This is a genomic window from Acinetobacter sp. TYF_19 (assembly GCF_043105125.1).
GTDB classification, from domain to species: domain Bacteria; phylum Pseudomonadota; class Gammaproteobacteria; order Pseudomonadales; family Moraxellaceae; genus Acinetobacter; species Acinetobacter johnsonii.
The window spans coordinates 57672-115342 of the sequence record NZ_JBICLH010000087.1; the positions used below are offsets into that span (position 1 = coordinate 57672).

A 57671-nucleotide genomic window follows, 5' to 3' on the forward strand; every position below is an offset into this window, starting at 1 on the left:
GGCCGTGTTACCGATGCTTATACCAATATTCAAACAGTGAAGCTTTTTGCCCATGCAGGACGAGAAAGCTTATATGCCAAATCCTCGATGCAAGAGTTCATGGTCACCGTTTATAAACAAATGCGTTTAGGTGCTAAGTATGAAATCAGCATCCTGTTTTTAAATATAGTGCTGTACGCGGGCGTATTGGGCACTGCAGTTTGGTTATGGATGAATGGGCGAGTTGAACTCGGTGTTATTGCTGCTGCAACGGCTATGATTTTAAAACTGAGCAGTATTGCTGAATTTATCATGTGGCAAACCTCAGCACTTTTTGAAAGTGTCGGCACCATTCAAGACGGCATGAAAACCCTCGGTCGTTCGATCACGATTCAAGACAAACCTGATGCCAAAGACCTTGAAGTTAAACAAGGTATGATCGAATTTAAAGACATCACTTTTGCGTATAACAGTAAAAATGTCATCGACAATTTAAACCTACGCATCCGAGCTGGTGAAAAAATTGGGATCGTGGGTCGCTCTGGTGCGGGGAAATCGACACTGATTCAACTATTGCTGCATTTTTATCAATTGAAACAGGGTGAAATTTTAATTGATGGACAGAATATTGAAGATGTCACCCAAGACAGTTTACGTCGTAATATTGCCTTAGTGACTCAAGACACCTCCCTGCTCCACCGTAGTGTCGCAGAAAATATTAAATATGGCCGTCCCAATGCCAGTGATGAAGAAATGTATGCTGCTGTACGTAAAGCCAAAGGCGAAGAGTTTATTCCTCAGCTGACTGACTTACGTGGTAAATCAGGTTATGAAGCCTATGTTGGTGAGCGTGGAGTGAAACTTTCAGGTGGCCAACGCCAGCGTATCGCCATTGCTCGTGTGTTCTTGAAAGATGCACCAATCTTAATTTTAGATGAAGCCACCAGTGCCCTAGACTCAGAAGTTGAAGCTGCAATTCAATCTAGCCTTGATGAGTTAATGCAAGATAAAACGGTGATTGCGATTGCTCACCGTCTTTCAACCATTGCTCAAATGGATCGTTTGATCGTGCTTGATGAAGGTCGTATTGCAGAACAAGGGACACATCAAGAGCTGATTCAAAAAAATGGTATCTATGCGCACCTTTGGCAGCGTCAAACAGGTGGATTTTTAACGGAACAACATCCAATTAAAAAGAAAGAAGCCTAATTTTACTTTCCGTCCTCAGCACGCTTAGATCATTATCATCAATGATTTTAGCGTGCTGATTTTGAAAAGATTTTACTTAACTTTTAGCATCATTTGCTGAGCCTTTATTTTTATCGAGAGTGTTATATTTTTGCTCAGAAATTTATGATATTTATAATATCGTTCCACTAAATAAGAAATGAAAAGGATACTGAATTGATATAGGCTTGGAGCATATTGTCCAACAATATGCTCCATGAATTTGAAATATTCATGCCAATATAACTTCAGTCAGAAAAGAAAGAAAAATGCAATGGATCGCGCATGAAAACAGTTTCACTTCGCCAAGATCAAGGAATTCCTGGTGTTTATGGCTTATTGTTGTTAGATGTTGTGTCTCGTTGGGGCTATAACGCAGAGACCCTATTTTCCCCTTTTCAACTCACGAGCGAACAACTCGCTGAGCCTGACTTTCGTATACCTGTTCATACTGCCAATGAACTTGTGAAGTTGGCCAGCCGTCTCACTGGTGAGCCCACGCTTGGCTACCATCTAGGCACGCAAATGCGTATTTCAATTCATGGCTTCATTGGCTATGCCATTATGACAACTCATGATATTGGCGAAGCCTTGGTACTTGCTAACCGCTTTATTCAGCTGCGCATGCCTTTTTTGCAGCTTTTCTTTTCCACCTTTGGCGAAAAAGCGACTTTACAATTACGCTGTGATGTCGATATAGAACCGTTGCGTACCGATATTGCGATCAGTATTATTTTTGGCATTGTTTCTATGAGTAAGGCGCTCACTGGCATTGAAAATCTGGCTGGGGAAATTGATTTCGATTTTCCAGAACCCGAAGGCTTTGATCGCTATCGTGCAAAGCTACCTAACCATAGTGTTCGCTTTGATCAACCACATTTACTTTTGAGTTTTGATAAGCACTATCTCGGCTTTAAAATGGTCAATGCTGACCCACTTGCAAGCCAAATAGCCATTAATCAATGTGAAGCTGAGCTCTCAGCAATGGGCGAACGCCGAAGATTATCGATGCGTGTACGTGACATTTTGACGCGCTCAGAACAACACTATTTAAGCATCGAGCATGTGGCTGACCTCTTACACATGTCTGATCGAACACTGAAGCGCCAATTGGCTGCTGAAAGCACGTCTTTTTCAACCATTGTGGATGAAGTGCGTTACCGTCATGCCACGTCACTTTTGTCACGTACAGACTATAGCTTAGAGCAAATCGCGGATGAACTGGGATATAGTGATGTGGCAAATTTCAGCCGAGCCTTTAAGCGTTGGAGTGGACGCAGCCCGAGTAATTGGCGTAAAGATCCGTATTTATAGATCTTTTGTTTTGATAAAAAAGCATGTATAAATCATGCGAAAAATGATTTTTGTATTTTAAGGAGTTATTCATGAATCATCCTTCAGAATTGAAGTATGCAAGTACACATGAATGGGTGCGTATTGAAGGTGATCTTGTTGTAACTGGTATTTCAGACCATGCACAGGATGCTTTAGGCGATTTAGTCTATGTTGAAACACCAGAAGTTGGTCAACAAATCACTGCTGGCGAACAAGCGGGTGTGGTTGAATCTGTAAAAACAGCTTCTGATATTCATGCACCGGTTTCTGGCACCGTGGTAGAAATCAATGCCAATCTGGAAGATGATCCTGACTTCGTCAATGATGACCCCTATGGCAAAGGTTGGATTTATAAAATCAAACCAGACAATATCGCAGATGTAGAACAACTCCTTTCAAGCACAGCCTATGAAGCGGGTCTATAAGCCTAGTATTCATATTTACGGCTCAAAAAATCAGTCTGCGGACTGATTTTTTTACAACTATCGTCTTATTTTGATAAATTCACTCGATATTTATATATTCATCTCGATTAAATACCTGTATTTATCACTATAATTATACTTTTCACGTGCATTATCCTATAATTTGTTTGTTCTAATTTCACAGCCGTGACCTAGCTTCTGCATAAAATAATAACAACAGTTTACGTCCTGTAGCCTCATCTTCGAGCCAAGGGCTCTGCATGTCTGCTCTCAATACATCATCACTATGGAATAAGTCTTTTATTCTGTGCTTAGCGAACAATCTGTTTTTGTTCATCTTTTACTTTGCACAGACCTCAATCCTTCCAATCTATATTTTGAATGATTTGAGTGGAAGCCTTGCTCAAGCAGGCTTAGCCATGACTTTGTTCATGGCATCGTCTATCGCAGTTCGCCCTTTTAGCGGACTCATTATTGAAAAATTTGGCAGTAAGAAAACGCTTTTTATCGCGGAAGCCCTATTTTGTTTGTTTTCCTTGGCTTATTTGTTTGCTGATAATTTACACCTGTTGTTACTGATTCGTTTTCTACATGGCATTTGGTTCAGCATCGTCACCACAGTTGCCGTACCTATCGTCAATGAGTTTATTCCAGAAAAACGTAAAGGCGAAGGCATGGGCTATTTTGTCATGTCCATTAATCTCGGGATTGTACTTGGGCCATTCCTCGGTTTAACCCTGATCCAGTCCGTATCCTATCCAATGGTCGCAGGAATTTTAGCGTTTAGTGTCTGTCTCGGTTTCTTGTTTTGCTTCTTTATCCCAATTCAGCAGACCACTCAAAAATTGACACCTGCCGTGAAGTGCAAGCTCAGTATCCATGACTTTGTTGAAACTAATGCCTTGAATATTTCAATTATGGGCATGATCGTTTCTTTTTCCTATGCCAGTATCATGTCGTTCATTTCAACTTATGCAGAGTCTAAACATCTGCTGAACTATGCAAGCCTGTTTTTTATCGTCTTTGCAATTTCTATGATGAGTCTACGCCCGATTACAGGAAAAATTTATGACCATCACGGAGCGAGCTATGTGATTTACCCAGCGATTATATTATTTAGCTTGGGGCTTGTGATTCTCAGTCAGATTCAATCTCTGACGGGTTTATTGGTTGCGGCAGTATGCGTTGGCATGGGCTTTGGTTCTGCACAGCCTTGTCTACAAACTTTAGCTATTCAAGGTACGGAAAAGCATCGGATTGGCCATGCGACCTCTACATTCTTTACCATGTATGACTTAGGCATTGCATTTGGCTCTGTATTGTTGGGCATACTCATTTCTAAGCAAGGTTATAGCTTTACCTATTTATTCTGTGCTCTGACAACTATTTTAAGTTTAACTTTCTATGCCTTTATTACGAATAGAAAGAAAACCGCTTAAAACATCAATCCGTATGCCCATAGTAATGAACATACGGACTCAAAAATTAAGCGTCGTCTTTCTCTTCTTCAGCTTCTTTGGCCTTTTCGGCAACCGCTTGATCAAAAGACAAAGCACTACTTGAGTTTAACTGTGGATTAGCACGACTACTCTTTAATTTAATCTGTAGACGTAATTCATTGACCGAGTCTGCATTTCGCAGCGCTTCTTCATAAGCAATTGCACCTTGATTGTATAAATCAAATAAAGCTTGGTCGAAGGTCTGCATACCGAGCTCTCGTGATTTTGACATCACTTCTTTGAGTTCATGGAAATTCCCTTTAAGGATCAAGTCTGACATCAACGGTGTATTGAGCATGATTTCTACTGCTGCTCGGCGACCACGCCCATCTTCAGTTCGCACCAAACGCTGTGAAATAATCGCCTTCATATTGGAAGATAAGTCCATCAAAAGTTGATTACGACGTTCGTCTGGGAAAAAGTTAATAATACGATCTAAAGCTTGATTTGCATTATTGGCGTGCAATGTCCCCAGACATAAGTGGCCTGTTTCCGCAAAAGCTATGGCATGTTCCATCGTCTCCGTGTCACGAATCTCACCAATTAAAATGACATCGGGCGCTTGGCGCAGAGTATTTTTCAAAGCATTGTGCCAAGAATGACAGTCCACACCCACTTCCCGATGAGTAATCATCGATTTCTTATGCTTGTGTACATACTCCACAGGGTCTTCAACTGTAATAATGTGCCCTGCCGAGTTTTCATTTCGATGATCAATCATGGCTGCCAAAGACGTCGATTTACCCGACCCTGTACCACCGACAACGAGGACCAAACCACGTTTTTCCATAATTACGTCTTTTAAAGACGTTGGAAGTTGTAACTTAGTGAAGTTAGGAATTTCCGCAGTAATCGTACGAATCACCATACCTACATGCAGTTGCTGCTGAAAAACATTGACGCGAAAACGTGAAACATTGGGAACGCTAATTGCAAAATTACACTCCAGCTCAGTTTCGAACTCCAATCGTTGCTTTTCGTTCATTAAACTATAAGCAAAGAGTTTGGTCTGATCAGATGGTAAGTTTTGTTGACCCAGTGGCTTCATGAGGCCCTGATGCTTAATACTTGGCGGAAAGTCTGCAGATATAAATAAGTCTGAACCACCATACTCAACCACTTTGCTGAGCATGTGAAACATCATTCGACGGGCTTCTTCTAAAAGTTCTGCAGAATACATAGTGTTCTCTAAAAATTAGTGCAAATAGCTGACTTTAAAAAGCATTTCTTTTCTTCAAAATACAATTTTTTATCATGTTCTTTCAGGCTTCTGATTTTGCATAAGTTTATGCTCTAGCTCAACCTAATTTATCGTTTGATAAATAACTTTTAGCTTATTTTTCAATTTATTATCTTCATTTATTGAACTACATCACAAAAAAAGACCTTTCATTGAAAGGTCTTTTTGGTTGCGTTGATTAAGCACTACGTTGAACAGCGTGGCTGCGTAATGTGTCGGCAACCTCTAAGAGTACTTGCTCAGTTTTTTCCCAGCCTAAACAGCCATCGGTAACAGACTGACCATAGACCATGTCATCTGAAATTTTCTGATTACCATCAACCAAGTGACTTTCAAGCATGACACCACACACATTGCTTTGCATACGTTCTGCAACAATGCTACGCAATACATTAGGTTGATTGAGTGGATTTTTACTACTGTTACCATGACTACAGTCAATCACCAAAGCAGGTAATTCACCTTTGACTTTATCTTGCATATGACGAATATCGGCTAAAGCATAGTTAGGCCCCGAGTTTGCACCACGTAAAATCAAGTGTGGCTTCGGATTTCCTTGGGACTGAAGCATACATGCCATGCCTTGCTGCCCAATTCCCATGAACTGGTGAGGGTTTGATGCAGACTGAATCGCATCCAGTGCAATTTGAATTGAACCATCTGTGCCATTTTTGAAACCAATGCTGAACGGCATATGACTCGAAATTTCACGGTGAATCTGCGACTCGCTAGTACGCGCACCAATGGCTCCCCACGCCAACAAATCATCGAAATAAGCAGTCGCCATCGGGCTTAAAATTTCTGTAGCAATCGGTAGACCCATTTCAATAATCGCTAAATACAATGCTCGAGACTGCTCTAGTCCCAACTGCATATTGGAAGATCCATCGAGCAGAGGATCGTATAAAAAACCTTTCCAACCCACTGTTGTCCGTGGTTTTTCAATATAAGCACGTATTACGAAGAAAATCTGATCTGAAACTTTGGTTTGTAATTGTTTTAACTTTTCAGCGTATTCTAAAACCGCAATAGGGTCATGAATGGAACATGGGCCAGTAATGACCATTAAACGATGGTCTTTGCCATCTAATATATTTTGAATGGTTTGACGCTGTTCAGCAATTTGTAGTTTTAATGGCGTAGAAAGTGGCAACTGCGCTTTGAGTTGCTGCGGCAAACTTAAAAGTGTTTCTTGAACTGTCGTTTGTGTACTTTGTAGTGCAGTATTTAGAGCATTCATTGGTTTGTATCCTTTGGACTGTGGTCTTCAGTCCGATCTTTTATTTGAGCGTTATGGGTCTAATGGATTGCTGGGCTAAAGTCATAAATTGACTAAAGTAAAACCAATAAAAGTTGCTAAAGTATGAATAGTTAGTTGTTTTCATGAAGTACTCCAAAATTTATTAAAACAGCAGATATAAAAAAACCTGACCAGGGTTGCCGATCAGGTATTAACTAGGTGGGCAACCTTTTGATGCCCAAACGCATTCAGGCAATTATCTAAATTGCCAAAAGTAATAATTTGCGTTAGAGATTATAGGTTGCTTTAACATTTTTATATCTTCAAAAATATGTTATCTGAAATTTAAAATACGCTGATTTTTTTGCTTTTACAAGGCTTTGTTGCACAAAGATTTCATAACTATATGATTTTAAAAGTTTTGATTATTTTTTGATCCAAAATTAAATTTATTTAAATCAGATGCTTACATATTTATGCAACAAAGCCCTTTTACAACACTTTTTTATGCAAAAATTCAGTTCTATCCCGTTTAAGCCACTGCCTTCGCCTTTAACTCAATGGCCTAATCATGTTTGAGTTCATGAGAACAATCGCTATATAAAGCCATGCCTAGTGTAGTTTCAGCAACTGCATTTCTGCCTGCTGAGCACAAACAGGTGGACTAAATAAATAGCCTTGCCCAATATGGCACCCCATATCTCTTAAAAGCTGCAATTGCGTTTCAGTTTCAATCCCTTCAGCAACGATATCCATTGATAAAATCGGGCCAAGTTTGGCTAACCCTTCGACAATGGCATAAATTGATTTATCATCACTTAAACGTTGCACAAAAGAGCAGTCAACTTTAATAATATCAACAGGATAGTCACGTAAATGAGTAAGAGAAGAATGCCCTGTACCAAAATCATCCAGTGCTATTCGCACACCATTTGCTTTGAGTTTTTTTAAAGCACGAACCACATATTCATAGCCGCGTTCAGCCAAATGATATTCAGTAACCTCAATTTCAACAAATTTTGAGGGTATGCGGTAGGATTTGAGACGTTTTAAAAAGATCTCCGCAAAATTATCACGCATAAACTCAACAGGTGCTGCATTAATTGAAATGGGTACAATGTGTAAGCCTTTTGCCCACCATTCAGTAATCTGCTTGAAAACCTGATGCTGCATAATCTCACCAATACGGCTGGATAACTCATAATCATTAAAAGCTGCTGCGATTCGTGCAGGGCTTTGAATGTTATTTTGATCATCACGCCAGCGTAATAGCGCTTCATAACCAATAATTCGTTCTGAATCTAAACAGACTTTCGGTTGAAAGAAAGCCTCGATGGCAACATTACGAATAATTTGATGCGCACAATTAAGTTGTTCAGATTGCTCCCGTACCGCATTAAACATATCCTGATCAAACATGCGCATACCACCGCGGCCTTGTGCTTTAACATCATTGAGTGCTGTGTCAGCACACTTGAGTAACTCACTGAGGTCATTGGCATCATCTGGATAGAGGCCACATCCAATGCTCATACCACCATTGATGTAGTTACCCGAAAACGTAATGGGGATCTCGAGATGTTGCAAAATCTGCTGGGCAATTTGATTGAGCTCACCTATATCCTGCACATGTGGAATAATCACACCAAACTCATCCCCACCAAGACGTGCCAAGAAAGCACGTCCTTCTAAAATTTGTTTTAAGCGTTTCGATAAAATTCTTAAAAGGTGGTCACCCGCTGCATAGCCCAGTGTGTCATTGATGGTTTTAAAGTGATCTAAATCCATCAGCATGACGGCTAACTTTTGTTTTTTATCACGTGCGCTGTTATACAGTTTTCTGATTTTTTCTTTAAACGCACGCCGGTTATTTAAACCGGTTAATTCATCACGTTCGCTGCCTTGTTTTAATTTTTGTTCAGTCAAATATTGCAGCGTGATATCACGTGAAACACATAAAATACTCTGGGTTTTTCCGTCAACATCAAGTACAGGTGTCAGAACATTATCCCAATAATAAACTTTACCGTCCGATAAACTCATGCCGTTAAAACGGGAAATTTGGCCTTGGCCTGCATCATGCAATGCTTTTTTGGCTTTTTTACGCACCGCTGGAGGCAAAAGTTCGACCCAAGACATACCAAAGTCCTTAACATCTGCACTTCCCAATAACATGACACATGCCGACTTATTCATATGTGTGACCGTGCCATCTGGCTCAACCGCAATAATGCAGTCTACGCTGGCATTTAACATATCCGAATGCGCACGTAACAGCGCCAAAGACTCGATATAAATTTTCATGCCCTGATGAATATCAGTGCAACTCAGCTGAAATCCAGCCGTAGAGCGATCCATTTCACCTTGGACTAAGAACCAATGATACTGGTCCTGATGATTACGAATACGGCAGGTTTTTTCAAATGTGAGCTCGGCAATTATCGGTTGATGCAAAAATTCATCTAATGCTGGTACATCTTCTGGATGAATATATTCGACCAAATTGAAGCTATCTGCAGATAAATCCATTCCTCCTACATACTGACGTAAGGGTAAATTTATATATTTGCAGACGTCATTATGAATCCAAAAAAGCTGAGGAATAATATCAATCAGATGGTGGTCTTTTTTTGAAGTAGAACTCTTTCCTGCCTGTTGATTATAAGCAATCTTTTTAGATTTATTCTTAGGCTGTGAATGGGTTCGAGACATAATAATTATCTGCAACTTAAACTTGCTGGTTTAGTCCATAACCAGACATATTGTTTAAAAAAGAAATCAAGCAAAGTCATGAAAAACAATGAAAAAAAATGAAAAACAAAAAAGTAAATATAAGTATAATGACGCTGCGTGATTACCATCACAATATGCATCATATACAACTTATATAAGCGTATACCAATGAAAAATTGCAACTATTACACAAATTAGACAAATAACTGAGAGCCGTTTTCAATAGCAAATGAGTATTCATTTGAGCGACATAGCAAAGCTAAACAACTTTCACTGAAAAACCAATATTAACAATAATTTATTTTAAGTAAATACCGACTATTCACATAATGATTAAATTTAATCCGACTTACACAAAGACATCATATAGAGGGGTTTTACGCCCTACTTTTGTGCAAAAAAAAAAGCAGAAACCTAATGGGTCAATATTATCCAATAAAGTTTCTGCTCTGGTACATACTTGTGAGCTATGATTTAAAGATTCTTTTTTTCAATAAACTCAGATTGTGTTTCAGAAAAGACTGTGTAGGGTCACTTTTTTCATAACATTCATTTGGCAGCGAGTATTTAGCCAATTTCACCCAAACAGATGAAAACTGTTTGATAAAACTCGCTTCATTGTAATGAATTCCATACTCTGCACACAATGCTTTAATTTTGGGCGCGACTTGTGCGTAGCGATTGGCTGGCATGTCTGGGAAAAGATGATGTTCGATTTGATGACTCAAGTTCCCGCTTAAAATATGTAAGCCCTGTGTCCCACTAAAATTACTTGAGCCTCTAATTTGGCGCAGATACCACTCGGCCCGTTTTTCATTGTCGATATTGTCCATTTCAAAGTTTTCAGCGTCTTCGGTAAAGTGACCATTAAAAATCACCGCGGATGCCCATAAACTACGAATAACATTGGCTACCGTATTTCCTGCAAAAACTGGCAGTGCATTTGGCCCAGCAATGATTGGGAAAAAGACATAGTCCTTAATCACTTGGCGTTTCATTTTCTGCCTAAAATCATATGACTCTGCCCAAACTTCGCGCCAAGTTTTTGTTTTATAGGCGACCACATCCTCTATATGCAGATTTTGTATACCAACATACCACTCAAAAAACACCATCAATTGTGCAGCTAAAGGTAGATTCAACAAAAAGCGAGGTTCCCAGACCTGTGCATTGCTCACACGGACTAAGCCATAGCCGACATCATGATCCATACCAACAATATTGGTGTAGGTATGGTGGATATAATTATGCGTATGTTTCCAGTCGGGGCCTGTGGCCATAGTATCCCAGTCATAATTTATCCCGTTGAGACTCGGGTCATTTAACCAATCAAACTGACCATGCATAACATTATGCCCAAGCTCCATATTTTCTACGATTTTAGATATCCCCAATAAACCAGTGCCCAAAAGCCATACTGGAGGCAGCCATCCTGCAAACATAAGCATCGCTCGTGCGCTTATTTCGCTATAGCGCACAAAATTTCGAATTTTGTAAATATATTGAGCATCTTTTTCATTGAGACTTTCCATCACTTCACGACGGATTGCTTCAACTTTCGTACCAAACTCTTCGACTTGTGCAGGACTTAAATATTTGGATTTACTGCTTTCACTAAAATAAATGGGAAGATTCATATCTATACCTTCTTAAAGGTTGATCACAACAGGACTAACCGCCTGTGAAATGCATAACTTAATTTGTGTGTTATTGTTTTGATAAAGCTCGCCTGTGAGCAGATTCCGCACCACGCCCTGAACTTTTGTACATGAACAAGTATTACAAATGCCCATACGACAGCCATGTGCGGGACGTAAACCCGCTTGTTCTGCACTGTCTAATAAATTGCTTTGGGCTTGAAACTGTTGCTGCGAACGTTGAAACGTGATCATTTGAGCACTCTGGGTATGATCGACAACAATTTGAAAGTATTCGGTATGCAGATGCTCAACTAAGCCTAAAGCCTGATAAATTTCTGTCAGGCTTTGCATCATATTGGCAGCACCGCAAGCATAACATTCACGTTGTTCAAAACCTTCAACCTTTTGGCTAAGCAAGTCTTGGCTCAGATGTTGTTTATGGGTCAATGTATTGAAATGGTGATATTTAAACTGCGGATAATGTTCGACCAGACTTTGCAGTTCTGCGTGAAAGGCATCATCCCGCGTAAAGTAAATTAAATCGATATTGGAAACTATTTGTGGTTGTTTTAATGCAGCATTAATCAATGCGTAAATTGCAGTAATACCACTCCCCGAAGCAATCATCAGTGCAGAGTGAGGCTGAGTTTTTAAAACAAATTCGCCCTGCGTTTGGGAAATTTCAACTACACTTTTTACAGGCTGTTGAGTGAGCGCATTTGAGACTCTGCCCTGTTGTTTGACAGCAATCATAAGATTACCATCTTCTAATATCTCGACAATTGAATAGCTGCGTTGCCAACGTACACCACCAATGAGCACCGTCACTAAAATGCTTTGCCCAGCTTGATAGTCAGTTGCTTTAAAATGATGATTTGGCTGTAACTGCATGTACACGAAGTCATCTGATACATGATGTTTTGCAACAATCCGCGCTTTGGCTTTTTTCCATGCCCATAGCGGATTTACTTTTTCAGCCAGAAAATCGATGAAATCTTCACGTACCCATTCAGGACGGTATTCAACATGCTTTCCCATGGTCACCCTCTGCTTCAGTTTATTTTTATACAAGTGTGCATTATTGAGCCATCAAGATAAGATGAGAACCTATTTTCGACTATGTCATAAAAGGACAAAATCTAACGAATTGACATTTTTTATCATTTTTGTCTAACAACATGAACAATTCTGCCAATTCGCTTTTCTTCAAGCCAAAAACAAAAAACCAAGCCGAAGCTTGGTTTTTTTAAACATATTACAGAAAATTAGTCTTCAAAATGAATCACAGTACGGATTGATTTTCCATCATGCATTAAGTCAAAGGCTTCATTGATTTTGTCGAGACCCATCGTATGCGTAACAAATGGAGCTAAACGAATGTCACCAGTCATTGCTTCTTCAACCATACCTGGCAGTTGTGAACGACCTTTTACACCGCCAAAAGCTGTCCCTTTCCAGGTACGGCCAGTGACCAGTTGGAATGGACGTGTTGAAATCTCTTGGCCTGCACCCGCCACGCCAATAATTACCGACTGACCCCAACCACGGTGTGCACATTCAAGTGCTGAGCGCATGACATTGGTGTTACCAATACATTCAAATGAGTAATCAACCCCCCAACCCGTCATTTCAACAATGACTTCTTGTACAGGACGGTCATGATCTTTTGGGTTTACAAAATCAGTTGCTCCGAATTCTGCTGCTAATTTATATTTGTCAGGGTTCGTATCAACCGCAATAATACGGCTGGCTTTGGCTTTTTTTGCACCTTGTACAACAGCTAGACCAATACCACCTAAACCAAAGACTGCAACAGTATCACCCTCTTGTACTTTAGCTGTATTTTTGACTGCACCTAAACCAGTGGTCACGCCGCAACCCAATAGACAGACGTGTTCAGGGTTAGCCTCTGGATTGATTTTAGCCAAAGACACTTCTGCGACAACGGTATATTCAGAAAAGGTTGAACAGCCCATGTAGTGATAAATCGGTTGCCCATTATAAGAAAAACGCGTTGTACCATCTGGCATCAGACCTTTGCCCTGCGTCGCACGGACTGCAACACATAGATTAGTCTTGCCTGACTGACAGAATAAACACTCGCCACACTCGGCCGTATACAGTGGAATAACATGATCACCCGGCTGGACGCTGGTTACACCTTCACCGACTTGAACTACGATACCCGCACCTTCATGGCCTAAAACTGCTGGAAAAACACCTTCAGGATCATCACCAGATAAAGTAAATGCGTCGGTATGACATACACCTGTATGGGTAATCTTGACTAAAACTTCACCTTTTTGCGGTGGAGCAACATCAATTTCTACAATTTCTAGAGCTTGTCCAGGTCCAAAGGCAACAGCTGCACGTGATTTCATTTTCGCTATCCTTAACAGGTCTTTAACAGATGCGCTACAGCAACCGCTTTTTATTCTCTGTTTCAACCTATAACATGTGAAATGTATAACGTATAAAAATTAGGTCTTTAAAATAAATATGCCGATACGAACTCATTGTCGACCGCTGATTTTGTTGAGCACCGTTTTAACATTGGCGGGATGTCAACTCGCCCCCAATCAAGCTAAGCCTTCAGACCCTGTAGAGATATATGCACAGCATTGGCTTAATGGTCAAGATGCGTCTGTACAGCAAAAACAGGGACTTACGGCCTATTTAGCTCTAGACGAAGCATTTATGAGTATTGCCTCACGCTTACATTTGATACGAGAGGCGAAGCACAGTCTAGATGTCCAATACTATATTTGGGGAGATGACTTTATAGGCCATATGATGTTGCATGAACTGTTAAATGCTGCAGATCGTGGTGTGAAAGTACGCTTATTGATTGATGACCAAAATGGCACTGCACTTGATGAAACTCTCAAAAAACTGAGTGCTCACCCCAATTTTGAAATCAAATTATTCAATCCTTACAAATACCGTCATTTACGTGTGATTGATTATGCTTTTCGCTTCAATCACATTAACCATCGTATGCATAACAAACTGATCATTGCTGATGGTGCAATTGCGGTAACTGGTGGTCGTAATATCAGCAGTGAATACTTTGATGCCAGTGAAAAATTCCAATTTATCGATTTGGACATTTTGTTTTATGGGCAAGCTGTAGAACATGCCAATAGCGTATTTCTAAATTTCTGGAATGATGATCTCAGTTATACAATTCCCCAATTAGTGGGTCGTGGAACAAAAGAAGAACTGGATCAATTAAAACAGCACTATGAAGCGGATGCCTTAGATAAAAATGTGATTGAACAGAAAATTGATTTGGCTCGTATACAAGTCGATTCAGAGCTAACCAAACATCCTGTTAACTGGGCAAAAGCTCATTTTATTGCCGATTCTCCCAATAAAATTCGTGGTGAAGCAAAACCTGATGAAATCATTGTCAAACAAATGTTCGATTTGATGGGCAAGCCTGAAAAGCACATGGAATTGGTCTCCGCATATTTTGTTCCAACCACAGCAGGTGCCGACTATCTCTCCAATTTGGCAAAAAATGGAACTCGAGTTCGGATCTTAACCAATTCGTTATTGGCTAATGATGTTGCCATTGTGCATGCATTTTATAAAAAATATCGCCGTGGCTTGCTCAAAAATGGCGTCAAATTATATGAATTTAAACCCTATATCGAACGAGAAAAATACACATGGTATGAAGTGGCAACTGGTCATGTGATTCCAGCTAAAGGTCGAAGTTCCTCACGGCTCCATGCCAAATTTTTTGATATAGATGGAAAAGTCTTTGTCGGTTCGTTTAACTTTGACCCGCGCTCAGCCCATTTAAATACAGAAGTAGGCTTAGTGGTAGAGTCAGATCAATTGCAAAATGCAATCTCACACAAGTTAGATGAATTTCTCCCGCATATTGCATATGAGTTAAAGCTCAACTCTCAAGGCGATATCATTTGGCTTGAACATCAAAAAGATGGAAGTGTCATTGAACATCAAAAAGAACCCGAAACTACAAAATTTCAGCGTTTCATGATGAAAGCTGTATCATACCTGCCCATTGAATGGATGATGTAATTACATATGAATGACATCATACATATTCTCTAACGTACGATAGCTTTCTGTTTAGGCTGAGTGTTTTGTTTTTAGGCTCAGCTTAAAAATACTTTATCTATTGCTATTTTAATAAACAACTTTGAATATAAGACTCGAACAGAATAATTGGCTCTGATACCTAAATTCATTCAAGAGCTTGAAAGGTTTTACTCAGTACACACTTTGATTTAACATGCAGCCCTTCTTTTTTATCTCCCCTTTACAAAGTTTAGTAATGCAATTTTTTGATTTAAGTCGTCAGTTTAATCTCAGTAATATTTTAACCCCCTACAAAACGCTAGAAGAGCTTGCTCGACAAGAATGGTTTCTAAGTAAAGTGCGTGTTGAGCATGACTGCTTGAGTGACAATGACATGGTTGAAGGACAAGTTGTTTTAAAATCCAATCAAAATATCCAAATTGAACTGGAGTGGCTAATCCAAGATACAGGCCATGAACTTTTGGTTCAGTTTAAAGGGATCGAAACAGCTGCAAGCGAAGAGACTTTTGTTTTGGTGAAAGGTGCTCAATTGATCGATGAATCGCAACAGCCACTTTCGGCAGGTGCACTCAGCCTATGGATTGATGGAACATTATTTCCTATGCTGCCACAACTACGCAAACAGATTAAAGCGCGGCTTAATCTCTGGGACTATGTTGAGTACGAAGACTAAAGCAGACCAACTATCTACGAATGGCTGGAACATTCAGTCATGTGGATAATCCAAATAGTTACCTAAAGTAAGCCTATTTCAGAAAATAAGTTGTAATAAGCCTCGGCTTTTTTCTCTAAAGCCAAAGGATAGGCACGAGAAGAAGATGGCATCCGATAAAGCCTCAGATCTCGCCCAGCAAAATGTGTCTCGGACTTCATGCCAATTTGTGGTTTTAACGTACCTGTAGGCATAGACAGCATGAGCGTATCAGTGGCTTTATCGCCAGTGGTCATCACACTATGACATTCGGGCATTTGTTCAAGTAAATGGTGTATATTGGTTGGGGTAACAATATGCAAAAACTTATCTGAAGCATTGCCTTTTTGGCGAATCACTTCATAGGCCGTATCAAAAATCGCAATGCCCCGTTCATTTAAAAATGTACGGATCTGTTGTTCTTTAAAAGTCTTCTGCTCGATATTGAGAAAATAGTTTTTATCTTGGAAAAAACACAAGCCAAATATTTTCCACATATCATTTTGAAAATTTGGATAGTAAAAGTCCATTTTCCAGCGGGTCTTGGGCGGCGGAAAGCTGCCCAGCATCAATAATTTGGCATTAGCTGGGAGGAACGGTTTAAGTGGATGTTTTTCAATTTTAACTGAATGTGTCATAAGCTATAAAAAATTTGTCTTTATTGAATTTTAAAAAGATTGGCGTATTTTTTCAGCCACTTGTTTACCCCAATACTGATAAATTTCTTTGCTGGGGTGGAAACCATCTTTGGCCATAGCTAAGTTTAAAGCCAAAAAATGCTTTAAATCGTACTCAATCCAGTCCATCTGATTTTGCTGCGCGACAAATTGGCCTAATTCTAAGTTCATTGCTTTGGCATATTGACCGAACAACCATGCAAGTGGGTTTGGAAGTGCAGGAAACTGATCCATCGGAGGTACACCAGATGCAATCGTTAATTGTGGACTAAACTTATGTTTGAGTATGTGATAAAGCTGTTTCTGTTTTGCGATCCAAGCCTGCGGTGAAGTGAATTTTGTAATGTCATTTACGCCCACAGAAGTAATGATGACATCAAAATGCTGTGTCTCAAGCGTTTGGATGGACTGAATGACCTGATCTGTGGTGAATCCCGTCGTTGCATGTAAATAAAATTGAATACTAAACTCAGATGACAGTTCTTTTAAAATTGAACCCAATAATGCATCATCTTGAATATTTACACCAACACCAGCCGCCGCTGAATCCCCCAAAATGAGCAAGGAAAGCGACTTACCCACGCCTTTTTGTCCAATGCGCTCTCCTTCGGGTTCAGCCAATCTTGGTGTATTTTTTTTGACGGCATAACCTTGAAATAGAATGACTGGAATCAAAGCCAGCGTATAAATTTTTAATCGCATATTCAGTGACTGGGTCTAAGCTAGCTAAGAGATGAAAATAGTATACGTTGAATTGAATTAATACACAGACTTAAATATTCTTCAGAAATATTGCTTTAAAGTTAATGATAAAAATACATATAATCATAAAGTTACAAGAATTAATGTTGTTCTAGCCATTTTAAGTCTTTATCTTCGGCTATTTTTCTAAGTGACAAATATAATCTACGACTTCACTTGCCATCATACTGAATCGACTGTTGGCAGGAACATCAAAACTTTCACCTGCATGATATAGCCTCATTTCAGTCTGTAGCCCAATTTTAACTTGGCATTGACCTGAAACAATTTCAATATGCTCTGCGACATGCGTTTCAAACGTCAGTGGTTGATCTGTAGGCAAAATAACCCCAAGGGTCTTTTGTGAACCATCTTCACATTGAATAACATGGCTAATTGAGCGCCCACCAAAATGAACATTGGGCTTTTTTCTGACTGAAACAAAGTCGAATTGTGTGGACATCTTGATCACCTTTTTCTTCAATGCTACCTCGATTTTATGACCAACTCATGAATGCACTCAAATGATCATCTGGAAATAGCAACATATGTTAAGAAGGCACTCGCATAATTAAAAATAAAAAGGCTGATTTACAGCCTTTTTATTTCAATCATTAACCCAGTTTATTGACCAATTTCAGCGGTAAAATTTTCATCGCTAAACCCAGTGGTAACCACGGCCATTTTGGAACATAGGCTTTTACAGGGGCTTTTTCAATTTCTGCTGCCAACAGTCGTGAACCTGTTTTTTCATCCACTTCAAAAGGTAGTGGTTTTGCACCCTCATTGATTTCTGTACGAATATAGCCAGGGAAAATAGTCGTGACTTTGATTGGGGTATTGAGCAGTTCTGCACGAATACCTTCAGCCAAATGTGCAACACCGGCTTTACTTGCACCGTACGCGGTCAAATGTTTCGGCATACCGCGGACTGCACTCATAGACGAGATAACAACCAAATGCCCTGCATTTTGCTCACGGAAAATTTCGACTGCGGCTTCACACTGCGCTAGAGCTGAAATAAAGTTGGTTTCAACCGTGGCTTTATTAATCGCAAAACTGCCTTTGCCAATTCGACGCCCATCTCCAATTCCAGCATTCACAATCACACGGTCTAAATGACCAAATTCTTGTTTAAATGCACGAAAAACTTCAAACACTTGATCGTAATTGGTCACATCTAAAACTTTAGGGATGACTTTTATCCCGTACTTGCTTTCAAGTTCCTGCTTTAAACTTTCAAGGCGATCTAAGCGTCTTGCACAAATTGCCAAGTTATAGCCTTTTTGTGCAAATTCGCGCGCCATACCTGCACCAATGCCAGAACTTGCCCCTGTAATTAAAATTGTTTTAGCCATGTCTTAATCCTGTCCTTAGATCCATGTCAGTAAGTTTGAGTTTTCGGCTTTAATAAAATGATGTTCATTGAGACTTAAAAGCTGAGGTTCATTCCCCACCAGTCGCAATGTGGTCATGCTGCTGTTGGCAATAGCCCAATTAAGCGCAAAGGTTTTATTTGGACTTAAACCCAACAGCTTACCTGCAACCACTGAAATTACACCGCCTGAAGTAAACACCACAGCATAGCGCGGTTTGCTTTGAGCCAGTTCATTACACAAATCTTGTAAAGCGACTTCAATTCGACTTTTAAACTCAGGCCATGATTCATCGTACTCATGGTGATAGTCGCCACCTGTCCATCGTTCAATTGCCCCTTCAAATATCTTGGCCAAATAAGCACGTGGGTTCGACTCTTTTGCCACATCGGCTTTTAGTAAATGTGACTCATTAAAACGCGGTTCGTAATGAGCAAAGACTTGCTGATGATTGAACTCATTCCATGCAGAATTTGTTAAGACATCTACTTCAGGAAAGCATTCAGCCAAAGAAATACATGCCGTTTGCTGATGTCGCTGCATGGAGCCTGACACCACTACAGGCGCTTCTTTTAAGATCTGATCAAAATATTGACCCAAAATTTTGGCTTGGAGTTCACCATTGGGAGAAAGTTGATCATAACTTTCTGCACCAAAAGATGCTTGCCCGTGGCGAATGAAATAAATAGTGGTCATTTGCCTAATATTTCCTTCATTTTAACAATGTACTTTTGAGCGACTTCATTGGCTTCAATTTTCTGTAAACCAATCAATTTAAGTGCGCGAATATGGAGAGCATGAATTAAAATCCAAAAATCTTTGAAAGCTGGGTTATTGGTCTGCTTATGGTGATAGCGATAATAAATTTGTTGGGCAATTACGGCTAAACGGAAAATGCCAAAGACTTCATAAGAGGTCCAATTCTCGACGTCTAAACCCGTTTTTTCTAAATAATAATCGACCACTTCTTTACGTGTGAACATGCCTTTAAGATTTGTCGGTTGACGACGTGTCGCTTTAAAGAGTGCACTATCCGACTCTTCAACCCAATATGCCAAGGCCGAACCTAAGTCCATGAGTGGGTCACCGAGTGTTGCCATTTCCCAGTCTAAAACGCCAATAATTTGTGTAGGATGATTCGGATCTAAAATGACATTATCAAAACGCCAATCATTATGAATTACACAGGTTTTTGAGTCTGCCGGAATATTATCTTTCAGCCACTTTCGCACATATTTGAATGAAGGGACGTTAATGGTTTTGGCTTTTTCAAAACGAGCGTCCCAACCTTCCACTTGACGACGACAGTAACCCTCACCTTTACCAAGGTTCTCAAGTTCTGTGCCTTGGTATGGCACTTGATGAAGTTCGATCAGTTTATCAATCACATTAATACACAACTCACGAACTTGGGCTTCTTTAAAATCTAGCTCTCTCGGTAAATTGGCACGTGGAATAATGCCTTCTACACGTTTCATCACGTAGAAATCACAGCCAAGAACAGATTCGTCCTGACACAATGCAACCATTTCGGGAAGCACAGGATAAAAAGGGATTAAATTCTTTTGCACATGATATTCACGTGCCATGTCATGTGCAGATTTAGCTTTTGTACCTTTGGGTGGGCGGCGTAGAATTAGATCGACATTGTCGTATTTCAATCTATACGTCCAGTTAGATGCACCGCCTGAGTATTGCGTAACTTCAACCTGCCCTTCTAGATCGACACCTTGTGCTTTGAGCCAGTTTTCTACGGCTACAGCATCCAGTTCTTCACCCGCCCGAACTGTTCCACCTACATCAATCGCTGACATTCTTTTTTTCCCAAACTATCAATCTTTTCTTTATAACTTAGAAGATCATCTATTCTTATTTCAACACGATAAATTAAAGAGATGATCTTCTCCTCTATTATTTTTTACGACGTGTACTATAGCCGCGTTTTGCCAGTTCTAATTTTGCAATCATACCTTTATGCACTTCATCTGGCCCATCAGCCAATCGCAGTGAACGTGCTTGAGCGAAGAAACCTGTCAAAGGTGTATCACGCGACACACCTGCTCCGCCGTGAATTTGAATCGCCATATCGACCACTTTTTCAAGCACACTTGGCGCAACGACTTTAATGGCAGAGATTTCGGTTAACGCTGCCATATTCCCTAAAGTATCCATTTTATACGCAGCATACAAGGTTAATAAACGTGCTTGATCAATTGCAACACGTGCATCAGCCACGCGCTCTAAGTTTCCACCTAATTTTAAAATTTCTTTGCCGAATGCAGTACGACTCATACCACGATCGATCATCAACTCTAAAGATTTTTCCGCAGCACCAATACAGCGCATACAGTGATGAATACGACCCGGACCTAAACGACCTTGGGCAATTTCAAAACCTTGACCTGCACCACCAATAAAGTTGGAAACAGGAACACGAACATTACTAAAACTAATTTCGCCGTGACCATGGGGTGCATCATAGTCACCAAAGACTGGTAACATTCGTTCTATTTTGACTCCAGCCGTTTCAACAGGCACTAAAACCATCGAGTGTTGATGGTGGCGATCTTTGGTTTCATCTGGTGTATGTGCCATAAAAATAATTATTTTAGCATTGGGGTCACCTAAGCCTGAAGACCACCATTTACGGCCATTTAACACAATTTCATCGCCTTCGATCACGGCTGTTGCTTGCATATTGGTCGCATCGGATGAGGCAACAGCTGGTTCTGTCATGCAGAAAACAGAGCGAATTTTTCCATCTAAAAGCTGCGTAAGCCACTCTTGCTTTTGAGCTTCAGAACCATAACGCCACAATACTTCCATGTTGCCACTGTCTGGTGCATTACAGTTAAATACGGTCGGCGCAAGAAGACTCCGACCTGTAAGTTCTGCAATATGAGCGTACTCTTGAACCGATAGACCTTGACCCAATTCAGGACATGGCAAAAACATATTCCATAAGCCCGCAGCTTTTGCTTTGGCTTTGAGCGTTTCAAGTTGTGCAGGCCACTGCCATTTGGTCCAGTCGCCACCTTGGTTCAGTTCATGTACCTCATGCCAAAAGTCAGTTTCGATCGGCTCAATTTCGTTTTGAATAAATTGTTTGGTACGTTCTACATAATCTTGAGCACGTGCTGAAAGTTCAAACATGGCTGCTTCCTTCAATTTATTTTGATATTTTCGCTTTACATCAACATAACCTGAAAACTAATATGAACAAAATGATTTTATTTTATAGATCAGCATGAACAGTATTCATAGTAAGTCACCCATTGATATGGGGCTTTTTCATCGCATCGATATCAATTTATACCCGCTTTTTATTGCGATTTATGAGCAAAAAAGTATTTCTAAAGCAGCTCAAATCTTGTCGATTACGCAGTCTGCTGCCAGTCATGCCTTGCAGCGTCTACGTAGCCATTTAAAGGATGATTTATTTGTGCGCTCAGGCAGCCAAATGCTTCCAACACCTTTTGCAGAACAAAATTACCTGATTATTAAAAATGCTTTAATTGCGATTCAAAGTATTTCCATGCAGCAGCAAAGCTTCGACCCGAATATGGTTCAAAGTCTAAAAATTGCGATTCATGATGAAATCGAGCCGATTGTTTTCCCAAAGTTAGTCGCTCACTTTCAGAAACTTGGACTAAGTATTCAGTTCATGAGTAGTAAGCTGGACCGTAAAACAGTAGATGCCGATTTAGTTTCTCAACAAATTGATTTTGTGATTGATTTGGAACAAAATTTTGGCGATAAAATTCAATTTGAGAGCCTAGTCAAGGACCAGTTTGTGGCTTGTACTCAGCTCCAGCAAATCAATGCTGAATTGTATTTGGCTGCACCACATATTGGTGTATCTTCGCGGCGTACTGGTGTTTTGGTTGAAGATGTTCATTTAAATCGTAAGCAACTGTCTAGGCAGGTTTTTTTGCGTTGTCAGCACTATTCCACTGCACTACAAATTTTAGAGCAATATCCCAATGCAATTTTAACGATTCCTCAAAATATTTTGAGCCATTTGAATGTTTCCCCTCTACTCAATATTTTTGATGTTCCTGTAAAACTGCCGCAAATGAATATTGGAATTTTTTGGCATAAAAATTTAATGGAGAATAAAAGAAACCATTTTTTAAGGAACGAAATTTATAAAATTTTCGCTTAGGCTATTTTATATAATTTAAAAAAAATCGAAGTTCTAACTTAGTTTCCTGTATTGACTGTCATTTGGAACCTCTAAACAACCAACGCACCAGTCTTACAAATTACTCCTTGTTTTTCTAATTCTGTATCTTTGTTATTTGCACCATAACCATTTGTAGGGCACTCAATATGAAAGTAAACAATAAGCATCTCATCTTAAGATGCTTAAAATATGGAGTAAATATTAATTTCTTAATAGCACTTATAAGGAGTTAAAACTTAGCGACGGTACCAAGAATTTATTCTTTTTACAGGCTTTGTTGCACAAAGATTTCATAACTATATGATTTTAAAAGTTTTGATTATTTTTTGATCCAAAATTAAATTTATTTAAATCAGATGCTTACATATTTATGCAACAAAGCCTCGATGAACTGATTTGACATATTATAAAATCCTTACGGTTATACTGTGAATGATGACCCAATGTATCAAGCAATATTAATTCCAACATTTGACCAAATAATAAAATTTATTGCTTTAGATGCAGTTTAAATACTTTCTTGTGCTCGCAAATACATAGTTTTGCTATCGATATAAAAAATCCTCCATTTGGAGGATTTTTGAATGACTTAAAATTTGGCTTCTAAGACTTGAGTGGAAATTTTATTTTTCCATAAGTCACGAAGAACGGGTAAATAGAACTTTTCACCCAGTTCAACCAATTCTGCATCGATCAATGCATGAATCTCATGCATAAATAAATAATCGAGTTCAACTGTTTTCAACTGTTTCTGTGCTTTTGCAAAGTCTTTGCGCTTTTGTTGTGCACGTTTCACTAGAGCATCGGCAAAATCTTTATCTTTAAACTGTTTGATCGCGTTTAAACGTAGCTCAATCACGCCCCAACCACTCAACAACAGTTTGAAAAGTTCAAAGTCAGTCGTGGTTGATTCCCATGTCATTTCTTCAAGATTTTCATTTTCAGGTAGAATAGGAAGTAATAACTCCATAACACTTGGGAAAATCTTTTTGAAATTTAAAACAAATTTAACAGGATGTTCACCCGGATAATCGTTAAATTGCACGTTTTTCTGAACATCTGTCAAATAAATATCAAGCATGGTAACTCATCAGCAGTTTATCTTTAGTCGACCATTGTACCGACTTCACCCAAAGATAAAAACCGCTGATGTTCATTTGCTCTTTAGTTGAGCATCTGGACCAAGGGCTATTTTACATTTGGGGAAATCATTTGCTGTGGACGTACCACTTCATCAAACTGCTCAGCCGTAACTAAGTTCAACTCCACAGCCACTTGTTTTAGGGTTTTGCCTTCTTTATACGCTGTTTTGGCAACTTTCGCTGCATTTTCATAGCCAATCACTGGGTTTAAAGCCGTAACTAACATTAATGAGTCATGTAAGAAGTGGTCAATTTTTTCACGGTTTGGTTCAATACCCACTGCACAGTGATCATTAAAACTATTACATGCGTCACCCAAAAGCTGAATCGACTGCAACAAATTAAACGCAATCACTGGCATGAATACATTCAGTTCAAAGTTACCCGATGCACCCGCAACATTAATCGTGGTGTCATTGCCTAAGACTTGCGCCACCACCATGGTCATCGCTTCACTTTGAGTCGGATTCACTTTCCCCGGCATAATACTTGAGCCTGGTTCATTTTCAGGAATACGTAACTCGCCAAAACCACAACGTGGACCACTTGCCAACCAGCGAATGTCATTGGCAATTTTGTTCAAGCTTACCGCAAGCGTTTTTAATGCACCTGAGGCAAACACTGCTGCATCACGCCCAGCCAATGCTTCAAATTTATTTGGTGCAGTCACAAAAGGTAGCCCTGTCAACTGTGCCAGTTGCTCTGCTGATTTTTCTGCATAATCAGGATGAGCATTCAATCCTGTACCTACAGCCGTTCCACCTAAAGGCAGCTCATACAAGCCTAAAAGTACTTGTTGTAAACGCTTTAAGCCGTGATCGAGCTGAGAAACATAACCGCTAAATTCTTGGCCTAAGGTTAAGGGTGTCGCATCTTGTAAATGAGTTCGACCAATCTTAACGATGTCTGAAAATGCTTGAGACTTTGCAGCTAAAGTATCTCGAAGCTGTGTCACCGCAGGAATCAGTAATTCATTGATCTGGATACTTGCTGCAACATGAATCGCCGTTGGGAACGAGTCATTGGTCGACTGAGCACGATTTACATGATCATTCGGGTGTACAGGTTTTTGTGCGCCTAAAGGATTGCCGAGTTTCTGATTGGCGATATTGGCAATCACTTCATTACAGTTCATGTTGCTTTGTGTGCCTGAACCAGTTTGCCATACCACCAAAGGAAACTGACTATCCCACTGCCCTGCAATCACTTCATCCGCAGCACCCACGATGTATTGCGCCAATTCTTGTGGAATTTGGTTGAGCTCAGCATTGGTTAATGCTGCTGCTTTTTTCACTAAGCCCATGGCACGAATCATTGGACGTGGTAGACGTTCACTGCCAATTTTAAAGTTTTGCAAACTACGCTGAGTTTGAGCACCCCAAAGTGCTTCACTCGGTACTTCAACTTCGCCCATCGTGTCATGTTCAATACGTGTTTGCATTTAAACCTCTTCCTTTTTAACTGAATTGCAAAATGATTATTTTGCGCTTGTTTTCCTTATTTTAATGATTAAGCAAAAATATGTAAATGATAATTGTTATCAGTAAATTAATTAACGGCCATCTAAATTTTGTTGGTAGAAACGCCATCCATCTTCAAGGGTCTGTTCTAAACTGCGCTTCGCTTCCCAGTGTAAAATGTTTTTCGCTTTACTACACTCGGCTGCGACCTGATCTAATTCCACGATGTGCGAATCCTTCACATCGACTGTAGCAATATCACTTTGCGTCACGCTTTCAACTTTTTCAATCAACTGCTGTATCGACACACTTTGACCTGCAATATTAAAGGCTTCACAAGCAAACTGTTGGGTGCTTAACCATTGTAACGAAGCTGCAATCGCATCACAGGCATCGAGGATATGTAAAAAACTACGCTCTACGGTATGATCTGTGGTTTGTGCACTTTTTCTGAGCTCAATGTGATCACGCTGTTTTGCAGCGACTTGCATCAACAGTGGAATAATATTTTTCGGTAAAGGCGGGAACAGTTCTCCGAGCATCGCATTTTCAAATGCGCCTGCGACATTGCCCATTCTTAAAATTGCAATTTTCCATTCATTATCCGTTTTTGCTGTATCTCGAATAATTTCTTCGACCATTTGCTGCGACTTGATATACGGGTTTGGATAGCCGAAATTCAGCTCCAAATCTTCTTTTAAATGTAGGCTGGATTCACCATAGACTGCAAGACTGGAAAGATGAACCAAAGTGCGTACACCTGTGCGCTGCATGGCACGCAGTAAACTCATGATACAACTGACATTATCATTATAGTATTCCAAAGGCTTGAGTACAGATTCTTCAAGCGATTTAAAACTTGCTGCATGGACCACTGCATCGATGGAATACTGCTCAAAAACTTTGTTTAAAGCAGGCGTATTTCGTATATCAATTTTGACAAAAGGCACGTACATGCCACTAATAAATTCTAATCGTTCAAGAGTTTGCAAGTTCGCATTGGATAAATTGTCTACAATAATGACCTCTTGCCCATGCGCCATAAAGCTCAAAGCAATATGAGAGCCTATAAAGCCTAAACCACCAGTCACTAAAATCATTGTATACTACCTTTTTATTATGAAGTCCGAATGTACCAAGCAAGGTTTGGACATTCCTCTAGTGAAGTTTGATGAGTACTTTATTACTAATTACCTCCGCACCGAGTTCAATTCATGCATGGCATGCTTTAGGTTTAGCACAAGCATTGCAAGCGAAAAATGAACCCTTTCGAGTGTTTTTCTACCAAGATGCTGTTCAAGTTGCCAATGCCCTGCAATGGGTACCTGACGACCAACGGAATCTATGTTCTGAGTGGCAAAAACTCGCCATTCGCCTACCCGTTTGTGTAAGTGCAGCTTTGGCCCGAGGAATTACCGATGCCGAAAATGCACAGCGTCATCAGTTAGCACAGCATAATCTTGCTACAGGTTTTGACTTGGTAGGCCTAGGGGAACTAGCCGATGCCGTTCAGTCTGCAGAGCGCTTAATTCAATTCTAAGTGCTAAGTTTTCAAGAATTTGTTGCTTTTAAAAGGTATATTGTGTGAAATCTGTACTGGTTATTTTAACCCAAGCCAATTTGAACTCTTTGCAGGTGCATGAAAGCCTCTCTGCAACCATGGTTCTTGCGACTTTTGGCTGTGAAGTCAAAGTCTTATTACAAGATGCTGCACTCAGCTTATTAAACAATGCTCAGTCATTTGAACCTTTAAAACATGCTTTTAAACTGGCTTCAAATATGGTTGATAGCTTTGAGTTTTATGACTTAAGCCCAATTTGGATTGAAACCAAGAATCAAGCTTCTGCTTTTGTTCAACAAACCGAGCAAGAAATAGAATGTGTTGAACTCAATGCCAATTTAATACAGCAGTTTGACCATGTATTGTATTGGTAAGGAAACAATTATGAGCAAAACACTTTATCTGGTGCAGTCTCCATTTTCTGCGACAGAGCTAGCGCTGAGTAAATTACAAAACCTCTATCAATCAGGGGATGATGTGGTTTTAATGGGTGATGCAACCCTGTATATACAGCATACTTTTATTCAGCAGCTAGCTTGTGTATTTGTGCTTGAACAGGATGCTGAAAATATTGCTGCTATCCATTCGAGTAACCTAGAAACCATCAGCTATGCTAGGTTTGCTGAGCTATGCTTAAACCATAGTCGTTGTATCAGTTTAAAATAATTTTGAGTGTTTAGATGAATTTAGAATTAGACCAAGATGGTCATTTGGTTGATTACACCATTTGGAATCAAGAGGTTGCAAAAGAGTTAGCAAAATCTTTAGAGCTTGAATTAACTGATTGGCACTTTGAAATCCTCATGGCAGTGCGTCAATTTTACCAACAGTTTGGACACTCACCTGCAACACGTCCGCTGATTAAGTTTTTAATGAAAACAGTCAGTGCAGACATCAATAATGCCATACTGCAACAAAAGTTTAATACTGGACTTGTAGCGCGCCATCTGAGCCGTTTGGCAGGCGTGCCAAAACCTGCAAACTGTTTATAAGATTAAGCTTGTTTAATGTCTGATTGAGCTGCTAAAGCATCGACATAAACCTGTGTCGGTATCGCTTTGATGTCTTTGGCATGTATGGCATCACCACATTCGTTACAAACCAAATGTGGCTGAATGCTATGCCCACAGGTTTTATGAATAAATTGCATGGGACGACCTAAGCCCTCGTCCATCCATTGATCGGCCCATGTTGCCATGGACATCAGCACTGGGTATAAAGCCAAACCTTTTTCAGTCAGACAATATTCGAAGCGCTCTTGGCGATCTGTATAGGGTCTTTTCTCCAAAATATCATGTTCAACCAAACGCTTTAAACGCTCAGAAAGCACATGACGAGTGACACCTAAGTTTTGTTGAAAACTTTCAAAACGGCGTGCACCCAAGAATGCATTTCGTAAAATCAACATCGTCCACCGATCGCCAATCACTGACAGCGTTCGTGCAATTGAACACGGTTGTTCCCCGATCTCATCCCATTTCATTGTAAAAAACCAAGTCTATCTTAGGTCTAACGTTAAAAGATTTAAGAGCATAAGAAAAGCTCTTTTTACCAAGCTTTTCTTATGCTTTTTTAACATTTAAGACGGCTCAAAGACATCTGAACGTCATGAAGGCTTAAGCACAGCTCATTTCAGTATTTTGAGGTTGGTCAGGAATCATAAAATCCTCCATTCCCAGCTCACCTTTTTGATATTCATTGAGACGTTTTTGAATGACATAATACAGCGCTTTTTTGTGCGCTTTTGACAGGTTCATCTGTTGAAGTTGTTGCTTCAAATGCCCTAACAACACATCTATGGGCTGGCTCTCTTCTTCCATCAAATACAGATAGCCAAAAATCGCACCACTTAATAGCGCTTCAAAAGAAAATCCATGCGAGACATTGTACGCGACCGATGAAAATACACGTTCAAATGCACTCAACTTACGCAGTGGATCACGCCCAACCCGACTACATGGGTCTTTATAGGCATACTGGCAAGATTGATCAAAACTTCGGGCTAAACGCGTTAAATCATTTTTGCGTTTTGGCAGATAATGCGCCAGACCTTGCGTCACTTCTGCAAGCAGTTTTTCAACATAATACTGCACTCGCGGGTCGCCCATCGCTACGCCAATGGTTTGATGCCCGAGTAGGCTGGCATACCACGCAGTCATGGCATGTACGCCATTCCATAAGCGGTTTTTAATGAGCTGAATATCTGAAATTTGATCTACCAAGATCATTTGACGCATTTTACTGAGTAAGGGACTTTTGTTTTCCACGTAGATCGGCATATCCATTTCAGCATTGAAAAGGATTAAATCCATATGCTGTAAAATATGACTCGGTTGGAAATTTTGTCTTAAATCTTCTACATATTCACTGGCACGGCGCTCTTGTTCTGCACTGAGCTTACTAACATCTTCAACTTCAATTTGATTACTCTCGTCATCAAGTTGATATTGCTTAAAAATATTGTATTTAATGCACAATTGACGATATAGATTTTTATCGCTCAGCTTAGACACCATACGGTTCACGACCGTATCGCAGAAATAGTGCTGCTCTAAAATAAAGTCAGCAACAGCATGGTCTGTTAACTCTACCAATGCTTTACGCACTTGCTCTAGAACCAACTGCTTAGCACCAATTTTATTTAAGATAATTAACAGCGTCAGTGGAGTTTTAACTTGCTCATCTTGCGCCAGATAGCGTGCATAGAGGCCCTGTGCAATGGTTGCAGCTTCACTGGCTAATGCATTTTCAGCTAAACAAATCGCAATTAAACTCGACTCGACGTACATGGCATGCATCTGCTGTAAGTCTTCAGCATCGATAATATGCATATTTTCAATACGCTCATCATAAGACACTTGCCCATAGCGAATACAATACGCCCCAAAAGCGTTTACAGCTGAACGGTATAAACTGTTGCGTGTAGACGCATAGATTTTTTTAGGACGCGTATAGCCATCCCAATGCGACAAGATTTGTGCAATATAGCCTCCGCCAATGGCGCCAAATCCATGAATCCCCACAGTTAGTTGATTTAAAGTTTGAGGAAAGCTTTCTTGTAAATTAGGCATTTCCAGATGCGAGCTATAGATATCTAATTCCGTTAGATAATCATACATATTTTCAAAATAATAATTGGCATGTGCCAACATGCTTGCATTGGGTTCCTTAATATCTTTGAACAGTACACAGATACCCCCAGCATCATGTGCCGAACGGATACCATTTTCAGAGTCTTCAAACATAAAACACTGCGCAGGTTCAAGGTTTAGTTTTTGCGCTGCACTTAAAAAAATTTCAGGATGTGGTTTTCCCTTTTCAACCTCATCACCACAGACCAAAACATCAAAAAACTTATAAACATTGGCATTGATTAAATACTCTTCAGCAATCGCTCTTCGGCTAGAAGTCGCCACGGCCATACGTAATCCTGCTTTACGTAAGCGTTCTAGAACTTGTACCAAACCTTTTTTAATCGGCACACCATATTGGCGCACTGTTTCTAATTCTAATTCATCTGCCCGTTTACGAATCTCTGCATAGGGAACTTCCTGTCCATATTGCTTTTGCGCCAAGGCTTCCGCACTTCGGGCGCTTAAGCCTAAACATGCCATAAGGTAGGCATCTGAAAACTCGACCCCAATTAGCTCTTTGGATGCCTGTTTCAAGGTTTGAAACCGTAAACGCTCGGTATCAAACATTGTTCCATCCATGTCAAAAAGCGCACCGTGCACAATATCATTCTTAAATTTAAACATTTAGCCTCCGTTTTTATGTTTGCACTTAGACTATACAAAAATCGGGCACAGAGACTTTGATCTGATTTTATGAAACATTTTTGTTTAATTATTGATCAATAAATTAGCATTTAGGCGTTTTTTTGTAACCACTAGGTAATCTTAGGTAATCAAAACGTAACCAGAGTGATCATTTTTTAATAAAGCGTGTCTGAAGATGAAATATCTAAAAATGAATTTGATCTTTATATTCATCAATGATCGATAACCATGCACGAGTTGCGGGATTCATCACTACGGTTGAATTCCATGCCATATTTAAGTTCCAACGCAAGCTGGGTTGTTCCACTAGACTGACGCTGAATTTTGCGCGATCTAACTGTTCACAATAAATTTGCGGCAATAAAGCAATACCGACACCTGACTCGACCATTTTGGCAATAAAGTCCCACTGACTACTTTTGCATAACACTTTGGGTTCAAAACCAGCCACCATCGCCGCATCTAGAATCACATGATTTAAAGTAAAGGTGTCTGCATATAGTAGAAAGGATTCTTCTTGAAGTTCAGCAAACTGCACCACATCGCGCTTTCTCCACTGTGAATCGTAGTTGGAAAGCAAACACAACGGTGAATCGATAATTTGAATGCCTTGAATGCTGGGTTTTAACTCGCCCAATAAAATCCCAACGTCAATTTTTTTGGCCAAAATGGCTTCTTCAATGCCTGTTGCACCGACTTCTAAAAAGTTCAATTCAATGTTGGGATACAATTTGTGAAATTTAACGATTAAGGAACTCAGCAGTACTGAACCTAAAGGTGGTAAACCCAATCTCAGCACACCTTGTTTCAGCCCACGAATTTGATCTGCTGCTTCAAAGATCTGTTGCTCCTGCTGCAAAATCTGCACGGCATGTAGATAAACTTGTTCTCCCATATAGGTCAGTTTGACTTCTCGCTTGCGCCCTGCTTCACCTTTATGAAATAGAGGCAGTCCTATCTCGTCTTCTAACTGTTTTAAAGATTTACTAATAGTAGGTTGAGTCACCGATAGTTCCTCCGCAGCAAGACTAAAACTGTGACTTTTCACCAGCTGCACAAATATTTTTAGCGCTTTAAAATCCAAAATTATTCCAATTAAGCATAATTATTATTTTATTATTCATAATTACAAGATCGGGTCAAACTTAAAATAACACCAACAACTTATACCCTGTGGTCTTCCAATGCGTTCGTTCAAATTGCCTTATCGTTCTACTCTTCAAGTAGGTTTGCTGATTGGTATTTGGTATATCGGAACGCTGATACAAATCGCCCTGTCTTTACCGATATCAGGTGGGGTCGTAGGTCTAACGCTTTTACTTATTTCTCTGTTAGCGGGTGTATTTAAGCTGGACTGGATTAAGTCAGGTTCGGATCTACTTTTAGCTGAACTGTTATTGTTTTTTATTCCTTGTATTATTGGCTTAATCAAATATAAACATCTTTTTCTCACTCAAGGTTGGCAACTGGTTTTATCTATTGTACTTGGGACCATTTGCGTTATGACCTGCACTGCTTACTGTGTTTTCTTGGGCTTTAAGCTTGAAGCCAAGTTTCAAAAAAAGCCGAAGCAATCACATCAGCTGAAAAGTCAAATTTAAGGAACGATCATGCATATTCATTTCGTTGCCTTGATCTGTTTTATCGGAACGGTACTGGCCTATCTTTGGGGTAAAAAGTTTTATCAGAAACACCCGTATGTATTGCTCTCACCAGCGGTTTTTATTCCCTGTCTGATTATTTTATGTCTGGTGTTTTTCAACATTCAGTATGACAACTATATGTATTACAGCAAATGGTTAGTCTGGATGTTAGGTCCTGCAACGGTCGCATTTGCCATCCCGATCTATGAATATCGCAAAGTCATTCAGCAGCATGCTTTTTCGATTGCTTTAGGGATTATCGTGGGTATGCTGGTTGGCGTAGTCAGCTCTTTTTACTTGGCACGGTTGTTCCATTTCGATGCCGCAACCAGTTATAGTTTGATGAGCCGCTCTATCTCTACCCCTTTTGCCATGGAAGTCACTCAAGCCGTCGGAGGCTCAGTCGAGCTGGTGATTTTATTCACTGTGATTACGGGGATCGTTGGTGGACTCTTGGCCAACACCGTATTACTTGTTCTAAAATTGGATTCTAAATTTGCTCAAGGTGCATCCTTGGGTAGTGCCGCACATGGTTTTGGTACCAGTACTGCGTTCAAACGTCATAAAGAAGAAGGTGTCGCGGCCTGCCTCAGTATGGTTTTGGCCGGTATTTTCATGGTGCTGTTTGGCCCAAGTTTAATTCACGCTGTCGTTTATCTTCTTGGTTAAACATTCTCAATAAAGAATCTCATACCACACTACTGAGATCCTTGTTGGCTTGTATATGTTTAAAGCTAAAGTACATCATCAGCCCCGTCATCAACGCCAATAAAAAATAATAGGGTAAATGTTGATTCCATTGATATAAGCCTGTACTTAGTAAAGGTGCAAAAACGAAACTCAGTGCTTGCGTAGCTGTGCATAAACTGGCAATTTTAGTTTGTAGCGTGGCTGGTGCGGTTTGCGCTGCCCCCGTGGTAAAAGCTGGAATTAAACAGGCCACGGCGATACAATAAAAAATATAAGCTGCTTGGAAAGTCCAAATCTGACTGGCACTCAGTGAAAGTAATAAACCTAAAACCATCGTCACAAGACCGATCCAAAGTAATTGTTTAATTGACCATTTAAACCATTTTGAAATCGCCAGTTGCATCAAAACCAGTGCTATCCCCACAATCAATGAACACTGAGAAAAATACATTGCACTTTGGTAGGTATCAAAATGGAATCGATCTTGGATATAAAAACCCGCAGTTAAATTCAGGGTAACAATAGCGACATATAAGCTAAAGCCCAGCAATAACCAAATCCCTAACTTTGACCATTGTAGCTTTTCCGTAGGCACGTCTTGTAATTTAGCTATGGTTTCATCCCGTTCTTGTGTCTGTGATGCTTGTTTACCTTGAAAGCCTAGTACAATCAAAGCCGCCATAGCCGTTAAAATAGCCACCGCACCCCATAACGGTGTCAACATACTCCATGTCAGCAATAATGTCGTCGCTAAAGGACCAATCACCACGCCTAAGCTGTTTAGTGCGCCAAACTTGGCCATGTTTTGGCTACGTTCCTGCTCACTTTGAAAAGCCGTCATAACATAACTTTGCAGCGCAATTTGTGGCATCGCCATAAAAAAGCCAGTACTGGCACGGGTCAATATCAGTAAGCTAAACAAAACAATAAACGACATGGAATAAATCAGCCCATAGCTGAGTACCGCCGCAAATAAGCCCCAAGTGATCGCCATACCGATAAAACCGATACTTAACAATTGATAAATGCTGAATTTTTGAGTTTGTTTAGAAATATAAATAGCTGAAATGGCCATCACCAAAGCACCAGCCGAAACCAATGCTCCACCTTGCAGTTCAGTCAGCCCCAGTTGCCGAATAAACGGTGCAAGTAAAGGTAAAATCATCGAAAAACAAGCGCCATTGGCAAGGCTGCCTGCAATAAAGATTTTGTTATTGCTATTCATTTTATTATTTAAACCATTTCTTAAAGCGAGATTACAAAGCAAAGAGGTAGCTGAAAGCTACCTCTGGTTGTGCAATTAATATTTTAATGTATAGCTCAGACCATAGGTTCGACCTTGAGCTGCTAAGCTTGAAATGGCGCCATAGGTTGGTGCGACAGCCTGACTAAATACAGTTTTATAGTCTGCATTCCATACGTTATACACACCAAAGCCCACAGTACCAGAACCTGCTTTGGCATTGGCTATAACGTCCATTGTTGCGAAACCTTTGATTTCAGCAGGAAGCGTTGAACCATACTTTACCGCATCTTTTTTGGCTTTATCTGTACCACCGATAGCAAGAGATTGAACGCGCAGGCTCATATCGTTGTTAAACTGCCACTCAGAAAATGCCGTGCCTTTCAGTGGTGCAACACGAATTGCGTCTAGCTCTTGCCACTTTCCTGCGGTATTTTTAAACTGTCCGCGGGTATAAGCCATGGTTCCACCCACTGTCCAATTCGGTTGTAGTCGATAGGATATATTTCCTTCAACCCCATAAACGCGCTCGTCCGTATCAATTACTTCAATGTTGTAGTTTGGAATACCGTTGAACTTAACCACCTTGTCTGAATCATTATAGAAAGCTGTTAGCCCCAAATTCGAACCTGATTCACCTTGCAAACGCCAACCCAACTCATAGTTATTGACTTTAATCGGCTCAATATTATTGCTCGTTACTACAAAACTGGCTGGTACATCGCGAAGCATACGTTGTACATCTGGTAAGCTAAAGCCCTGTGAAAAATTCGCAAAGACTTGCTGAGCATCGGTTAAATGGAAAACACCACCGATATTAAATAAAGTTGCATCGTGCTTAATCTTTCCACCTTTTAGAGCCTTAGCATCATAGCCATAACCTAATTCTGCCAAAATATCGGCAGGAATAGCTTCTCGATATGGTGTTGAATCAGAGACTTCACTATCAATTCTTTCATGGCGAATACCCGCTTGCATGTTGAAGCGATCTGTCAGGTTATAATCACCTTGCAAGTAGAAACCGAGTTTATTATTTTCAAAATCAGGTCCAAATTTATAATCTTTGACTGCGGTATGCTTTAAACCATTACTATTATAGAAATCATCAAAGTCATAACGGGTTACATACGCTTTGTTTTTTTCATTTTCATAGTCCACACCATAATTCAAGTTTAAAATACGGTCATTGAGCGTAAAGTCTTTACTCAACATCAAACGTGTACCAGCAACATCAATTTCATTAGAGGATTGCACTACACCATAACCATAACGAATTGCATTTAGAAAATCTGGTGACCTTGGGTCTGCATAGTTCGGATAAAGTTGTGCTAATGCACCATTTAAAGAGCTATTACCAAGTGGTGAAACTGTTGGGAACCAACGGCCTTTTTCTTTACGGTAATAAGCCTCTGCATTTAAAGCATGTCCCAAGATATCCTCATTTTGATATTGAGTATTAACACCCCATCTTTCAGTCTGTGGCTGCTCAGACAATTCTAGACCTTTGACTGCTTTTAAAGACGGCGCTGTTCTAAAAATAAGATTGGCTAAATTATAAGGACCGTATGTACCATAGTCTGCCCCATATTCGCTGTCTTGTTCATCTTTAAAATATTGCGCACCAAAACTTAAGCTTTGACTATCTGAAATATTCCACGTCAAACGACCATTGAGGTCTAATGTGTCCGTATCTTGGCGGTCTGTCTGTGCAACCTCAGGTCCTATGCGATTGCCATGGCTATCCTGAATTTCACCGCGAGTGGTGTAACTTGCACCGAAAGCTCCTTGCAATGCACCTTGATTAAATAAGACACTTTGTGATGCTTCATAAGCCATAGCATCTGATTTAAAGTTATTACCCGCCGTTACCCCAATTTTAGTTTCAAAGCTAATTGGGTCTTGACCACCACGTTTAGTAATAATATTAATAATCCCGCCTGTTGCTCCAGAGCCATAAATACTGGTCGCCCCTGAAACCACCTCAATACGTTCAATCATAGACGGTTGAATGCTATTTAGTTGGCGCGAACCATCACGTGAACCCGTTTGTGGCACCCCATCAATCATATACTGCACCACACGACCACGCATGGTCATGCCATAGTTTGAGGTTGTTCCGCTACTCGGTGTAAGGGATGGAACCAGTGTTCCCAAAATATCGGCAATGCTCTTGCCAGCATTGGCCTGTTTTTCAATTTCAGCTTGATCTATGCTATAAACGGTGCCCGCAATGTCCGCAATACTCTTTGCAGAGCGGGTTGCTGTCACCACAATCGGTGCGAGTTGTGTGGTTTCTTTTTGTTGGGCCCCAACACTACTTGTCTGACTTGCTGAATTTGTTAGAACGTTATCTTGAGCATATAACTGTGTACATACAGCCAGTGTTAAACAAGTCAACTGCATAGGTAACATAAAACGGTTCATTTCTTTTTCCTTTTATTAAATTTCTTGATTCAACAGTTTTTGTTGAGTTTTTTGATGACGTGCAATGATGTATTGGCTCAGTAGTACACTGACTACAGATGCAACCGCCAACACCACATAAAAATTGCCATAGCCAAGTGATTTGGCTAAAAAGCCCGATGCGGCTCCCCCGATGAAATAAACCAACAGTTCAAAACACACCAAGATGGTGAAGTCGGTGCCTGCCTGTTCTTTGGAACTGCTTTGCATGAAATAGGCATATAACGAAGTCATCGCGACATAACGAATCGCAAGCATAACAATGACAAATCCCCCCAAGAGCAAATGCCAATGGTTTAACCAGCCCAAAATAATGGCTGCGCCAATCACCCCATACAACGCTGTTCGGCACCACCCCGCCCAAATAAGCAACTGTGTAGCCTGAATTTTTTTCAATAAAAATGCGGCACTCACAGCCGCCAACAAACCCACACCTGCTCCAATCACAGACATCAGCACCCCAATTTGGGCAAGCGTCCATTTCTGGTCAATCAGCATTGGATTGAGCATCGCCATTGCAGGTGCTTCAACCACGCGATAGCACAAAATCAGTGCTAAGGCCGATAAAATCTCAGGTCGTTTAAAAGCACGGATTAAGCTAGGCGCTTGTTTGGCAATATTTGTCTGTTCGTTTGTATTTTCTTGAATATAAAAAACAGCAAACATTGTTAAAGCGGTCATGAGCGCTAAACATACCAATGCACTTTCCCAGCCATAGTACTGGTAGAGCCACAGTGTAGCTGCGCCCCCCAACATACTCCCCAAAGCGACTCCTATACTCTGAGCCATACTGCCTAGGCGGTAATCAGACGCTGAAAAAGTTTCTACGGTATAACCATCTATGGCAATGTCTTGGGTCGCCGCAAAGCTTGAAATCCACAAGCCAATCACAACAAACACCGCGAGGCCGTAAGAGAACTGGGTAAAGGCCAAGGCCAATACCCCAAGTACCAAGGCTACTTGCGTAAAGAGCAACCATGTTTTTCGTTTACCTAACTTTTTGATATAAAGCCGGTCGATGAGTGGCGCCCATAAGAACTTAAACGCCCATGGAATATAAAGCAGCGACAGCATTCCAATCCAACGTAAATCTACCCCCTGATGTCGTAAAATAGCGGGCAATGCCACATTGTAAAAATACAAAGGCAAGGCATGTGCCAGATATAAAACAATGACAACAGCTAAGCTCAAAGCTGAGATTTGGCGTGTTGCGCTTTGTGTATTTAGGTTTTGCATATCCACCTCTGCACTGCCCATTGCAGTGCATCAGAATGATCAAGTGTGACGTAGTAAGGCACCCGCCATGCAGCATGCAGTGAAGGTGTATTCAGTCGTTGTTGATCGGTTGGGTCTTGTGCAATTCGAACCAGACCCAAGCAGTATTGAAAAAAAAGTTGTTTGTATTTTTTGTACCAAACCGCTTGCAGTTGACGGTATTCCTCAGGAAATTCCGTACAGATATCGGTTTGCATGACCAAAACAAAGTTCTGTTTCTTTAATAAAAAACGTTCAACTTGACTGAGCCATTGTTCAAATTCGGCAACAGTGACATGCGCTGAAAAGCGCATGTCCATGATTTGTATATGTTCTGAGCTATAGCTCATGTAAGTTCCTCAGTCCTATTGAGTGGGTTATGGTTTTGCATAAATGCATTTGAATCAGTTAAATACCCTCCAAATTTTTCATAGAATTTTTGTTTAAAGCAGTAATACAACATGGCCGTTTTTTCAGGCATTGGGATCAAGCGCTGCGCCTCATAGCACATTTCTTCCACTACTGCGGCATAAGGTTTAACGGTGTGGTCAGGCTCCCCGACAATTTTGTCGGAAGGTGCATTTTCAAAAATATAAAAACCTAATAGCCGCATCACTGGACGCAAGTAGCCTTTACCGAAAGCCGACTTTTCACCAAACAATAAATGCCAACCGAGGTCTAAATCATCACCATCGTAATAACGTCCTAGACGGTCACGCTTACCTTCATAGATTTCGGTATAACCCACATCCTGTCCATCCACCCCAACGATCAACAAACGGTGATGGTCATCGACCAGCATTTTTTCAAAATACACCGCGAGATCAATTTCAGACTTATTCAGCTGCCATTGTGGAATAACATGAGGCTCATGCATCCATTTATGTAACAGTGCTAAGTCCTGCGGATACTGTACTTGGCGCAAGTAAAATTGCGTCTCATTCTCATAGTATTCGTAAAAATCGGGAAGTTGCTGTGAAAGTGTTTTCATATGGTAGCCTGCTAAATTTTTTGGTTTTTTATGATGCGATACGCCTTGTGGTTGTATCGTCAGTTGATTTAGATACCTGCTCTGACCATCGTTTTAAGGTTTCAGGGCTGACAGGATTGGCAATTGGATCTAAAAATACAGGGACAGGACGTTCTGCTTCATCGTTATAACTTGTGGTAAATAGACGCACTCGGTTTAAACAAATTTTTTCAAATTCGGCTCTAAAAATGGCAAATTTTTCAATACGTTCTGCCAACTCCGGATGCTCCTGATGGAAAGCATCAATGACCGATGAAATGGTCTGCCAAAATTCAACTTCGCTATGCTCAGGGTGGTCTTGTAGAAATACATTACAGATATAGCGGTAATGCACCATAAGCAGTCCAGTGAAAATAAAATGGCTGAGTTCATGCGCAGGATGACGCAGTAAAATTTGCCCTTCGATAGGTAAACTTGCCAATTCTGGAAAGTCTTCATCAACCAAATTGATATCATCAATAAAGTCTTTCAGCACCATTTTCTGCGGTACGCCATTGGCATGAATGAGCATGGTATTTTCCCCATGTGGAGAAAAAGCCAAGCCATATTTGTACAAGCAGATTAAGAGTGGAGTGACCGATACCTCGGCAAAGCGTTTTAACCACTGTAATGGACTCAAACCCGACGCCTGAATCAACACGGCTAATATCGACTGTCCGTTGATGTCTCGATGTAATAAAGCCGCTTGAGAAAGTGCCTGTTCACCTGTTCCAATCACTGGATCTACACTTTCACGCCACAAACACCCAAACAGTTCTTTAAATTGATACGGCGCGCCGTCAATCTGATCAAAACAAGGCTGATGAATGGTCAAGGTTGCCACTTCACCTAAGAATGCAACGCCAGACTGTTTCAAGTCTGGATCTTGAGTTTGAATCTGCTTTAACCAAGCTGTGACGGCTGGAGCTGCTAAATTTCGTTTAGACGGCAACCCACGATACACCGCAGTATTGAAGATACTGACAGGCAATTTGACATAATGACGCTCAGGCTGACTGATGTTGCAAAGCGTACGAATCGACTGCATAGGTACATAGTCATCTTGCCCAACGCCTAGTTCAATAATGCGCTGATCCACGATTTCATTGGCATAGGTTGGCACTAACCATTGATGCCACTGCCATGCATGTACTGGAATGAGGAAATAATCACGACAAGAGCAACCTCTCTCATGTAATTTTTGTTCAAAATTTGCGAGTTCTTCTGCACTTAACTCATATTGATAAAGTCTCCCTGCTTGCCACTCCTCGGTGGAACGGAACTCTGCCAAATCACGATGCACCGCGAGCCACAGCACTTTGACCGTTGGTGAAAGTTCAGGAGCGGCACTTAAGTAGTCGTCATAACCAAAACCCATACGACCTTTGCTCATAATCAACCACGGATGACCACGGAGCATACCTTCAATTTCATGATGCGATGCCGTCAATGCTGCTTCACTGCTTAAACGACTTTCATCAAATAAATGCGCCTCGGCTAACCATGTATTGTTCATTTCTTTGATGAGATATGCCTTGGTAAAAGGCTTCACTTCGGTTTGATTTGAAAACGCGCGAATAAAAGTATGTAAGTTCCATGCAGGCAGGTCTTCAGCCACGCTCAACTCACGTGCTGAACCCTCCTCAATCTGCCAATGTCCCAATAAATAGTTTTGTGCTTTAAAAGTATAGGTTTGATCATCCAACGTCAGCTGGTAACGATTGTTCTTTAAATCGGTCACTTGAATAATTTCTTCATATAAAAATTCAGCAATCGCCATTTCAATTAAGCGCTGTCCTGCCAAACGCCACTGTTTCTGATTCACTTGAAGTTGTGCAAAGCTCATATGATTTTCTCGAATGTATAAGGCTGCATAGAGGGATGTGCCCCTGTTTGTATTTTGCGCTGATCAATATTTTTTGATTTAGGAATCGATGGTGCTAAAGCAGCTGTTCGTGTAATAGATGTGTCATTCTGCACATACATTTCAGGGTTCTGCTCAGCGTTGAAATGCTGAAAGGTCTCTTCATTACTGTCCAGCTCATAAAGCTGATAACCCAGTAGTTGATTGGCAATGGTCGCAGCACGAAATGCGCCTAGGCCTAAATCTGGTGTACCTACACCATGACTGTGCATTTCTTGGTTTTGCACATAAATTTCACCCATTGCTGTATGCTGCAAGCGATAGTCTTGGCTCACTTTCCAACGCCCGGCTTGATCTGTTGTAATCAAGGGCTTTAAGTATTTTAAAAATGAAAACTCAGGGCTGTAATAACCTGTAGATGCCACTACAAAATCAACATCCATATAAAAACGTTGCTCGGTTACGGTATGTTCAAGGCTCAAGCGAATCTGCTGACTTTCCAGTAACTCAGCATCAAGCAACTGAATTTGTGCATGCAAATGTGTTGCTTGTGTAGCAGAGGCAATACTACGGTGGTAAAGTTTTTGGTAAATCTCACGTATGGTTTTGACACTAATGCCTTTGTACAGCAAGCTTTGATCTTTTAACTGCGCTGCTTTTTGTGTTTCTGAGAGTCTATAAAAATGTTGGGTGTAGTTCGGACTAAAATGTTCCAAGCCCAATGGTGCATATTCCATCGGGAAAAAACCGTTGGAACGTGTCAGCCAATGCAGCTTAAAGTCAGCCGTTGGCACACAGTCATGTTGATACTGCTGATCAAACAAATCTAAAAAGACTTCAGCAGAAGACTGTCCTGAGCCTAAAACTATGACATTGCCTTTGAGCTTGCTTTTTTTATGGGTTAAGTACTCTGCTGAATGAATACATTTTTCAGGGACTTGTTGTTGTAACTTACGCAGACATTCAGGCAAATAAGGCTGGTTGCCCGAACCAATCACCAAGTTTCGACACAAGTAACGAATAAAACGGCCACCTTGCTCAACCACCACCTCAAAACCTTCGCTTTTGGCATAAATGGCCTTCACCGTCGATTGGTACTGTATATGACCCAGTTGATCTGCCACCCATTGGCAATAATGGTTATATTCACGGCGCGGAATATGAGGCTGCTCAAGGAAGTAGAACTTATATAAGCGCTGCTGTGATTTTAGGTAATTCAAAAAACTTAACGGACTGGTCGGATCGACCATCGACACCAAATCCGCCATGAATGGAACTTGCAAGACCGTATTGGGAAGTTGCATACCTGCATGCCAGTCAAACTGCGCTTTTTTTTCAAAAAACAGATAGTGCAAATCAGTCTTTTCATGCAACAAACTGGCTAGGCTTAAGTTAAATGGCCCAAGGCCAATCGCAATAAAATCAAGCATAGAGGGCATCCTCTTGTTTGATATAGAGCGGATTGGCTAACTGAATATAGACAGACTGATTTTCAACGGGTGCAATCAATTCATCTAGTTCATATAAACGGGTCAGTAAGTTTCCCTTATAAGGCAGCGTCGGTTGATACAACAGACTTTGAATCAAACTACTCTGTGGATAGTGTTTCAACAGGTCAAAGAGATGTTGCTGTAAAGCAGACAGTAAATCTTGCTCACTTACAAACCCTGTTGCACCGATGGCATTGATGATGCCAAACAAGGTATTACCAAAGAAATAATAACTAAAACGTTCATCGACAAAAGCCTTTGAACCTACCGCATGGGCTTTATCATGTAGTTCTGGAAATTGTTGTAAAATTTCACCTGCGAATTCTTCGATATAGTAAAAACCTTGATTGTCCCGTAGCCATAGCCACTGTGGCCAGCCATCTTTCAACTCAACCAAGACATTTTGCTGATGCGACTCAAAGGCCATACCATAACGATGGTAGACGTACATGAGTGGGCTCAGACTGATGTTTAAAAAGGTCTTAAACCAATCATGTGCGATTTTCGCCTTATCCTCCAATTTTTGTTGAGATGCAATCTGATCAAATAATGCATTAAAACGATTACGTTCTTCTACGGGATGATCCTGACACAATGAAGCAATACACGTGACCTGCTGTTCAGGAGTAAATGGCTGATCACGTACAATACAAATCGTTTCATCAATGATTTCACCATCCAACTGAAGAGCAATCCATGCAGGATCATTGACCGCTTTTAGAGTTGGACATTGCTTTAAGATACTTTGCCCTAACTCACTGTGCCAAAGTCGATGGGTCATTTCACCACGGTGACATTCTTTTGCTAAATTGACGCGGATAGAGTTGGTAATCATCACTGAAAGCGATGGTTTTAACATCCACGGCGCGTTAAAGCTCGCCAAAGTACGTACAGAAGTGGTTGGAGAAAATATCCATGCTTTTTCACCCAAATCGATGATTTTCAGTTTAGCCTTTAAACTTTTAAACCATGCTTTACTTTGTAAATAGCGGGCTTGCCATGGATGCAGTGGTAGCAGTTTGTAATGTGCATATGCAGCTAAGGTTTCAAGTTCCGATTCAGACAAATGCCATTTGATTTCTTGTTTAAGTTGCTCTGAAAAAGCCTGCTCAAGCGCTGTTCCTTCCGCAACATATTCAGATGCCACCAGCCAATAATGCAGTTGGGTCTGCCCACAAGCTTCGGGGGAATATTTTTGCCAGTCTTCATGGACAAAACCTGTTCGGCTTTTCGGTGCAGGATGCATGCTATGACCTAAAATCAAAGCCTGTTCAGACTCTATAAAACCTTGCTCAAGTTGTACGAGCGCATCAAAATCCTCTGCCCGAATATTTAAAAACTGTTGTAATGCATCACGACTTTGAATCCAACGCTCAACCAAGGATGCAGCATCGACAAGGCCTTCGGATTGTTGCACTAACTCTTCTAGTAACAGACTGACCATGGCTGCTGCGCTAAACTTAAGCTTTTGGCCTTTTTGAAAAATTTGCGGTAAAGCCGCAATACGATGTCGCCCAACACGACTGACATAGCTTAACGGAACAAAAAGCTGTGCTTGGATTAAACTCAGTGGCAAAGATAACAGCGTCAAACCTTGGCTAAACGCGAGTTGAGTTGAATTTTGTTGATACTTCTCAGACAAGCTCGCCTTGCCTGTTTCTTGTGAGTATGCATTGATAAGATGCTGCATCGCCAAGCGATTGGCTAGCTCTTTCATCTGACCATTTCCTCTTTTTAAAGCTTATTCCAAGCTCATTTCATGTAATTATGTTTCTTAAAGATGTTCACGTTGACCAACGCTGCAGAAAGTATATTAATGGTAATTATTATCATTTATCTTTGCAATTTTGTTTACTTTTGAAAATATACGCACTACACCAACATATATTATTGTTTTTTAATACTTTTAAAAATTTAATCAGTTTTTCTAATAAAGCCTATACGAAATTACACCATAGCTTTAAATGATAGTTTATGAATTTATAATTGATTCGAACTATAAAATTTCCCTATATTTCATAAGGAAAAGCCCATTCAGTCCCCTGAATGGGCTTTCATTTGTGCTCAAATTAATACTCAAAAGAACTCAAGACTAAATTAATATAGATAAAGCAGCGAAGACGTCACTATTCTTTATTCATCCAGTACATCAGCAAAAGTGGCTGAAAGTACTTTTGCTAAATCCTGTGGTTTTAAACCGATATCTAAGCCGCGCTTCCCCCCACTGACATATAATTTTTTCAACTGTACTGCGCTTTGGTCTATCACGGTTTTTAACCTTTTTTTCTGTCCAACAGGACTAATCCCACCGACCAAATAACCGGTCAGTCGTTCTGCATCTTTAGGGTCGGACATTTTTAGTTTTTTTGCCCCCACTGCCTGTGCAACTTTTTTTAAATTTAACTGATGATGTACAGGAAGAATCGCAACAAAATAGTTTTTTTCATCGGTCACCAACAGTGTTTTAAATACCTCTTCGACACGTAGATTTAATTTTTCTGCGGCTTCAAGCCCAAAGCTTTTTGCATTGGCATCATGTTCATACTCATGAATAGAAAAATCGATTTTATTGGCTTTTAAAAGTTTGGTTGCAGGTGTCATTTCTGTTCAATATTTTCACTACATACCCAACATTATATGCCTATTCAAAAAGAAAGTTTAGCGGTACGCATTTCATGAGCATCGAACTTACAGGCACTCAACAAATCAATGACTGTAAGTTCGATGTCAACTATGTATTCAGCTTGCTAGCGCTGAAATATCGCAGTTTAGTCAGCACTTAATCCAAATTTCTTAAAGATTTGAGCACGGCGCTTTGGCAAGATATTGGCTTTGGTCAAATTACCTTCGTAGTGATCGAACACTCGTTGATCCATCATTTTAAACCACAGCTTTGGAATTAACGCTGGAATTAACATCGTGGCATAACCACTCGGTAGCTCAGGGGCTTCATCAAAATGTCTTAAGGCCTGAAATGGGCGGGTTGGATAGGCATGATGATCTGAATGGCGTTGTAACTGGTATAAGAATAAGTTAGTCACAATGTTGTTATTATTCCAGCTGTGTTCTGGCATGGTTCGCGCATGGCTGCCATCTTCTTTTTGGTTACGCTTTAAACCATAGTGTTCGATATAATTAATAATTTCAAACAGACTCACGCCATAAAATGCTTGTGTCACTAGATATGGCGTCACTTTTTTACCAAACAACTTCAACATGCTTGCATGAAAACCAGCACTCATCGCCCATCCATGAAATAGTTCATTTTCTTTGGAGAAGAAAGACAGTCCTTTTCGTTTTAGGCGCTTATGTTCAATTTCAACAGCCGACTTCAGCCCACCGAAAACGGTGCGTGGCCAAAACTCATAAAAAGTCTCCCCCATTTTCGATGAAGCAGGATCTTCTGGCGTTGCAGCACGTTTATGATGCCCATAAGGGTGCTCAATGCGGAAATGGTTGTAGACCAACGGCGCTAAAGTCATGTGTGACCAATAATGATCTGATTTTTTAGGACGGTGACACAGCTCATGTGCTGTATTCACTGCTACTCCATTAATTGCCCCCATGGAAACACCCAATAATATTTGGTCGAGCATCGATACATTTTGGCGAGTCACCACATAACCTGCAAACAAATTAGCTGCCATTTGTAGCGGAATGAACAATTTCACAATACGGTCATAGTACGGGTCATTTACCAAGACCTTAATTTCATCATCCGAAGGATTATTTTCATCTGCACCGACCAGACCATCTACCGCAGGAATAATGACATGCAGTAACAGCGGCCCACCCAAAGCGAAGATTTTCTTAGTGGGTTTCGGACCAAAATGATAGCCCGCTAAAATGCCCATGCCAATCACAGGAAGTCCAGGACTCAATAACCAGCCAAAACGCTTTTTATCGATCCCTGCTGCATTTTTGACGACCACGCTAGCATTCGTCATTTTCACTGATGCATTCATTACCATTCTTCCAATTTTCTTGTTATGCCTTTATATTTCTAGAAATGGGTCATAAAGAACAGTTGCTAACGTCCAAGAAAACAGCGTAATCGTCCTTGGCCTGAAATGACTTAAATTGACCCTAAATCAAATATTAAGCCCAAGAAATAAAGACTAGAAACCGTAAAGTATGGATGCTTTAAGTAAAATTTTTGAAGATATACACCTCAACCAATCTGAATACCTCTACCTTAAACCGTATGGTGAGTGGGCTTTTCGCTATACCGAACAATCCACCATGATGGCCTATGCGGTACTTCAAGGACAATTCACCATTTGTTTAGATGCTAAACAAATTATTCTTGCTGAAGTCGGAGACTTGATCTTACTGCCTTCAGGGCCAAGCCATGAGTGTCGCTCCTCAACTACCGACCAACTGTTAGAAGTATTCGATATTTCTGACTTATTTGCTCAAAATCAACACAAAGAAGTCACTTTTGGGAGTGATGCGACACAACAAAAAACCGTGATCTTGGCCTTACATGCACATATGGACCCCATTATGGCACGTCCTTTGGTACAAGCCTTACCCGCGTTTATTCACCTTCAACACCAAGATCTCAGCACTGTACCTGAATGGTTACAAATTGGGCTGCAGTTTCTCGCTCTAGAAGTCCAACGTATACGCCCAGGTCGCGACAAAATTTTGGATCATTTGGTGAGTATTTTATTAATTGAATGTGTACGTGATTATATTGACGCGCTGCAAGACTCGAACAATTGGCTGAGTGCTTTATCTCATCCTGAATTATCCAATGCTCTTGCAAAAATTCATGCGGAACCTGCACAGCCTTGGACAGTTGAGTCCCTTGCAGAACAGTGTTGTATGTCACGGTCTAAATTTGCCACATTGTTTAGCCAAATTTTAGGCACTAGCCCTTTGGCTTATTTGCAACAACACCGTCTGCGTTTAGCCGCCCAATACCTGCGTAATGGACAAGGAACCATTCAGCAAATTGCACATCGGGTCGGATACAACTCAGAAACGGCTTTTAGCCAAAGCTTTAAACGACAGTATCAAATGAGCCCAAGCCAATATAGAAATAATCCAAACCCAACTTAAAGTGCCCGTCCTTAATGGTTTAATAGCAATCTTCTCTAAGCTTATGTCTTTCTGCGCTAAGATAAATACCTTGAACTTGCAGACAAAGATTAGCATCTTGTGAAAATCACACTATAATATCCCGCATCCTTGCTAGAGATGGCTTCAAACCACTGCTTGTTTGTTCTTTTTCGCTCTAGCCACACTTTTTTAAGTCCAATTTCCATCCGTGATTCGGCTTATTTTTCAATATTTTATCTCTTGTATGTCCATGCTGACATATAAGAAAATTTAGGTGCCAGCATGGAAATCAAGGTTAATTATCTCGATAATCTTCGCCAAGAAGCGAAGTTCGATGATTTTACAGTCATTGCCGATCAACCGATTCGCTACAAAGGTGATGGCTCTGCACCCGGTCCATTTGACTACTTTTTAGCATCTTCTGCGCTTTGCGCAGCTTACTTTGTCAAAGTATATTGTTTAGCACGTGACATCCCAACCGACAACATTCGTTTGTCTCAAAACAACATTGTTGACCCTGAAAACCGCTATAAACAAATTTTCAAAATTCAAGTTGAGCTCCCAGCGGACATTTCAGAAAAAGATCGCCAAGGTATTTTGCGCTCTATCGACCGTTGTACGGTTAAGAAAGTAATTCAAACAGGTCCTGATTTTATTATAGAAGAAGTGGAAAGCATTGATGCTGATGCTCAAGCCTTGCTTATTCCAAGTCTTGCTTCTGAAACCAGCACCATCATTGCGGGTAAAGACCTACCTTTAGAAGAAACCATTGCCAATATGTCAGGTATTTTGGCTGGTCTAGGCATGAAAATTGAGATTGCCTCTTGGCGTAACATTGTACCAAATGTGTGGTCTTTACATATTCGTGATGCTCAGTCGCCCATGTGTTTTACCAACGGTAAAGGGTCAAGCAAAGAAAGTGCTTTAGCTTCTGCGCTGGGTGAGTTCATTGAACGTCTGAACTGTAACTTCTTCTATAACGACCAGTTCTGGGGTGAAGACATTGCCAATGCCGAGTTTGTGCATTATCCAGATGAAAAATGGTTCATGCCAGGTCCAAATGGTGAAATGCCTGAAGGTGTACTGGATGAGTACACCCTTGAAATTTATGACCCTGAAGAAGAACTGTTAGGTACGCATTTATACGACACAAACTCAGGGAAAACTGAGCGTGGTATTTGCGCTTTACCTTTTGTTCGCCAGTCTGATGCGGAAGTGGTTTACTTCCCATCAAACTTGATTGAAAACTTATACCTTAGTAACGGCATGAGTGCAGGAAACACCTTAGCTGAAGCACAAGTACAGTGTTTATCTGAAATTTTTGAGCGTGCCGTAAAACGTGAAATTTTGGAAGGTGAACTGACCCTGCCAGATGTACCACAAGAGATTTTAGCGAAATACCCAAGTATTTTAGCGGGCATCCAAGGTTTAGAAGAGCAAGGTTTCCCTGTACTGGTGAAAGATGCTTCTCTAGGCGGTCAATACCCTGTAATGTGTGTGACGTTAATGAACCCACGTACAGGTGGTGTATTCGCCTCTTTCGGTGCACATCCAAGCTTTGAAGTTGCGCTTGAGCGTAGCTTAACTGAGCTACTTCAAGGTCGTAGCTTTGAAGGTCTGAACGACTTGCCTCGCCCAACATTTAGCTCAAATGCGGTCACTGAACCCAATAACTTTGTTGAACACTTCATTGACTCAAGTGGTGTGGTGTCATGGCGTTTCTTTAGTGCCAAATCGGACTATGACTTTGTCGAGTGGGACTTTACCAATCAAGGCAAAAACTCAAATGCAGATGAAGCTGATGAGCTGTTCGGTATTTTGGAAAATATGGGCAAAGAAGTCTATATGGCCATTTACCAACATTTGGGTGCAACGGCGTGCCGTATCTTGGTACCAGGTTACTCAGAAATTTACTTGGTTGAAGACTTGGTTTGGGACAACACCAACAAAGCACTGCTTTACCGTGAAGACATCCTCAACTTACACCGTTTAGACAACGAACAACTCGAAGCGCTGGTTGAACGTTTAGAAGAATGTGAGCTAGATGACTATACTGAAATCAAGACTTTGATCGGAATTGAGTTTGATGACAATACCGAATGGGGTCAATTGACTCTACTTGAACTTAAACTACTCATCTATCTTGCATTAGAGCAGTTTGAGGAAGCGAAAGACTTGGTTGAAGCATTCTTACAATACAACACCAATACCGTTGAACGTGGTCTGTTCTACCAATGCATGAATGTCGTACTCGAAGTGATGTTGGATGACGACATGGAACTGGAAGAATATGAAGCCAACTTCCGCCGTATGTTCGGTGATGAACGTATGGATGCGGTAATAGGCACAGTTGAAGGTCGTATTCGTTTCTATGGTTTAACCGAAACCAGTATGAAACTTGAAGGTTTAGACCGTCACTTACGTTTAATCGACAGTTATAAAAAGTTACATGCTGCACGTGCCAAAGCTGTTGGACTAAAACCTTAAAATAAAAAGAAACAACCCAAATACGTTTGGGTTGTTTCTCACTGTACTATTACTATGTTTAAAAAAAAATTAATCTAAGATACTTAAAATCGCCTCAACAGGATTTTCACTATTGCCTGCAAGTAACTGTTTATGCATGGTAATGTGCTGCATGGCTTGAATCTGTGCTGTTTCTATATTCATTAATTTCTCAATTTCAGCCGCCAATTTCTCAGGCGTTGCATCTTTTTGGATTAATTCTTGTATCACTTTCTTGCCTGCAATAATATTCGGCAATGAATAATATTGAATCTTGATCAAGAATTTCACCACATGATAGGTGAGCCAGTTCAACTTATAGAAGGTTACCATTGGTCGGTGTAACAGCATAGCTTCTAAAGTTGCTGTACCTGAAGCCAAAGCTACAATATTAGCGGCGTTCATAACTTGACGCCCAATCTTCGACTCGGTGCCTGAGTTTTCAAGCAAGTCAATTTGATCGACCAGTGCTTTTGGATACTGAGTAAGCAAAGCTTCGATTTGTTGCTTACGTGCATCATTGATTGCTGGTATCACAAAGCGATAGTTTGGATATTTGGCGTAGAGCAATTTTGCAGCATCTAAAACCAGTGGACCGAGCTTTTCAATTTCACCACGTCGACTTCCCGGCAATAAGGCAATATGCTTTTGGGTCAGATCTAAACCCAGTTCTTCTTTGGCTTGTAAAATTGGGTTTTCCAAAGGCAATTGGCTGGCCAAGGGGTGTCCTACAAACGCAGCAGGAACATTCCATTTTTTATAAAATGCTTTTTCAAACGGAAATAAACACAGTACCAAATCAATAGAAGCTTTGATGCCATGAACCCGTCCCTGACGCCATGCCCAAACGGAAGGACTAACATACTGCACGGTTTTTATTGGCAGTTGTTTTTGTTTTAAACTTTTTGAAAGACGCAGATTAAAGTCTGGTGCATCAATCCCAATAAACACATCGACAGGATGGGCTGTCCACTTCTCTACCAGTCCATCACGTACAGCAAAAAGCTTTTTAATGTCTTTAAGAACCTCAACCAACCCCATAACAGACAAAATATCCATCGGATAAAAGCTCTTGAAACCCTCTGCAATCATTTGCGGGCCACCAATACCCTCAAATTCTGCATCAATTCCTTGCTCACGAAAACTGCGAATAAGTTTAGCACCTAAAGTATCACCCGATACTTCACCCACTACGATTCCAATTTTAAGTTTCCGATTTTGCAAAGCATTATTCCTTATTTTTCAACCCATGCATCATAACATAGCGTCTTTTGGGATGGGTATTGATCGGCTCTTTCTATTTATGCTGCAGATAAAAAATGAATGACTTATTTGATACATCTAAAGAACACGAAAAAAGTCGGGTTAATTTCAATTTTCGATCATTTAAATATTGCATAAGATGCCTATTAGAACATAAAATTATTGAGAATCATTATCGTTAATTCATATATACTCTGTTGCTCAACTTACGCTGCCTAATACCAGTATTTTGGCTACGTCGATTGCTTATACGCACAATAGAGATGATTATGTTTTGCTTAAATATTAAATTTAGGTTCAATGCTTAGTGAGTACAACGTAACGTTAAGCCTCCCTTTATGACTTCATTCATGTGATCTTTATGCCCCTAAGTCAGCTTAAATACCCTATAACCGTTATGTTCCGGTTTTTGATCGCATTTGGCTTAGGCTATATATGTACATTCATGTTATCAGAACTGCTTACACTCAGTTTTTACCCTCAATTAGCTAAAGCAGAATCCATTTATTTGGCGGCTTTTCTATCTCTTATTTTCTTTATCATTTTTGTCATTTTGAGCTTTTGTGTTCAATCCCTGAAAAAGTTAAGCGCTTCAACCATTTCGCTTTCCCTTTGCTTTTTTCTATTGCTGAAGTTCGTAGGTTAAACCATGCAAAAATCTGTTCGCCAATCAATGGCATGGCTACACTCTTGGCTTGGACTAACACTGGGATGGTTATTATTTGCCATTTTTTTAACAGGTGCTGCGACCTATTACCGTCATGAAATAAATTTGTGGATGCAACCTCAATTTGCCACCATGCAGGTCAAACAAGACACTGCGATGAACTCGGCATATCAATATTTACAAAAAAATGCCACAGATGCGCAAAGTTGGTATATCGGCGTAGCTAGTCCGAGTTCACCTGTTAATAAAATCTACTGGCAAAAGGCCGATGGTGGCTACGAAAATAAGACTTTGGATGCGAACACAGGTAAAGAAGTCACCTTATCTGCAACTCAAGGCGGTGAGTTTTTCTATGGCTTTCACTATCAGCTGTATGGTGTGCCCTATTTTATCGGTAGGCTTTTAGTCACTATTGCGGCCTTCTTAATGTTGATCATCCTCATTTCAGGCGTCATCACACACAAAAAGATATTCACCGAATTCTTTATCCTTAGAGCCTTCAAGGGTCAACGCTCGTATCTAGACTTTCACAATGTTACCTCTGTCATTGCTTTACCCTTTTTTCTGACCATTACATTCACTGGTTTAGCCATTTTCTTTTATCTCATTCTTCCCAATGGCATGAAGAAACTTTACCCAGAGCAACCGTTCCAATATTTTGATGAAATTAGAAATATTAGCATCAGCTCTGAGGCTAAACCGACACCTGCTACGATGCGACCAATTGAATACTTCATACAACAATCTGAGCAGCGTTGGGGTAAAACAGAAATTGGCAATATTACGGTCAAACACCCCAATACCAATATCGCTCAAGTGAACTTGGTTGAGTCAACTGACCGAAGCATCACGCGAAACCAAGCCCAACTCAGCTTTAACGGCGAATCTGGTGCCCTGCTCGGAGACACTCGAAATAATAGTGCAATCGCCACGCTCAATAATGGAGTCTATGGTTTACATATGGCACACTTTGCGCAGCCTCTATTACGCTTTACGTTATTTTTCTCAGGGCTTTTAGGCTGTGCCATGATTGCGTCTGGGCTTTTACTCTGGAGCTTAAAACGTCAGCTACAAAATAAGAAACAAAGTTTGCACTTTGGACATTATGTAGTTAACCGCCTAAATACGGCTGCCATCATTGGCTTACCGATTGCTATGCTCAGTTATCTTTGTGCAAACCGTTTACTTCAGTTAGAAGCTGGTCAACGCAACTACGAAATTTACGTATTTTTCGGCACTTGGTTACTCAGTTTAGCCATTGGATTGCTCACTCCACAGCAACACCTTTGGAAAACTCAACTGAAGGCCTTCATTTTACTGGCTGTATCTTTGCCTATTTTCAACCTTTATTATTTAATCAGCCACCAATATGTACATGACTTACATGAATATTGGTTATTTTTGCGAGTTGATCTTATGATCATCATCCTTGCGATATTGGCTTTTTTCTTACATCAAAAAATCCAGCCCATTCAACAAAAAGCAGTACAAAAAATTCAGAAAAAATATGCCAACCCTACAGTTCAGGAGCCCAATTCATGATCTACCTGATTGCAGGACTTCTCATCAGTTTCGCGTGCTATGTGTTATTTCTAGTGAGCGATAAGCAGCGCCCTAAAACTCAAAAGTCACGTTGGGCTAAGTGTGCAGAACATTATCAAATCTGCCGATATCTGGCTTTTGGTGTACTGACCGCGACATTAATTTTATTGATTCAATTCACAGGCCGCGGTGTGGGTAGTGTCAGTTTATTTGTATTTGCAACCCCGATACTTTTTATACTGATTTTAAGCATCAATGACTTAAAACCAAAAAAAACTAAATCTAAATAATCACTTACACTTCAACTCACATGCCTTTATATTTGGTTCATGAGCCAAATATAAAGGTGTATGTAAATATATGAACCAGAGCCATTGCAACAGAATTTTAGAGCCTAATCAAAATCATTTAAGTTGAAGCATCGTGAGTTTTTAATTATAACGCGCTCAATAATAGAACTTTTACACCTCTTTTCTCAGGGCAAACATTGCGTTCAACATTAGATTGGTTACAACAAGAAATCATCACACCCTTTCAACAGCTCTGCAGTTGGTCGAAGCATCATTTTGGCTGGACACTTTTTATTTCCCTCATTTTCAATTTGCTTGTATTTATTTGTTTCCCCAGTAGCTGGATCCCCACTCAGACTCAGAGCAAAACCTTTGATGAAATCACCGTTGAAGTCGGTAAAGGACGAATCAGCGCGTTGAAATTTAAACAACAGCATCATTTATGGATCGCAAACTGCGCATTGATGGGAGAACCTGTTCAAACACTATGTGACCAGTCATCACATCGTCACCAATTTACGGCAAAGCAGGTCGAGGTTTACTATTTAGAGCGTATTTTTTGGAATCTAAAAAACACCAAAAAGGAGACATTTATTCATCAGATCACATTAGCTAATCCACGTCAGCAGCACTTAGATATGACCTATAGCTCGACCACAGCGAATTTTGAGCAATGGAAAAAGCATCAGCTAGCCCCTCTTTATGTTCTACGAACACTCATAGGTCTTAATCTATTGTGGTTACTGACAATTGTAGGCTTAAAAATAAAAGCACGGATACAGCTCAAACAATAACTCCTATATCTCTTTTTAGAATAAGTAAATCAACAATCAAGACAACGACTTATATGAAAACGTCATAAGATATGCACGTTTTTTGATATTTTGGCATATAACAATGTTTGGTCCACTCGAATTTATTCTCGCAGGTGTTTTAGTCGGTTTTTGTGTGGGAATTACTGGTGTGGGTGGTGGTTCATTAATGACACCGATCCTCATTAGCCTTTTCAGAATTGAACCTCACATTGCCATTGGTACAGACTTGCTCTATGCCGCAATTTCAAAATTCTGTGGTTCATTTGTACATGCAAAAAAACTAAATATTGTGTGGCCAATTGTGCTTTGGCTTGCAATTGGTAGTATTCCTGCTTCCTTTGCAACGCACTGGGTACTCGACAACTATTTGAGCCAGTCTACCCACTACAAAGCCGTGCTCACCATAGTTTTAGGCTTCATGTTGACCATTACAGGTTTATCAATTGTCTTCCGTAATCAAATTGAAAAATTTTTCAACAAATTACGTAAAGATGAACTCCCAGACATGACCGAAGACTTAGAAAAAGTTCAACTTCAAACCAGCAATAAACGTAAGTACATTGTGATGATGGGTGTAATTCTTGGGGTCTTCGTGACACTATCATCAGTCGGTGCTGGTGCTTTTGGAATCATGGCTTTGGTCATTATGTTCCCCAACCTACCAATGATTCGTATTATTGGTTCTGACGTTGTGCATGCGGTACTACTTACTTTCGTTGCAGGTATGGGTCACATGACTTCAGGCAACGTGGACTTCCACCTCCTTATGTGGTTATTGGTCGGTTCAATTCCAGCAATTATTATTGGAACACTGATTAGTTCACGCCTTCCTGAAAAAATCATCCGTAAAGTGTTGGGTATTACTCTGTTTGCGCTGGGTGTCAACTTCATGTTGAATCCGATCAAAGTCAAACCAGTGAAGCCAGCTGAAACCGCTCAAGTCATTCAAATTTCAACAGTTAAGAATGCCTCAGTGTAGGCATTCTGATTTAAAATAAACCTAAGATTCATCACTTTTTTTTCAAAGATTCATTCGACTTTTTTATAACCTTTTATCAGCTAAACCGTGTTATATTCAGCTTATAAAGCAACTTAATACGATCGAACCAGTGACGGCAATGAATACTCTACAGTCAAACTCTATTACCCAAAACGACATCGATGACGTGAATTTACAAAGCATTCATCCGCTAGTTACCCCAGCGGAATTAAAAACTGAATTGCCTCTCACTGAGTCTGCATATCAAACTGTACTTCACGGTCGTGAAACAATTCGCAATATTTTAGATGGTAAAGACAAACGCATTTTTGTGGTGATTGGCCCATGTTCAATTCATGATCCTGTCGCTGCTCACGAATACGCAGACCGTTTAAAAGTTTTAAGCGATAAGATTAAAGACTCAATCTATGTCGTAATGCGTGTTTATTTCGAAAAACCACGTACCACAGTGGGTTGGAAAGGTCTGATCAATGACCCAGACATGAATGACTCATTCAACATTGAAAAAGGTTTACGCATTGGTCGTAAGCTTTTGGTTGAGTTAAATGAGAAAGGCTTGCCATGTGCGACTGAAGCACTCGATCCAAACTCACCACAGTACTACCAAGACTTAATCTCATGGTCAGCAATTGGTGCACGTACCACTGAAAGCCAAACGCACCGTGAAATGTCTTCTGGTCTTTCTTCACCTGTAGGTTTCAAAAATGGCACAGACGGTGGTTTAACTGTTGCAACCAATGCAATGCAGTCGGTTAAACATGGTCACCACTTCTTAGGTCTAAACAACCAAGGTCAAGTCTCTGTGATTCGTACTTCAGGTAACCCGTATGCACACGTGGTACTTCGTGGTGGTAATGGCAAGCCAAACTACGATGCTGGTTCTGTAGCAGAAGCAGAAGCAGCATTGGCTAAAGCGAAAGTCAGCACCAAAATCATGATTGACACTAGTCATGCAAACTCGAACAAAGACCCGTTCCTTCAACCGCTTGTTCTGAAAAATATTACCGAACAAATTATTGATGGAAATAAATCTATTATCGGCATTATGGTTGAAAGTCACCTTAAAGGTGGTCGTCAGGAAATTCCTGAAAACCTATGCGATCTTGAATACGGCAAGTCAGTAACCGATGGTTGTATTGACTGGGATACCACAGAAAAGGTATTACTAGAGATGCACGAAGCACTCAAAGACGTTTTACCGAACCGTTAAGTTTTTAAAACGCCATCTTCGGATGGCGTTTTTCATTCTAAGATTAAGAAATAATTATGAACGCTATTGAAACACACTTAAGCCAAACACTTAACTTTCAATTTATCCACGAGCATTTGTTTACTTCTGGACAACCGACTGCTGAGCAATTACAGCAAATTAAAGAGTATGGCGTAAACACGGTCATCAATCTTGCGCTCAGTAATAGCAATAACTATTTAGCCAATGAAGATCAAATCTGTTTAGAGCTCGGTTTGAACTATATACATGTTCCTATTTCATGGGATACACCGTCTGATGATCAATGTTTATTGGTCTTAGATATGATTGATCATTTGGTGCAAGAACAAACCATTTGGGTCCATTGTTCAGAAAATTATCGAGTCAGTAGTTTGATGTATTTATATCGTCAATATTATATGAATATCGATATGCCAACCTCACATGAAGCCATGCATCAAATTTGGGAACCGAATGACACATGGACAGGTTTGGCGCATGCTGTTGCCTTACAACTTCAAGGTCGTAAAGCAACACAAGAATTAAAGCTAGCTATGATCAATCCTGATCATTTTGCGTGAGAAATCAGCACTGTAGCTGTAGATAAAATACCTTCCTGACGACCCGTAAAGCCCAGTTTTTCCGTGGTCG

Annotated in this window: 52 protein-coding genes (2 of these 52 cut by a window edge); 21 read left to right on the forward strand and 31 right to left on the reverse strand. The window is 40.4% G+C overall.

The annotated features are described in order from the left end of the window. From ACF8FD_RS14955 to ACF8FD_RS14970, 4 genes are all read left to right on the forward strand, one after another. On the forward strand, positions 1 to 1188 hold the 3' portion of the coding sequence (locus ACF8FD_RS14955) for an ABC transporter ATP-binding protein (RefSeq protein WP_234304914.1). It extends 663 nt beyond the left edge of the window; 1188 of the gene's 1851 nt are visible here — the last part of the coding sequence; its start codon lies beyond the left edge, outside the window; the stop codon is at positions 1186 to 1188. A 303-nt stretch (positions 1189 to 1491) separates the two neighbouring features. Continuing rightward, positions 1492 to 2520: an AraC family transcriptional regulator gene (locus ACF8FD_RS14960; RefSeq protein WP_004979806.1), complete on the forward strand. Its 1029-nt coding sequence runs from the start codon at positions 1492 to 1494 to the stop codon at positions 2518 to 2520. A gap of 71 nt (positions 2521 to 2591) precedes the next feature. Continuing rightward, positions 2592 to 2966 carry a glycine cleavage system protein GcvH gene (gcvH, locus tag ACF8FD_RS14965; RefSeq protein ID WP_004693240.1) on the forward strand — a complete coding sequence of 125 codons (375 nt, stop codon included), beginning with the start codon at positions 2592 to 2594 and terminating at the stop codon, positions 2964 to 2966. A 260-nt stretch (positions 2967 to 3226) separates the two neighbouring features. Further along, positions 3227 to 4405, forward strand: a complete 1179-nt coding sequence (locus ACF8FD_RS14970) for an MFS transporter (protein ID WP_234304913.1) — start codon at positions 3227 to 3229, stop codon at positions 4403 to 4405. 46 nt (positions 4406 to 4451) lie between these two features. On the opposite strand, the gene ACF8FD_RS14975 is transcribed toward ACF8FD_RS14970, so the two are convergent. The 6 genes from ACF8FD_RS14975 to ACF8FD_RS15000 all read right to left on the reverse strand — a co-directional run bounded on the left by ACF8FD_RS14975 (position 4452) and on the right by ACF8FD_RS15000 (position 13699). Continuing rightward, positions 4452 to 5645 carry a PilT/PilU family type 4a pilus ATPase gene (locus ACF8FD_RS14975; RefSeq protein WP_087013044.1) on the reverse strand — a complete coding sequence of 398 codons (1194 nt, stop codon included), beginning with the start codon at positions 5643 to 5645 and terminating at the stop codon, positions 4452 to 4454. A gap of 238 nt (positions 5646 to 5883) precedes the next feature. Next, complete coding sequence (locus ACF8FD_RS14980; RefSeq protein ID WP_125280101.1) at positions 5884 to 6945, reverse strand: 3-deoxy-7-phosphoheptulonate synthase; 1062 nt, start codon at positions 6943 to 6945, stop codon at positions 5884 to 5886. Between the two features lie 612 nt (positions 6946 to 7557). Beyond that, positions 7558 to 9474: an EAL domain-containing protein gene (locus ACF8FD_RS14985; protein WP_392453536.1), complete on the reverse strand. Its 1917-nt coding sequence runs from the start codon at positions 9472 to 9474 to the stop codon at positions 7558 to 7560. A gap of 671 nt (positions 9475 to 10145) precedes the next feature. Then, complete coding sequence (locus ACF8FD_RS14990; protein ID WP_234304910.1) at positions 10146 to 11315, reverse strand: acyl-CoA desaturase; 1170 nt, start codon at positions 11313 to 11315, stop codon at positions 10146 to 10148. A 12-nt stretch (positions 11316 to 11327) separates the two neighbouring features. Further along, positions 11328 to 12356 carry a flavin reductase family protein gene (locus tag ACF8FD_RS14995; protein WP_234304909.1) on the reverse strand — a complete coding sequence of 343 codons (1029 nt, stop codon included), beginning with the start codon at positions 12354 to 12356 and terminating at the stop codon, positions 11328 to 11330. Positions 12357 to 12583: 227 nt separating this feature from the next. After that, complete coding sequence (locus ACF8FD_RS15000; RefSeq protein WP_234304908.1) at positions 12584 to 13699, reverse strand: S-(hydroxymethyl)glutathione dehydrogenase/class III alcohol dehydrogenase; 1116 nt, start codon at positions 13697 to 13699, stop codon at positions 12584 to 12586. Positions 13700 to 13817: 118 nt separating this feature from the next. On the opposite strand from ACF8FD_RS15000, the gene ACF8FD_RS15005 reads away from it, so the two are divergent. Further along, positions 13818 to 15371 (forward strand): phospholipase D family protein, encoded by a 1554-nt coding sequence (locus ACF8FD_RS15005; RefSeq protein WP_234304907.1) that lies wholly within the window; start codon positions 13818 to 13820, stop codon positions 15369 to 15371. Positions 15372 to 15627: 256 nt separating this feature from the next. Continuing rightward, positions 15628 to 16065 (forward strand): hypothetical protein, encoded by a 438-nt coding sequence (locus ACF8FD_RS15010; protein ID WP_234304906.1) that lies wholly within the window; start codon positions 15628 to 15630, stop codon positions 16063 to 16065. A gap of 62 nt (positions 16066 to 16127) precedes the next feature. On the opposite strand, the gene ACF8FD_RS15015 is transcribed toward ACF8FD_RS15010, so the two are convergent. From ACF8FD_RS15015 to ACF8FD_RS15045, 7 genes are all read right to left on the reverse strand, one after another. Then, a complete protein-coding gene (locus tag ACF8FD_RS15015) occupies positions 16128 to 16721 on the reverse strand; it encodes a uracil-DNA glycosylase family protein (RefSeq protein WP_234304905.1) in 594 nt (197 codons plus the stop codon). Positions 16722 to 16751: 30 nt separating this feature from the next. Next, the gene (locus ACF8FD_RS15020; protein WP_234304904.1) at positions 16752 to 17462 is read right to left on the reverse strand and encodes an SGNH/GDSL hydrolase family protein; all 711 of its coding nucleotides are present in this window, start codon (positions 17460 to 17462) and stop codon (positions 16752 to 16754) included. A gap of 178 nt (positions 17463 to 17640) precedes the next feature. After that, positions 17641 to 17964 carry a pyrimidine/purine nucleoside phosphorylase gene (locus ACF8FD_RS15025; RefSeq protein ID WP_004693265.1) on the reverse strand — a complete coding sequence of 108 codons (324 nt, stop codon included), beginning with the start codon at positions 17962 to 17964 and terminating at the stop codon, positions 17641 to 17643. A gap of 151 nt (positions 17965 to 18115) precedes the next feature. Next, entirely contained in the window at positions 18116 to 18859 is a 744-nt protein-coding gene (locus ACF8FD_RS15030; RefSeq protein ID WP_005399526.1) for an SDR family oxidoreductase, read from the reverse strand. A gap of 15 nt (positions 18860 to 18874) precedes the next feature. After that, on the reverse strand, positions 18875 to 19573 hold the full coding sequence (locus ACF8FD_RS15035; protein WP_279678939.1) for a phosphoglycerate mutase family protein: 699 nt from the start codon (positions 19571 to 19573) through the stop codon (positions 18875 to 18877). After that, the gene (locus tag ACF8FD_RS15040) at positions 19570 to 20691 is read right to left on the reverse strand and encodes a phosphotransferase family protein (protein WP_234304902.1); all 1122 of its coding nucleotides are present in this window, start codon (positions 20689 to 20691) and stop codon (positions 19570 to 19572) included. The genes ACF8FD_RS15035 and ACF8FD_RS15040 overlap by 4 nt, the downstream gene beginning before the upstream one ends. A gap of 97 nt (positions 20692 to 20788) precedes the next feature. Next, positions 20789 to 22030, reverse strand: coding sequence for an acyl-CoA dehydrogenase family protein (locus ACF8FD_RS15045; protein WP_114392892.1), 1242 nt, complete (start codon positions 22028 to 22030; stop codon positions 20789 to 20791). Between the two features lie 94 nt (positions 22031 to 22124). Here ACF8FD_RS15045 and ACF8FD_RS15050 point away from each other — a divergent pair, with 94 nt between their 5' ends. After that, positions 22125 to 23042, forward strand: a complete 918-nt coding sequence (locus ACF8FD_RS15050) for a LysR family transcriptional regulator (protein WP_234304901.1) — start codon at positions 22125 to 22127, stop codon at positions 23040 to 23042. A gap of 610 nt (positions 23043 to 23652) precedes the next feature. Here ACF8FD_RS15050 and ACF8FD_RS15055 read toward each other — a convergent pair. The 3 genes from ACF8FD_RS15055 to ACF8FD_RS15065 all read right to left on the reverse strand — a co-directional run bounded on the left by ACF8FD_RS15055 (position 23653) and on the right by ACF8FD_RS15065 (position 26765). Next, positions 23653 to 24144, reverse strand: coding sequence for a hypothetical protein (locus tag ACF8FD_RS15055; protein WP_234304900.1), 492 nt, complete (start codon positions 24142 to 24144; stop codon positions 23653 to 23655). Between the two features lie 107 nt (positions 24145 to 24251). Beyond that, positions 24252 to 25646 carry a class II fumarate hydratase gene (gene fumC / locus ACF8FD_RS15060; RefSeq protein WP_234304899.1) on the reverse strand — a complete coding sequence of 465 codons (1395 nt, stop codon included), beginning with the start codon at positions 25644 to 25646 and terminating at the stop codon, positions 24252 to 24254. 111 nt (positions 25647 to 25757) lie between these two features. Beyond that, positions 25758 to 26765 carry an NAD-dependent epimerase/dehydratase family protein gene (locus ACF8FD_RS15065; protein WP_234304898.1) on the reverse strand — a complete coding sequence of 336 codons (1008 nt, stop codon included), beginning with the start codon at positions 26763 to 26765 and terminating at the stop codon, positions 25758 to 25760. A gap of 71 nt (positions 26766 to 26836) precedes the next feature. On the opposite strand from ACF8FD_RS15065, the gene tusD reads away from it, so the two are divergent. Genes tusD through ACF8FD_RS15085 form a run of 4 tightly spaced genes read left to right on the forward strand, consistent with a single transcriptional unit; the run spans position 26837 to position 28218 of the window. Beyond that, positions 26837 to 27205, forward strand: a complete 369-nt coding sequence (gene tusD, locus ACF8FD_RS15070) for a sulfurtransferase complex subunit TusD (RefSeq protein WP_004693308.1) — start codon at positions 26837 to 26839, stop codon at positions 27203 to 27205. A gap of 44 nt (positions 27206 to 27249) precedes the next feature. Then, positions 27250 to 27600: a hypothetical protein gene (locus ACF8FD_RS15075; protein WP_010326623.1), complete on the forward strand. Its 351-nt coding sequence runs from the start codon at positions 27250 to 27252 to the stop codon at positions 27598 to 27600. A 10-nt stretch (positions 27601 to 27610) separates the two neighbouring features. Further along, positions 27611 to 27892 carry a DsrH/TusB family sulfur relay protein gene (locus ACF8FD_RS15080; protein ID WP_234304897.1) on the forward strand — a complete coding sequence of 94 codons (282 nt, stop codon included), beginning with the start codon at positions 27611 to 27613 and terminating at the stop codon, positions 27890 to 27892. 14 nt (positions 27893 to 27906) lie between these two features. Then, positions 27907 to 28218 (forward strand): TusE/DsrC/DsvC family sulfur relay protein, encoded by a 312-nt coding sequence (locus ACF8FD_RS15085; RefSeq protein ID WP_234304896.1) that lies wholly within the window; start codon positions 27907 to 27909, stop codon positions 28216 to 28218. 2 nt (positions 28219 to 28220) lie between these two features. Here ACF8FD_RS15085 and ACF8FD_RS15090 read toward each other — a convergent pair whose 3' ends face one another. The 3 genes from ACF8FD_RS15090 to ACF8FD_RS15100 all read right to left on the reverse strand — a co-directional run bounded on the left by ACF8FD_RS15090 (position 28221) and on the right by ACF8FD_RS15100 (position 32089). Further along, positions 28221 to 28709 carry a helix-turn-helix domain-containing protein gene (locus ACF8FD_RS15090; protein ID WP_234304895.1) on the reverse strand — a complete coding sequence of 163 codons (489 nt, stop codon included), beginning with the start codon at positions 28707 to 28709 and terminating at the stop codon, positions 28221 to 28223. A gap of 133 nt (positions 28710 to 28842) precedes the next feature. Beyond that, entirely contained in the window at positions 28843 to 30984 is a 2142-nt protein-coding gene (gene mtlD / locus ACF8FD_RS15095) for a bifunctional mannitol-1-phosphate dehydrogenase/phosphatase (protein WP_234304894.1), read from the reverse strand. A gap of 205 nt (positions 30985 to 31189) precedes the next feature. Then, positions 31190 to 32089, reverse strand: a complete 900-nt coding sequence (locus ACF8FD_RS15100; RefSeq protein WP_148826153.1) for a LysR substrate-binding domain-containing protein — start codon at positions 32087 to 32089, stop codon at positions 31190 to 31192. A gap of 100 nt (positions 32090 to 32189) precedes the next feature. On the opposite strand from ACF8FD_RS15100, the gene ACF8FD_RS15105 reads away from it, so the two are divergent. Both ACF8FD_RS15105 and ACF8FD_RS15110 read left to right on the forward strand, forming a co-directional pair. Beyond that, complete coding sequence (locus ACF8FD_RS15105; RefSeq protein WP_058869531.1) at positions 32190 to 32606, forward strand: CidA/LrgA family protein; 417 nt, start codon at positions 32190 to 32192, stop codon at positions 32604 to 32606. 9 nt (positions 32607 to 32615) lie between these two features. Then, on the forward strand, positions 32616 to 33317 hold the full coding sequence (locus tag ACF8FD_RS15110; RefSeq protein WP_004693320.1) for an LrgB family protein: 702 nt from the start codon (positions 32616 to 32618) through the stop codon (positions 33315 to 33317). 19 nt (positions 33318 to 33336) lie between these two features. Here the strand turns inward: ACF8FD_RS15110 and ACF8FD_RS15115 are convergent, their stop codons facing one another. The 10 genes from ACF8FD_RS15115 to ACF8FD_RS15160 all read right to left on the reverse strand — a co-directional run bounded on the left by ACF8FD_RS15115 (position 33337) and on the right by ACF8FD_RS15160 (position 46626). Then, positions 33337 to 34563 (reverse strand): MFS transporter, encoded by a 1227-nt coding sequence (locus ACF8FD_RS15115; protein ID WP_392453537.1) that lies wholly within the window; start codon positions 34561 to 34563, stop codon positions 33337 to 33339. Positions 34564 to 34638: 75 nt separating this feature from the next. After that, positions 34639 to 37005, reverse strand: a complete 2367-nt coding sequence (locus ACF8FD_RS15120; RefSeq protein WP_392453538.1) for a TonB-dependent receptor — start codon at positions 37003 to 37005, stop codon at positions 34639 to 34641. A 15-nt stretch (positions 37006 to 37020) separates the two neighbouring features. Beyond that, entirely contained in the window at positions 37021 to 38280 is a 1260-nt protein-coding gene (locus tag ACF8FD_RS15125; protein ID WP_392453539.1) for an MFS transporter, read from the reverse strand. Continuing rightward, positions 38268 to 38648: a hypothetical protein gene (locus tag ACF8FD_RS15130; protein ID WP_392453540.1), complete on the reverse strand. Its 381-nt coding sequence runs from the start codon at positions 38646 to 38648 to the stop codon at positions 38268 to 38270. Before ACF8FD_RS15130 ends, ACF8FD_RS15125 begins: the two co-directional genes overlap by 13 nt. After that, complete coding sequence (locus tag ACF8FD_RS15135; protein ID WP_159151481.1) at positions 38645 to 39289, reverse strand: GNAT family N-acetyltransferase; 645 nt, start codon at positions 39287 to 39289, stop codon at positions 38645 to 38647. Before ACF8FD_RS15135 ends, ACF8FD_RS15130 begins: the two co-directional genes overlap by 4 nt. A 28-nt stretch (positions 39290 to 39317) precedes the next feature. Then, positions 39318 to 41153 (reverse strand): IucA/IucC family protein, encoded by a 1836-nt coding sequence (locus ACF8FD_RS15140; RefSeq protein ID WP_279043726.1) that lies wholly within the window; start codon positions 41151 to 41153, stop codon positions 39318 to 39320. Beyond that, positions 41150 to 42601 (reverse strand): lysine N(6)-hydroxylase/L-ornithine N(5)-oxygenase family protein, encoded by a 1452-nt coding sequence (locus ACF8FD_RS15145; RefSeq protein WP_392453541.1) that lies wholly within the window; start codon positions 42599 to 42601, stop codon positions 41150 to 41152. The genes ACF8FD_RS15140 and ACF8FD_RS15145 overlap by 4 nt, the downstream gene beginning before the upstream one ends. Further along, on the reverse strand, positions 42594 to 44378 hold the full coding sequence (locus ACF8FD_RS15150) for an IucA/IucC family protein (RefSeq protein ID WP_392453542.1): 1785 nt from the start codon (positions 44376 to 44378) through the stop codon (positions 42594 to 42596). The genes ACF8FD_RS15145 and ACF8FD_RS15150 overlap by 8 nt, the downstream gene beginning before the upstream one ends. A 416-nt stretch (positions 44379 to 44794) precedes the next feature. Then, positions 44795 to 45262 (reverse strand): Cys-tRNA(Pro) deacylase, encoded by a 468-nt coding sequence (gene ybaK / locus ACF8FD_RS15155; protein WP_392453543.1) that lies wholly within the window; start codon positions 45260 to 45262, stop codon positions 44795 to 44797. Positions 45263 to 45429: 167 nt separating this feature from the next. Next, positions 45430 to 46626 (reverse strand): alkane 1-monooxygenase, encoded by a 1197-nt coding sequence (locus ACF8FD_RS15160; RefSeq protein WP_392453544.1) that lies wholly within the window; start codon positions 46624 to 46626, stop codon positions 45430 to 45432. A gap of 169 nt (positions 46627 to 46795) precedes the next feature. Here ACF8FD_RS15160 and ACF8FD_RS15165 point away from each other — a divergent pair, with 169 nt between their 5' ends. Both ACF8FD_RS15165 and ACF8FD_RS15170 read left to right on the forward strand, forming a co-directional pair. Beyond that, on the forward strand, positions 46796 to 47728 hold the full coding sequence (locus ACF8FD_RS15165) for an AraC family transcriptional regulator (RefSeq protein ID WP_279043731.1): 933 nt from the start codon (positions 46796 to 46798) through the stop codon (positions 47726 to 47728). 282 nt (positions 47729 to 48010) lie between these two features. Next, the gene (locus ACF8FD_RS15170; protein ID WP_392453545.1) at positions 48011 to 50215 is read left to right on the forward strand and encodes an OsmC domain/YcaO domain-containing protein; all 2205 of its coding nucleotides are present in this window, start codon (positions 48011 to 48013) and stop codon (positions 50213 to 50215) included. Positions 50216 to 50284: 69 nt separating this feature from the next. Here ACF8FD_RS15170 and lpxB read toward each other — a convergent pair whose 3' ends face one another. Next, positions 50285 to 51457 carry a lipid-A-disaccharide synthase gene (lpxB, locus tag ACF8FD_RS15175; RefSeq protein ID WP_178927992.1) on the reverse strand — a complete coding sequence of 391 codons (1173 nt, stop codon included), beginning with the start codon at positions 51455 to 51457 and terminating at the stop codon, positions 50285 to 50287. 688 nt (positions 51458 to 52145) lie between these two features. Here lpxB and ACF8FD_RS15180 point away from each other — a divergent pair. The 6 genes from ACF8FD_RS15180 to ACF8FD_RS15205 all read left to right on the forward strand — a co-directional run bounded on the left by ACF8FD_RS15180 (position 52146) and on the right by ACF8FD_RS15205 (position 57601). Next, a complete protein-coding gene (locus tag ACF8FD_RS15180; RefSeq protein WP_058869517.1) occupies positions 52146 to 53705 on the forward strand; it encodes a PepSY domain-containing protein in 1560 nt (519 codons plus the stop codon). Continuing rightward, positions 53702 to 53995, forward strand: a complete 294-nt coding sequence (locus tag ACF8FD_RS15185) for a hypothetical protein (protein ID WP_392453546.1) — start codon at positions 53702 to 53704, stop codon at positions 53993 to 53995. The genes ACF8FD_RS15180 and ACF8FD_RS15185 overlap by 4 nt, the downstream gene beginning before the upstream one ends. Before the next feature lie 197 nt (positions 53996 to 54192). Continuing rightward, the gene (locus tag ACF8FD_RS15190) at positions 54193 to 54789 is read left to right on the forward strand and encodes a hypothetical protein (protein WP_392453547.1); all 597 of its coding nucleotides are present in this window, start codon (positions 54193 to 54195) and stop codon (positions 54787 to 54789) included. 103 nt (positions 54790 to 54892) lie between these two features. Beyond that, positions 54893 to 55789 carry a sulfite exporter TauE/SafE family protein gene (locus tag ACF8FD_RS15195; protein ID WP_058869515.1) on the forward strand — a complete coding sequence of 299 codons (897 nt, stop codon included), beginning with the start codon at positions 54893 to 54895 and terminating at the stop codon, positions 55787 to 55789. 139 nt (positions 55790 to 55928) lie between these two features. After that, a complete protein-coding gene (locus ACF8FD_RS15200; protein WP_004693350.1) occupies positions 55929 to 57020 on the forward strand; it encodes a 3-deoxy-7-phosphoheptulonate synthase in 1092 nt (363 codons plus the stop codon). A gap of 56 nt (positions 57021 to 57076) precedes the next feature. Then, on the forward strand, positions 57077 to 57601 hold the full coding sequence (locus ACF8FD_RS15205) for a protein tyrosine phosphatase family protein (protein WP_058869514.1): 525 nt from the start codon (positions 57077 to 57079) through the stop codon (positions 57599 to 57601). Here ACF8FD_RS15205 and ispF read toward each other — a convergent pair. Beyond that, on the reverse strand, positions 57589 to 57671 hold the 3' portion of the coding sequence (ispF, locus tag ACF8FD_RS15210) for a 2-C-methyl-D-erythritol 2,4-cyclodiphosphate synthase (protein WP_004979990.1). It continues 406 nt past the right edge of the window; only the last 83 of its 489 coding nucleotides appear in the window; the start codon falls outside the window, past its right edge; its stop codon occupies positions 57589 to 57591. The two genes, ACF8FD_RS15205 and ispF, sit on opposite strands and share 13 nt — an antisense overlap.

Excerpts from the sequence above, each read along its gene's own strand:
- ACF8FD_RS14960 (WP_004979806.1), top strand. The coding sequence starts at position 1,492 with ATGAAAACAGTTTCACTTCGCCAAGATCAAGGAATTCCTGGTGTTTAT.
- gcvH (WP_004693240.1), top strand. The coding sequence starts at position 2,592 with ATGAATCATCCTTCAGAATTGAAGTATGCAAGTACACATGAATGGGTG.
- ACF8FD_RS14970 (WP_234304913.1), top strand. The coding sequence starts at position 3,227 with ATGTCTGCTCTCAATACATCATCACTATGGAATAAGTCTTTTATTCTG.
- ACF8FD_RS14975 (WP_087013044.1), bottom strand. The coding sequence starts at position 5,645 with ATGTATTCTGCAGAACTTTTAGAAGAAGCCCGTCGAATGATGTTTCAC.
- ACF8FD_RS14980 (WP_125280101.1), bottom strand. The coding sequence starts at position 6,945 with ATGAATGCTCTAAATACTGCACTACAAAGTACACAAACGACAGTTCAA.
- ACF8FD_RS14985 (WP_392453536.1), bottom strand. The coding sequence starts at position 9,474 with ATGGATTTATCTGCAGATAGCTTCAATTTGGTCGAATATATTCATCCA.
- ACF8FD_RS14990 (WP_234304910.1), bottom strand. The coding sequence starts at position 11,315 with ATGAATCTTCCCATTTATTTTAGTGAAAGCAGTAAATCCAAATATTTA.
- ACF8FD_RS14995 (WP_234304909.1), bottom strand. The coding sequence starts at position 12,356 with ATGGGAAAGCATGTTGAATACCGTCCTGAATGGGTACGTGAAGATTTC.
- ACF8FD_RS15000 (WP_234304908.1), bottom strand. The coding sequence starts at position 13,699 with ATGAAATCACGTGCAGCTGTTGCCTTTGGACCTGGACAAGCTCTAGAA.
- ACF8FD_RS15005 (WP_234304907.1), top strand. The coding sequence starts at position 13,818 with ATGCCGATACGAACTCATTGTCGACCGCTGATTTTGTTGAGCACCGTT.
- ACF8FD_RS15010 (WP_234304906.1), top strand. The coding sequence starts at position 15,628 with ATGCAATTTTTTGATTTAAGTCGTCAGTTTAATCTCAGTAATATTTTA.
- ACF8FD_RS15015 (WP_234304905.1), bottom strand. The coding sequence starts at position 16,721 with ATGACACATTCAGTTAAAATTGAAAAACATCCACTTAAACCGTTCCTC.
- ACF8FD_RS15020 (WP_234304904.1), bottom strand. The coding sequence starts at position 17,462 with ATGCGATTAAAAATTTATACGCTGGCTTTGATTCCAGTCATTCTATTT.
- ACF8FD_RS15025 (WP_004693265.1), bottom strand. The coding sequence starts at position 17,964 with ATGTCCACACAATTCGACTTTGTTTCAGTCAGAAAAAAGCCCAATGTT.
- ACF8FD_RS15030 (WP_005399526.1), bottom strand. The coding sequence starts at position 18,859 with ATGGCTAAAACAATTTTAATTACAGGGGCAAGTTCTGGCATTGGTGCA.
- ACF8FD_RS15035 (WP_279678939.1), bottom strand. The coding sequence starts at position 19,573 with ATGACCACTATTTATTTCATTCGCCACGGGCAAGCATCTTTTGGTGCA.
- ACF8FD_RS15040 (WP_234304902.1), bottom strand. The coding sequence starts at position 20,691 with ATGTCAGCGATTGATGTAGGTGGAACAGTTCGGGCGGGTGAAGAACTG.
- ACF8FD_RS15045 (WP_114392892.1), bottom strand. The coding sequence starts at position 22,030 with ATGTTTGAACTTTCAGCACGTGCTCAAGATTATGTAGAACGTACCAAA.
- ACF8FD_RS15050 (WP_234304901.1), top strand. The coding sequence starts at position 22,125 with ATGAACAGTATTCATAGTAAGTCACCCATTGATATGGGGCTTTTTCAT.
- ACF8FD_RS15055 (WP_234304900.1), bottom strand. The coding sequence starts at position 24,144 with ATGCTTGATATTTATTTGACAGATGTTCAGAAAAACGTGCAATTTAAC.
- fumC (WP_234304899.1), bottom strand. The coding sequence starts at position 25,646 with ATGCAAACACGTATTGAACATGACACGATGGGCGAAGTTGAAGTACCG.
- ACF8FD_RS15065 (WP_234304898.1), bottom strand. The coding sequence starts at position 26,765 with ATGATTTTAGTGACTGGTGGTTTAGGCTTTATAGGCTCTCATATTGCT.
- tusD (WP_004693308.1), top strand. The coding sequence starts at position 26,837 with ATGAGTACTTTATTACTAATTACCTCCGCACCGAGTTCAATTCATGCA.
- ACF8FD_RS15080 (WP_234304897.1), top strand. The coding sequence starts at position 27,611 with ATGAGCAAAACACTTTATCTGGTGCAGTCTCCATTTTCTGCGACAGAG.
- ACF8FD_RS15085 (WP_234304896.1), top strand. The coding sequence starts at position 27,907 with ATGAATTTAGAATTAGACCAAGATGGTCATTTGGTTGATTACACCATT.
- ACF8FD_RS15090 (WP_234304895.1), bottom strand. The coding sequence starts at position 28,709 with ATGAAATGGGATGAGATCGGGGAACAACCGTGTTCAATTGCACGAACG.
- mtlD (WP_234304894.1), bottom strand. The coding sequence starts at position 30,984 with ATGTTTAAATTTAAGAATGATATTGTGCACGGTGCGCTTTTTGACATG.
- ACF8FD_RS15105 (WP_058869531.1), top strand. The coding sequence starts at position 32,190 with ATGCGTTCGTTCAAATTGCCTTATCGTTCTACTCTTCAAGTAGGTTTG.
- ACF8FD_RS15110 (WP_004693320.1), top strand. The coding sequence starts at position 32,616 with ATGCATATTCATTTCGTTGCCTTGATCTGTTTTATCGGAACGGTACTG.
- ACF8FD_RS15115 (WP_392453537.1), bottom strand. The coding sequence starts at position 34,563 with ATGAATAGCAATAACAAAATCTTTATTGCAGGCAGCCTTGCCAATGGC.
- ACF8FD_RS15120 (WP_392453538.1), bottom strand. The coding sequence starts at position 37,005 with ATGAACCGTTTTATGTTACCTATGCAGTTGACTTGTTTAACACTGGCT.
- ACF8FD_RS15125 (WP_392453539.1), bottom strand. The coding sequence starts at position 38,280 with ATGCAAAACCTAAATACACAAAGCGCAACACGCCAAATCTCAGCTTTG.
- ACF8FD_RS15130 (WP_392453540.1), bottom strand. The coding sequence starts at position 38,648 with ATGAGCTATAGCTCAGAACATATACAAATCATGGACATGCGCTTTTCA.
- ACF8FD_RS15135 (WP_159151481.1), bottom strand. The coding sequence starts at position 39,289 with ATGAAAACACTTTCACAGCAACTTCCCGATTTTTACGAATACTATGAG.
- ACF8FD_RS15140 (WP_279043726.1), bottom strand. The coding sequence starts at position 41,153 with ATGAGCTTTGCACAACTTCAAGTGAATCAGAAACAGTGGCGTTTGGCA.
- ACF8FD_RS15145 (WP_392453541.1), bottom strand. The coding sequence starts at position 42,601 with ATGCTTGATTTTATTGCGATTGGCCTTGGGCCATTTAACTTAAGCCTA.
- ACF8FD_RS15150 (WP_392453542.1), bottom strand. The coding sequence starts at position 44,378 with ATGAAAGAGCTAGCCAATCGCTTGGCGATGCAGCATCTTATCAATGCA.
- ybaK (WP_392453543.1), bottom strand. The coding sequence starts at position 45,262 with ATGACACCTGCAACCAAACTTTTAAAAGCCAATAAAATCGATTTTTCT.
- ACF8FD_RS15160 (WP_392453544.1), bottom strand. The coding sequence starts at position 46,626 with ATGAATGCATCAGTGAAAATGACGAATGCTAGCGTGGTCGTCAAAAAT.
- ACF8FD_RS15165 (WP_279043731.1), top strand. The coding sequence starts at position 46,796 with ATGGATGCTTTAAGTAAAATTTTTGAAGATATACACCTCAACCAATCT.
- ACF8FD_RS15170 (WP_392453545.1), top strand. The coding sequence starts at position 48,011 with ATGGAAATCAAGGTTAATTATCTCGATAATCTTCGCCAAGAAGCGAAG.
- ACF8FD_RS15180 (WP_058869517.1), top strand. The coding sequence starts at position 52,146 with ATGCAAAAATCTGTTCGCCAATCAATGGCATGGCTACACTCTTGGCTT.
- ACF8FD_RS15185 (WP_392453546.1), top strand. The coding sequence starts at position 53,702 with ATGATCTACCTGATTGCAGGACTTCTCATCAGTTTCGCGTGCTATGTG.
- ACF8FD_RS15195 (WP_058869515.1), top strand. The coding sequence starts at position 54,893 with ATGTTTGGTCCACTCGAATTTATTCTCGCAGGTGTTTTAGTCGGTTTT.
- ACF8FD_RS15200 (WP_004693350.1), top strand. The coding sequence starts at position 55,929 with ATGAATACTCTACAGTCAAACTCTATTACCCAAAACGACATCGATGAC.
- ACF8FD_RS15205 (WP_058869514.1), top strand. The coding sequence starts at position 57,077 with ATGAACGCTATTGAAACACACTTAAGCCAAACACTTAACTTTCAATTT.